Here is a 57,671-nt window from a genome sequence, read left to right on the forward strand (position 1 = left end):
TGGCCGCATCCCGCCGTCGCAATTCGCTGCTCACCACCGCGCACAACAGGACAACAACGCAGTAATCTTCAACCCCGGACTTTCACAGTGATCATTGGTACGGCTGGTGGGGGCAGGTCACTGGATCGCGCCAAGACGATATGCTCCATCGATTTCGCGCGCGATCAGCGGATACGTTTTCGGGTCGTTCACCCACTAGTCGAGGCCAGGGCAAAAAAACCGGAAGTGCCGCCGGCCCGGAGCCGTGAGTGGCTACTAACAGTCCACAGGCAAGCGAAGAAATCAGAACGTGCGGCCGCCCCGCGCGATTGGAAGTCCTCGGCCTAGCTGCCCTAGCCTAGCCGGTGCCCGTCGCCTTTTGCAGTGCCCGCTAGACCACCGGCCACTGGATGCGTTCTTGTTCCAGCCGAGCCGGCGACCCTGCGCTAGGAGCGCGCCTTGGTAGTCATCTCGCTCTTCGGGTGTAAGCGTAGTACTTCCCGGGTGACCGGGATCATTGGCACATGCTTGTCCCGTATTGTTCGACTCCTGCGCTCGCGGTGCCCCCGATAACTTGCCCTAATCGACTCGATTTCTCCGGATGCGGAGGGCGCGTCAGCCTGGTTGCACAAAAAACTCCGTTGCTGCGCTCTGTGGTTCCCCTTTATCGATGTAGACGATCTGATAAGCACCGGGAAAATCCAACGCCGGTAGAATCAGCGCGAGGTGATCGACTGCGGGGCCAGCGTACTGAATGGATATGGCTCGAACCAAATCGAAAGTGTCCTTAGCGTGGCGCATCACGCGCAGTTCACCGTCGATCTCCGTCGTACCATTCGGCAGTTCAAGCGTGAGCTCGACATCGCGACCAAGATCGAACACTTGATGCCGAACCCAAAGCTCGGGCTTTTGCCCCCTTGCCGCCAACAAAGCAGGCCCCCCAAGCAGTGTTCCAAGTACGTCGATCAAGGTCTGATTCTTGTAAATCCCGGCGTGTTCGCCACCGACCTGCTCCGTTTGTATCCCCGTCAGCATTGCGCTCCAGATGGGGACGGTACCGTCACCTGCATTCTCACGATCGACTTTGGCAATGCGGTGTCCAATATCCGTGGCGTCTAGCCTTGCCATGACGGAACTCGTTGTCGTTTCATGGCTACCCACGAAAAAGAAATACCGGACATGGGAAGGCCGCCTGTCCAGATCGAGCGTCTCTTGGAAACTGCATGCCGAAGCAAGATTCTCCGGCACCAGGTCAAGGCTACGCGCAACATCGATGTCATAAATGTCCAGCGGGGCGTACCGACTTCCCGAGGAGCGATCCCAAACACAGGGTTCCCCTTTAGGCGGTAGCAGTTGATACAGAGACGGAAAATTCGGATCACTCGCCAATGACTTGACTTGCTGGGCGTTCAGAAACACTCTGCGCTCGTTGCCTATTGCAGCCGATAGGGCCATGGGTGCGCCTCGGTGCGGTGTTGCCAAGGTAATCAGCCTCTTCACCGACGCCAGACCAGGGCGGGCTTTGTAATCTCCCGACTCCAAGTAGCAGCGACTGATCAATCCGCCCATGCTGTGTGCGACGATACTGATATCGGTGTCGGCGCCGAGTTTCGCCGCCAGGGCATCAATTTCATCGGCCAGCTTGCGAGCTGCGAGCTTGTTATCCTTACGCCAATCGTAGGGAACCACGACTAACGTGGGCGTAATGCCCTTCTCGACATATCCCCACGACTCAAGGGAACGCACCAACGCGCCGTATTGTTCGGAGATCGAAACATTGCGAATGATGTCTCCCACTTCGGTGGCAGGATCAAGCAGTTCCGCCATGTGGGCATAGGGAAGCCACAGTTCCAATGGGCTTCCGGGCCAGATCACTTCGTCACCCCTCTTTAGCTCCGACCCCATGATCCCGGGAACAAAAACGACAGCTTGGGTCACGACCTTTTCCTTTTCATCTTGCGCAGGACCTTCAACATCGACTCGGCAGCGGACTGCTGCTTCTCTGTGAGCACCTCCGAGCATTCCGGGCAGATCCTTGCCATCTTGATCGCAGCCACAATGCCTGAGCGATCCTCGTTGTAATCGAACAGGCAACCCAGCGTTTGGTCGTGATAGCCCAGCTGATCGTTGAGGCCGACAAGAACGGCACCAATGAGCATGCCTCCGACCGCGGCCTCGAAAGGCCGATTGGCATTCTGCGCGAATTCGCGCACATCCATGGTCGAAATCAGAATAACCCCGTCTTGAACGTTGCTGAAGTGATTCCAGTAAAGCGAGCCGTCGCTCTCCCCGGCTACCATCACTGGAGTCAGTCCGACGACCATGTCCAGTCCCATGTAAGCACGGATATCTGATGCGGCATGGAAAAATTCTTCGAAGACGATGTGCGGCTCCAGGTCACTAACCTGTTTTCGACTCTGTTTGACTTGGTGGCGCGCGAACCATTCAACCATACCTTTGGCGGTCTTTCTTAACCCAGCTGGCACCGGTGCGTTGATCTCGAACAGTGTCACGATGCTTTGCGCCCCGTTGAGCCGAACAAGTAAGTCTGGCAGCCCTGCGATCCAAGCACCTAGGTCAAGAATTCCCACGCGAAGCGGGTTGTCGGCCCTCGAAAGATCGTGGGTTATCTGCTCGACGTATCCAGCACTTGCGACGTTTTTTCGACTGCCTGTCGCTGCGCCCTTTTTGCGTATTGCAGCCGTGACCCATTGCTCGCTCGTACTCGATCCCGCGGAGACCTTTTTTTTTGAAGCTCCCTCGGCTTTTCGCGCAGCTTTTTTGGTGGCTGTCTTCTTGGTGTCCGCCTTGGATACGCCGACCCCTCGGTAGGGGCTGGCCAAGGTTTGCGTCAAGGCTGGGTTTAAGGATTCAAACGTTTTGGACAAAAGCGGAGACGACGAAAGGATCGTACTGACGGTGCTTTGAGCTTGGGCTTCGGACGAAAGGGGGGGCTTGCTCTTGGCCGGCTTACGCCTATCCGTACCAACGATGCTCTTGATCGGCGCCGAATCGCTGTCGAGCAGACTGACATGGCGGACCAGCATGAACGGAGAGATCTTCTTCATGCCTCGCTCCCGAAAATCCGTTGCACATCAGCTAAGCGGTACAGGGCCGGAATGCCCCATTCGACGACTGCACCATCTCCGGTTGCTGTCCTGAGCCCTATTTTCAGAGCCACACGACCTTCTGCGACGGCTTGATCGATACCGTTTCCTCTTGCCAAAGAGCCGTATATGGCGCCGACGAATGGCGCAATAGACTTGATTGGGATGTTGTACTGGTTAGCTACCACGGCAGGAATCCCAGCCTTGATCAGAGCGGTAGCGACCGTTCCGAAGTCGTCGTCGTACTTGCCCGCCCCGCTCTGACAAGCGCTCAGCATGGCTAGCCGCACACCCTTCCCCGCGAGCGCTACCGCCAATTCCTCGGCCGACAGAAAGTCGCTCCTGCCAGACACGCGGTCCCGGAGAACCAAGTGCCCTATATCGTTTCGAAGGACGCCATGCCCAAAAAAATGGAAGACATTGAATGTCTTGCTGTTGATCGCGTGGAGCAAGTCAGCTCGAGTAGCTCCTTCGATCACCTCAATCGTTGCATCGTTGGGCATCTGAGCAACAAGCTCACGATCGAGAACGGCCTTGACTTCCCGCCAGCCGACACCCGCTTGATCAATCGGTTCGGCCGAAACGAACAACACGCGAATTTTTTCGCCCACCTTGTTCGAAGGCATACCATAGACACCACACGTGGGGTGAATCCGAATTACAGATCGGTCACGATGGGGAACTGGCATCCTGTCGGGTGTGCTGAGGTATTCCCAGGGTACTTCACGCAATTCTGGCTGGTCGCTGAGGATCTGAATGCTTACTGGGCCGACCGGCAGCCGATCGTAAAGGTCGCGTAGTTCTCCGCGGAACAGGAAATTGAACAGGTCTGTTCCAAACGTCGCTAAGTCAGGATCGCTCGGTCGCTGCCCGTTTCCACTAACCGCCCTGCCAATCAATTGACCGAACTCGATGAGACTGGTCAACGCCGCGTCGACAGGAATCAGCTCAATCGCGGTGTCAGCGCCACGCCTCGCAAGCGCGACGACGGCACGGCTGTTGCGAACGTCCAGCAGAAATAGATCGAAGGGGGTCACGCGAAATCCTTTTGAGGAGCACCCACTGCGGCGTCGCTGCACCGAGCAATCGGGCGACGCGGTGTGAGCTGACTTCCCACGAAATTGGCCATTATCTGCTTCTAGTGTAGATCACTAGGCGGGACACAGTGGCCCATCCAATACATAGGCCTTGGGCGCGCCTTAGCGAGCGCGCACGGAGTTTCGCCTGCCGGTGACTTGTCGACGCCAGGTTTGCGAAACCGTACGTGTCCAGTGCGATCTAATTTTGCCGCTCACGTACCCCCGATAACACGAGCTAATCGCCCTCCTCTGCCTCAGCTTCGGGTGAGAATATGGCTCCACCCAGCTCCGCGTTACACTAATTGCTTATAGATTCATCCACTTACCGTGCCACCAAGCCCAGCCAGTCGAATTGGCAACGTGTGGCACGCTCGTTGGCATTCTGTACTCAGATCACACAAAGCGGATAGGTCACTTTAGGGGCATTGCCCGTCGTCGGGCAGCCGGATCTGCAAATACGCGATATCGAGATGAAAGTCTCCACGTAGGCGTTCGAGAAAGCAGCGGGTAACCTCGTCTAGATCAGGTTCACCCACAGCGAATAGCTTTACTGACTCAAGTCCGCCGGTCCGGTAGCTGTATTCCAATAACTGTCCCATGGCTTGCCGGACAACTTGGGCGGCTGTGTCGGCGATCTTGATTTCGTAGAGATAGCAGCGAGTATCGGGTAGTCGGACGTAGGCATCGGCAAAACCTCCGGTGCCGCTAGGATATTCAGTCCAGACGCTGCCGGGACCGAATTCATTTTCCAAGTGAGTAAACAGGGCGCCCTGCACCTGATTGTGCCGCAGTTCTATGATGCGCCGGGAGGCCGGAAGGTCGGCAAAGGCTGTAGACGGCCGTGGTGAGTGACCAGGCTTCAGATCGGGGGCTGCGCTTCGTGCTCGCAGTTGCTCCAAGACGAACCAAGGGAAGATGTTTCGGGCCAGCTGATCCCCGCCGAATACTTCGGCACCGTCCAAGTGATTCACAAGCGCTTCGGCGCAGTGGGCCCAGCCGGTCATGCGGGGCATGACGAACCCAGTGTGCTCGACGAACCACTCCAAGACCTGATTCTGGCTTTTCGCATCGACGGTGGTGTGGTAACGGTGCGGGTGCACTCCCGCGAAGGCCCGTGCGATTAGTAAGCGGGGTACTTTGTCGATGCGTCCCTCGCTCTTCCAGCCCTCGAAGCGCTCCACAATCTGCTCGTAGTTTTCTGGGCTTCCGTCTGCGTAGATCTCGCGGAGAACCTGGATGAAATCATCATGCATAGCAGCGACGGTGTCGTACTTGACCACGCCTTGCCCAGCGTTGCTGATGTCGTTGCGAACCCTCTTCCAAAGAATGTCGAACGCCTCGCCTAAGCGGTTATCGGCGAGGTCCTGTGCGATCGTTTGAGTCTGCGTTCGGTAACGCGGGAGCCAGTTAGTGCGAAACCATAGCAAAGGGTCGCTGAAGCCGTCCAGAAAGCCGCGAGCCTCGGCGTCGAAAAGCACTCGCGAAGTGCGTGGCTTTTCAGCGACATCATTGTCCGATGAAGACCAAGTCGGGGGCGGCCGACCATCCAGCCGGGCTTGGGCGGCTTGAATAGCGCGCTCTGAAAACTCATGAGGAAAGCGGACGATAATGGCCTCGAAGCTCAGCTCTTGGAGGCCGGCATCTTCGAGCACTTCGTACCCTTTGGAGGGCTTCCGATTGACTACCATGCGTTCGGCGGCATGCAGTGCACCATGGTCGGTGATCATCTTGCGCGTGCGGTTCGCGCGGAATGTGCGCCCCTTGAGTTGGCTCTGCGCCTCTTCATATGCATAGAGGGCTGTGGCGATCGCCTGCTGTGCCGGAGAGGTGTGGCCGTCCTGGATCGCTTGCAGCGCGCGGGCATGGGCTAACGCTTCCGTTTCCAGGTCTGGGCGTCCTCGCTTCAGAGCATTTTTCGCAAACGTACGGGCATCCGTCGGTGTTCTTAGTCGGGCGATTCGTTCGTCCATGAAGCTCCTCCAGTCGTAACAAACGTTGGGTATACCGAATTGGGTGCGCCGCCGCGCGGAGCTCGACGTGTCGTTGCCCCCTTGTACCTCTTTTTGGTCGACCGATCCACTGCGGCGGTACCCTCGATAACCAGCCCTAATACCCCTCCCCTGACGGCGCCTTTTTATATCGGTCAGCCCAGTATTTTGAGCTGTTCAAACGAGTGAATCTGCTCGAAAGGTGAAGGCCCGAACAATCTCCTGCGCGATGCTCTCAACGTCCGCTGGAACCCGAGTATCTACGGTGATTACGGGGCCCAGCCCCACCGGCTGGCCGTACTCCCCGAGCATCTCCGGCGGCATTTCTTTCAATGGGTGAGCGGCATGATGGCCGCTGGCAGCGGCGCGATCACGGAAGCGACGTGCAGTTTCAATCTCGCCGCAGTCGCAATGCACCTCAACAATAGCGGCGTCCAAGCCCACGAGCTTAGCTCGTTCGTACTCGCTATGTGGCCGAAAGTTAGCTTCTAGCACGGCCTGTGGCGCATACCGTGCCAGAGCCCATATCAGTTCCATTGACGCACCGCCGATCTTCCGTGATGCCGCTAAGTCGCCTCCTGCGTCGCCAAACACGTCTGTCAAAGTCTCTTTGATGAAGTCCTTGGAGAAAAGCGGAAAGCCGAGCCGTAGCGCAAGCGGCACCGCTAGGGTCGTCTTCCCAGCGCCGGGCGCGCCGGAAACCATAACGATCTTTCTTTCAAGAGCCGCCACGACACACACCGTTTAGAGATTCTCGCCTCACATCGTAATCGAGCGTCGATCATGCGGCCGACACCTAACTTGCTATCGGCACCTGATTTATATCGGTCGTCCACGATGGCGACTTCTGACGGTACCTCATGGTCGTAAGGTTCAGCCCGAGTCGCCGCTGAACAAAGGGCCCGGCCGTGACGCACCCAGCTTTAATATACAGCTATACTGTATATATCGACATTTACGGTAGAGGCTGGATAGCTATGCACGATGCCAAATGGGTGGTTCGCCGTTTCAATGAAGAGGTCATCGCTGGCGGCGACCGAGCGTCCTTCGAGGCGCTGATGGCGCCGGACTTCATAAATCGATCTGCGCCGCCCGGCGCTCCGAACGACGGCGAGAGCATGTGGAACACCTTCGATACCGTTCTGCGTCCGGCGCTCGAAGGCCTGACGGTGTCGATCCACGACCAGATTGCCGAGGGTGACAAGGTGACCACGCGCAAGACCATATCGGGCCGGCACACCGGCGCGTTGTTCGGCGTGGAGCCGACCGGAAAGCTGGTGGCAATTGAAGTGATCGACATCGTGAGGGTGCGGGACGGGCGCTACGTAGAGCATTGGGGGATCAACAACCTATCCAGCGTGTTGGCCCAGCTGCGGCAGGGATGAAGGTCCTTATGAGCAAGATGGAAGATCAGGAAGCCATAGCCGAGTTGGCCCATGACCTGCGCCGAAGCGTCAGCACTTTCGTCCGTGCCGTCCGGCACAACACCGGGACGCAACGTTCGGCGCAATCGGAAACCCTGGATCTGTTGCAACGCGCCGGGCCAATGAGCGTCGCTTCCCTGGCAAGCCGCCGCGGCGTTACGCATCAGACGATGCGGCTCGTTGTCGCTCAGCTCGAAGCGAATGGTCTGGTCCGGCAGGAGACAAACCCCATGGATCGCCGCAGCCGCATTGCCACACTCACCCCGGCTGGAAACGATGCGCTCGAACGAGAGCGAGAGGCGCGGACGGCTAGTATCAAGGAAGCAATCCGCCGCCTGCTATCTCCGCAGGAACAAGGCACACTTCGGGCTGCGCTTCCGCTGCTCGATCGCCTATCGCAACTACCCGATTAGCAGGCAAAACGCGAGATATGGGTCAGGGGACTCAAGCGCCCCCTACTCTGCCGCGGCGTCATCACGGGTGTCGATCACGTGATCGGGGCCTTCGCCCTCCTTCTGCCTGAGCCGCTCACTCCACGACGGAGCGCCACCAAGCCGACCCGGATTGCGGCGATTCCAAGTGCACCCGCTCGCCCATTTCCGGCGTGATCAGCGACACACCACGGGCCGCCGCCAGTGCCGCGATTCGCTCGAACGGTTCGTGCCATTCGTGCATGGCCAGGTCGAACGTGCCGTTATGGATCGGCAACAACCAGCGGCCGCGCAGGTCGACGTGGGCCTGCAAGGTCTCTTCCGGATGCATGTGCACGAAGGCCCAGCGCCGGTCGTAGGCACCGGTTTCCATGAGCGTGATATCGAATGGGCCGAACGCGTCTCCGATCGCCTTGAAGCCGTCGAAGTATCCCGAGTCGCCGCTGAAGAACAGGCGGAGGTCCCGGTCCTGGATGACCCATGAGGCCCAAAGGCTGCTGTCGCCATCGCCCAGTCCGCGGCCCGAGAAATGCTGAGCCGGCGTGGCGGTGCATTGAAGCCCGCCGAGATCGGCCGACTGCCACCAGTCGCGTTGTTCCACCTTGTCAGGATCGATACCCCACCCCACGAGCTGGTCACCGACGCCCAGCGGGGTAAGGAAGCATTCCGTCTTCGCAGCCAGGCGGGTGACGGCAGCGCGGTCGAGGTGGTCGTAATGGTTGTGCGACAGAATGACGCCAGCCAGTGGCGGCAATTCGTCGATGTCGATCGGCGGAGCATGGAATCGTGCCGGGCCAGCCCATTGCACCGGCGACGCCCGCTCCGAGAACACCGGATCGGTGAGCCAGTACCGTCCGCGCAATTTCAGAAGCACGGTGGAATGCCCGAGCCGGTAGAGGCTTCGATCGGGTGCCGCATCCAGTTGCGCGCGCGTCAGGGAACGCACGGGTATGGGACGGTCGGGAACGGTTCCCTTGGGCTTGGCGAAGAAGAAGGACAGCGTCAGCTTCAAGCCGGCCCACCAGCCCATGGAAGGACGTGGAATGGGGTTATGGAAGCGGCCGTCGCGGTATTGCGGTGAGCCGGCGTAGCTCGGCACCTGCGTGGTAAGGGTGGTCACGCTTGAAATTCCTGGCGATAGCGACAACGTCGTTTCGAGTCTAGGGCGATGCGATGATAAAGTAAACCATTCGGTACAGTAATTATTGAACTCCCGTCGCGTTCTACATCGGATGTCCGGCTGCCATTACCGCCTCGGCCGTGAAGAATGCGACCCTCGACGCCATCGAGGAACGAGGAACCCTAGAATGAAAGCCATCGATTTCACCACCTTCGGCGACCCTGACGTACTGAAACTCGTGGACGTCGAGCCGCCGGAGGTACGTCAGAACGACCTTCTCGTTCGCGTGCATGCAGCCGGCGTCAATCGCGCCGACCTGCTCCTGCGTACCGGGCACTACGGGCGGCCGGATTTCGGCGACTCGCGCCTCATCGGTCTGGAGGTCGCCGGAGAGGTCGTCTCCGTCGGCGATGGCGTGAAGGGTTTCGCGATCGGCGATCGCATCATGGGCATCACTGGCGGCGGTGCATACGCCGAGCTCGCGCGCCTCGACTATCGCATGGCCATGCCCATCCCTCACGGCCTGGATTACACCCAGGCGGCCGCCATACCTGAAGTGTTCGTCACGGCCCACGAAGCGCTGGTCAACCTGGGGCGCCTCACGCCGCACGAAAGTGTGCTGATCCATGCAGCCGCCAGCGGTGTCGGCTCCGCCGCCGTGCAACTCGCCCATGCCCTAGGCGCCCGGGTCTTCGCCACCGCCGCCGGCGGCAAACTGGAGCGTGTCCGTGCGCTGGGTGCCGATATACCCATCGATTACAAGCACAGGGATTTTGTCGAAGTGATACATGGCGAGACGAACGGCACCGGCGTCGACGTCATCGTCGACTTCATCGGGGCACCCTACTTCGCTCGCAACATCGAGTCTCTGAACTACGGCGGCCGGCTGGTCCAGGTGGGCCTGCTTGGCGGTGGAGAAGGCGCCACGGTAGATCTTGAGCGCGTGATCTATCGTCACCTGCAAATACTCGGAACGGTGATGAAATCCCGGACCCAGGAAGCGAAACAGGCGATGGTGAAGCGCTTCCGGGACCAATGGCTCGAGCGCTTCGCCGACGGCACGCTCGTGCCGGTCATCGACAGCGTCTATCCGCTGGCGGACGCGGCAGAGGCCCATCGGCGCATGGAAACCAATCAGTCCATCGGGAAGATCGTCCTCACGAACGGCTGAGGCAGACAGTCGCCCTATTCCACCGTCGCGTGCGACGGCGGTGTTTTTCCACGCAGCCCGGCGGCGATATCCTCCGCCTCGCGCATCACCCTGAGCATATTGCGGCCGGCGAGCTTGGCGAGATCCTCGTCGGACCAGCCTCGCCGGGCGAGTTCGCGGAACAGTGCCGGATAGGCGTCCACGCCTTCGAGACCCACCGGCGTGTCCGGAATCCCGTCGAAGTCGGAGCCGATGCCGACGCAGTCGATGCCGGCGACGCGGCGGATGTGTTCGATGTGATCGGCCACCATGGCCAGCGTTACCACCGGCTTCGGATGCTTCTTGTCCCATGCCGCCATCGCCGCCGCGGCACGCTCCGGCTGGCCGATGTAGAGCCCGGCGTACGGCGGCGCGTTGTAGCGTGTCTGCTCCGCGGCACGGTCGGCAGACCAGCGGTTGTAAGCCTCGGAGACATACGGCGTGGCGAAGGTCGCCATGACGATGCCGCGATGCTTTGCGACCAGCGCGAGCACCTCGTCCGAGACGTCGCGCGGGTGATCGTCGAGGGCACGGGCACCGGAGTGCGAGAAGATCACCGGCGCGGCGGAGACGGCCAGGGCGTCGCGCATGGTCGCTTCCGAGACGTGGCTCAAGTCGACCAGCATGCCCAGGCGGTTCATCTCGCGCACAACGTCCTTGCCGAACGGAGTGAGCCCGTGGTGACGCGGAGTGTCGGTGGCCGAATCGGCCCAGTCGTTGTCCAGGGTGTGGGTGAGTGTCATGTAGCGTACGCCCAAGGCGTAGAACTGACGTAGCGCTGCCATCGAGTTGTCGATCGAGTGACCGCCCTCGATGCCGATCAGCGAAGCGATACGCCCGTCGGCATGAGCTTTCTCGATGTCCTCGGCTGTGGTCGCCATGCGGAAATCCTCCGGATAGCGCTCGACCATGCGATGCACGAGGTCGATCTGCTCCATCGTCATCTTAAACGCGGTCGTTCCCGCCACCGTCGGTGGCACCCAGACGGACCAGAACTGCGCTCCCACCCTGCCCTTGCGCAGGCGCGGAATATCGGTCATCAGCGGCGGCGCGGAGGGCTCGGCCTTGCCAGCGGGAAGCCGGGAGGTATCCGCGCGGAGGTCGATGGCGTCGGCATCGCCGACACGCTGGCGGATTTCCCAGGGCAAGTCGTTGTGGCCGTCTATCAACGGCGTGGCAGCAAGCACGCGCTCGACTCGCGCCGCCCGCTCCGACGCGGTGTCTGTCGCCAGGCAGGGCGCGACCGTGGTCGCCGCTGCAGCACAGACGAGAAACCGCCAGGCGGATGTCGTGGACATGACGGGCTTCTCCTCAATAGAGCACGGACACGCGCAGCAGCGAGAACGTCCAGGCGAACCAGAGCACGATGCTGGCCGAGAGCACGAGGACAACGGTCCACACGCGGGCAGGCCAGCGTGAGGGCCCCCGCCACGTCGCGACCAGATGCGGAAACATGGCGAGCCAGCCGCCGACGAAGGCGACGATGCCGAACACCTGCACGACACGCAGCACGCCATTGGAGGCATCGCTCATGTAGGTGAGGTGCGAGAACAGCGTCAGCACGAGGCTAGCCCAGGCCACGAGCGCGACAACGACGGCCAGCGCGGCGATGCGGCTGAGTCGGTACGCCCGTCGGGCCCTGCCCTCACGTGCAGCCGGCACGCGATAGTGCCGGCGGACCAGCGCCGTGATCGGCCAGGTCAGCACGGTCAGCAGCAGCGCGACCGCGGCCACGATCAGCGCGGGAACGAGCCACGCACCGTTCTGACCCGGGCTGGGGCGCTCGAAGACCATGAAGGGCGAGACCAGGTCGATGCTGAAGCGCACGGCCTTGCCGTCGACCACCTTCGCCGCGAGCCGCTCGTGCCCGCCGACGGCGCGCCAGACGAAAGGCTCGGTCTCCACCCATTTCAGCGGTGTTCCGTCCACGCCCTTGAACGGCGTGACCAGATGATGCTCCGCATCGAGCGAGATCTTCGGTTGCACGAACACGTTGAGGGCTGCGAGGAACGTGCTCTTGGAGACACGCGAATTGTCCCAATGGCCGGCGAGCATGGCCGCGTGTTTCGCCGCCGTCTCCGGGTCCACGCGGGCCGGATCTTCCGGCGCGGGGAAGTAGCGGTCCGCGAAGCGCTGCAGGATCGCCGTGCGCAGGCTCCCCGCCGCGCCTTCGCGGCCGCCGCTGTTGAACGAGACGTAGAGGCCGACGTTTTCGCGCAGGAACAGGTGCAACGCGGTGTGGAACAGCACCGTATCGCCGAGGTGGCCGATGACCTCGCGATGATTGATGTTGGTTTCGAAGAAGCCCAGCTCCATGCGGTTCAGCGGCGGCAGCAGGGTGAGCGGGCTGTCGTGCATCTGCCGCGTCGCCGCCTCGCCGAGCAGTCTCGCACCCTGATACGTGCCGCCCTGCAGGTGCGCGATCATGAAACGCGCCATGTCCTCCCCGCTCGCCGACATCGAACCCGCCGGCGCGGGGCCGACGATCTCGAACGGTCGGGGCGCGTCCTCGCCGAAGACGTAACCCTTCGCCATGAACGGAGCCAGCGCCGGCGGCAGCGGCTGCCTCGCGGTCGTGTGCATCATGCCGAGCGGCTTGAGGATGTGCTCGTCCAGGTAGTCGTCATAGGGCTGCCCGGAGACACGCTGAATGATGTAACCGGCCAGCGTCGCGCCGTAGTTGGAATACGCCGGCGTCGTACCGGCGTCGAAGATGCGCTGCGGCACCCAGCGCTTGAGCAGCACCTCGAAACCGGGCCCCTTGGGATCCTCCGTCATGATGTTCTTGCTCTGTTCCTCGAAGCCGGCCACGTGCTGCATCAGCTGCCGCATGGTCACTGGCTTGCCCCCACGCGGCGGGATGGTGAAGTCCAGATAACGGTTGACGTCGGCGTCGAGGTCGATCTTCCCCGCCTCCACCAGCTGCATCACGGCGGTCCAGGTGAATAGCTTCGACACCGAGCCGATTCGGAACAACGTGGTTGCGGGATCGACCGGCGTGCGATGCCCGCGATCCGCATAGCCGAAACCGCGGCTGGTGAGCACCTGACCGTCCTTGACCACCACGACAACCGCGCCGGGGATTCCCGACGCCTCCAGCGCGTACGGCAGGAAGCCGTCGAGCCAGGTGTTCGTATCGCGGGCGTCGAGCGGATGCGCCGTGCCGTCCGCGTCGGCTGTCGCCGCCGGCGGCACCGGCGCCGGTCCGGGCTGCGTCGTTGGCGGCGTGGGCACCTGTGCCATGGCGGCGGACAGGGCCGTGGCCAACGCCATCGCGACGATCGTCTTGAACAGGGACACGGCAGTTCTCCGAAGACGGAAATGAGGAAGGAACATCACGGCGACACCGCGCGCACGGCATCGACCAGGGCAGTGAAGGCATCGCCGCCGCGCACCGGATCGGCAACCGGCAAGCCGAGGCGAGCGCCTTCGGCGTGCATGCGCGCGGTGGCATCGTCGGCATCGAGCCGCGAGGTATCGAAAGCGACGCCGACGCAGCGGATGCGCGGATTCGTGCGCTGGCCCAGTCGCATCGTCAGCTCGATCACCTCGACGACGTCCGGCAGCGCGAAGTCCGGATAACCGAGCACGTGCGGGCGATCCGGCTGATGGCAGACGACGAAAGCGTCGGGTTGGGTGCCGTGCAGCAGCGCGAGCGACACGCCGGCATACGCGGGATGAAAGAGCGACCCCTGCCCTTCGACGATGTCCCAGTGCGAGGGCTCGGCTGCGGGGCTGAGGCGCTCCGCCGCCCCCGCGGCGAAATCCGCGACCACCGCGTCCATGGGCACGCCGCGACCGGCGATGAGGATGCCGGTCTGGCCGCTCGCGCGGAAATCGACCGCATCGCCACGCTCTGCCAGTGCCTTGGCCAAGGCGAGCGCCGTGTACTTCTTCCCCACCGCGCAATCGGTGCCGACCGTCAACAGGCGCCTGCCGGTTCGTCGGCGCCCCGTACCGACGGGCAGTCCATCCGGCGGAACACGCACGTCGATCAACCGGCGACCGAGCCGTCGTGCGGCATCCGCCAACGGCGCGATGCTGGACAGGCGCGTATGCATGCCACTGACGACATCCAGGCCGGCCTCGAGCGCTTCGATCAGCGCCTCGACCCAGCGCGGGGGAATGGCGCCGCCCGGTGTGGCGACACCGATGACGATCCCGCGCGCGCCCCTGACCCACGCCTCGAGCGGCGTCAGTGTGGGCAGGCCGGTATCGATCGTGCTGCCGCAGCCCCATTGCCCGATACAACGATCGGATGCCCAGTCGCGCAGACCGAAGGCGGTCTTGGCATAGCCCGCCTCGGTGACGTCGCCGAGGAACAGCAGGTAGGGCTGCGGCAGGTCGTCGAGTTCCACGGCGGCGGCAGGGTGTGCGGAAGACATGGGAAGCGGGTTCCTCGATGGATTCAACGGGTTTTCGCCGCCGGGGTGAACAAGAGGTCGCGATAGTCCCAGCTGAAATCGGCGGTCGGCGAGACGGGAGCCATCGTCATCCGCTCGATCCCGCCTTCCGGTGTCAGCGCGAAGGTGACGTATGCGTTCTCCACGTCCGGCATGTCCCAGACGGTGCGGAAGGTGTCGTACTGCACGTGCACCAGCCGCCCTTCGAGCCCTGGCGTGCGGTCGAACCGGATGCGCAATTCGCCGGGCTTCTTCGGGTCGCGAGAAAGCGTGGCGGTGCCGTACCACGGATCGCGATAGACGCCGAGGTAGCGATCGACTGCCAGGGAGGGGCCGCGCTCCGGATGCGTTTCGGCCTCGCGCTTCTTCAACGCCGCCGCGGCTTCGGCATGGCTGTCGTCGAGGAACTGCTTGTACGCACCGATCCAGTCCGGCGAATCCAGGCCCAGGTACGTGTCGAGCAGGTGCTCGCGCAGGGAGAACAAGGTGCCTGCGTCTTCGGCATTCACCATCACGGCGAAGGCGACCTTTTTCTCCGGAATGAGCATGGTCACCGAATACGCACCGAGCACGCCGCCGAGGTGGGTGATCACCTTGTGTCCGCGGTACTCGCTCACTTCCAGCCCGAGCGCATAGGCGTTGAATTGCGGATGGGCGAGCGCGAGCGGGCCGGTCGGGGCCGGCTCGTCGATCACAGTGTGCGGCGTCATCAGCGCCTTCGCCGCGTCAGCGCTGAACACGCGCCGCCGATCGTCGACGACGCCATCGCGCAACAGCGCCCTGAGCCACAGGCCCATGTCAGCCGCGCTGCTGCGCAGTCCGCCCGCGGGCGAGAACGTGGTGCCCGAGAGCACCGTTTTCAGCACCGCGGTCGGGCCGACGCCGCGGATCGGCGTGCTGTTCTTGCCGTGCAGGCCCACCTGGTCGGTGACCGGCGAATCCACGTCGGTCTGCGTGTCGCGCATGCCGAGCGGTTCGAGAATGCGCCGGCGCAGCATCGCTTCCCAGGTCTGCCCGGTCACGTCCTGGACCAGTTGCCCGGCGACGACGTACAACACGTTGTCGTAGTCGTAGCTGGCCCGGAAGGCATGCTCCGGCTTGAGGAAGCGCATCGAGCGGGTCAGTTCCGCCCGCGTGCGATCCGTGCTGGGAAACAGCATGAGGTCGCCCTGCCCTTTGCCCAGCCCACTGTTGTGTACGAGCAGGTCGGTAATCGTCATCTGCGAGGCGAAGCCGTCGTACATGCGGAAGCCGGCGACGTGATCGGCGACGCGATCGTCCCAGGCCAGCTTGCCGTCGTCGACGAGGATCGCCAGTGCCGCGGCCGTGAACGCCTTGGTGTTCGAGCCGATCGGGAACAGGGTGTGCGGGCCGACCTTGCCGGCGGCACCGAGGGTGCGCACGCCGTAGGTATGCGTGGCGATGCGGTCGCCCTCGACCACGACGATGGCCACGCCGGGCGTGTCGAAGGTGCGCATGGCACGGGCCGCGTAGTCGTCCAGCGGCGTGGCGTTCCGTTGCAGCACCGTCGCGGCCGGCGCCTTTTCGTGGGCGAGCGCGGGCGCCATCGCGAAGGCGGCGCACAAGGCACCCCCAAGGGCCAGGGCGTGGAGCGGCCGGATCGCGCCGGATACGGGCTGTCGGAACATCAGTCTCCCCTTCTCGTCTTGCGATGGACCGCGCGCCGCACGGTCAGGATCGTTTGGATCGACGCTTGCTCGCCGCGTTCTTGTTTCCGCCCGCGGATTTGGCGGGCGGCGGGTCGTCGAGCGGCGGCGCCTCCAGGTACCCGGCGAAGCTCTGGCGCAGGCGCGTGATCCGGTCGATGCGCTCGAACATGCCGGACTGTTCCTGCCGTCGCGCGATCGCCCCGATGAGCAGGCTCAGCAGGCTCATCGCCGGGCCGAAGTTGTGCCATGCGCGGGACTCGTCGATGGGGATCATCAGCACGTGGTCGGTCAGCTTGCGGGCCCAGTAACACTGCGTGTCGGTAATGATCACCAGCGGAATGCCGCGTGCCGCCGCTTCCTCGGCGAGGAGGCGGAAATGCCGGTAGTAGCGACGGAAGTCGATGAGCACAAGGCAATCGCCCGGCTTCGCGTCGAGCAGCATGTCGATGTAGGCGCCATCGGAGCCCTCGACGAAGCGCGTGCGCGGCCTGACGTGTTGCAACAAGTTGGCGAAGCCGAGGCCAAGGAAGCGACCATGGTGGAAGCTGGCCACCGAGACCCGCTCAGCCTTCACCAGCAGATCGACGATGGCCGCCCATTCCGGCGTGTGCGCGAGCGCGTGAGCATTGGTCAGGTCGCGGATCTCGGCCTGAAGGCCTTCCGACAGCGACGCGTCCGCGAGGTGGTCCGGTGTCTTGTAGAGCGGTAGCCAGGGTGCCTCGCCACGCAGGTCGTCCTTCAGCTCGCTCAAGCCCTCGTAGCCTAGGTTGCGCAGGAAGCGGCCGACCGTCATCGGACTGACCCCGATATGGCGGGCCAGCGAGGCGGCTGTTTCAAAGGCGATGCCGCCGATGTTCTGCAGCAGGTACGTGGCTATCTTCTGCTCGGAGGGAGTGAACGTCTCCCAGCGGCTTTTCAGTGTCTTCTGCAGTTCTTCGATCATAGGGGCTCTCTCAACGTGCGCCGACCACTTTATAGGCGGGATCGCGATGGCGATCGAGGTCGCCCACCCTGGTTCCGAGAGCGCGGAGCAGCAAGGCCGACGCCCCGGCGAAGCAGCCCATCAGGACGAAGAAGCCGCCGTGCCCCATCCGGCTCCATAGCGTGCCCAGGCCACCCGCCAGGAGGTTGCCGAAGAAGCCGGCGAAAAACCACGTGGCGATGCTGGTGGCGCGGAAACCCTCCGGCGCCAGACGGCCGAATAGCGCCAGACCCACCGGCAGGATGTGCAGTTCGCCGATGGTGAAGACGACGAACCAGGCGAACACCCACACCCAGCTCACACGCAACCCGTGGCTGTCATGCCATGCCGCCAGCACGCCGAGGACGATGAAGGACGCCGCGACGATGGCCGCGCCGAACGCCATCCGCCGCAACAGCGGTGTTTCCGTGCCGCGTTTCGCCTTGCGCACCCAGTACGCCACCAGGAGCGGCGTGAAGGCGAACACCGCCAGGGAGTTGATCGACTGGAACCAGGTCATCGGGATGGTCCAGGCATCGCCGAGCTGACGGTCGACCCCGGTGTCGATCCACAGCGGCAAGGTGTTGCCGTTCTGCTCGTACGCACCACGGAAGACCACGACGATGGCCGCGATGGTGATGAGGAGCGCGAAGCGCTCGCGCACCGCGCGATCCACCGGACGACGCGCGGACGCGGGAAGCACGCCGCGGCGCGGTTCCGCCGGTAGATAGCGCGCGCCGCCCAGGTAGATGACCAGCGACACCAGCATGCCCACGCCTGCCGCGGCGAAGCCGTAGTGCCAGCCGTACACCTCGCCGAGCGTGCCGCAGACCAGCGGCGCCATGAAGCCGCCGAGATTGATGCCCACGTAATAGATGTTGTACGCGGTCTTGCTGCGCTCGTCGCCGTCGCGATACAGGCCTTCGATCTGGCTGGCCAGGCTGGGAAGGAACAAGCCATTGCCCAGGGCGATCAGGACGAGCGCGGCGAAGAACGCCGGTTCGAAGGTCATCAGGAAATGACCCAGCGCCATCGTCGAGCCGCCGATGATCACAGCATTGCGCTTGCCCAGCCAGCGGTCCGCCACCCAGCCGCCCGCCACCGGCGTGAAATAGGCGAATGCGGCATACGTGCCGTACACCAGCGATGCATAGCCTTGATCCATGACCAGGTGCTTGGTCATGTAATAGACCAGGATCGCCCGCATGCCGTAGAAGGAGAACATCTCCCACATCTCGGTCAGGAAGAGCACGGTCAGGCCACGCGGGTGGCCGAACCAGTTCTTCCCGGCGGGGATCGCGATGTTCATCAAATCGTCTCCCGTCCGTTGCCCCACACCTCGTCGGCACAATCGATCATACCGTCGGCGTAGCGCACGGCGGGATCGCGGTCTTCGCTCAGATAGAGGGGGCCATCGAGGTCGACCACACGGCAATGCTGGCCGACGATGAAGGCCGGCGCCATCGACCACGACGAGCCGGACATGTTGCCCACCATCAGGTCGAAGCCCAGCGCACGACCCCTCTCGACGATCGCCATCGCTTCGGTGAGGCCGCCGCACTTGTCCAGCTTGATGTTGACCACCTGCACCAGGCCGACCATCTTCTCCAGGTCGTGGCGATCCTGCACGCTTTCGTCCGCGGCCAGCGGAATGGGACTGTCCAGGCCGACGAGCCACTCGTCGCGATCCATGGGAAACGGCTGTTCCACGAGTTCGACGCCCGCCTCCTGCAGCGTGGGCAGCAGCGCGAGGAACGAGTCGACGGTGAAGCCCTGGTTGGCATCGACGATGATGCGCACCTCGGGTGCCGCCGCACGCACCGCGCGCACCCGCTCCGCATTGCGCGCATCGTCGGTGAGCTTGAGCTTGAGGGCACGCGCGCCATAAATGAGATCGGCGTTGCTCTTCGCCGCGGCTCGCGCGGCCGCCGACGGCGGTTCCGCCGAGACGAAGCGCCGGGCCACTTCGGCCATGGTTGCCGGCTCGCCGGCTCCGAGGGTAAACGTGGTGGTGAGCGCATGCGGCTTCGCCTGGCCTTCGATCAGCGCCCACACCGGCTTCCCTTCGCGCTTGGCCTCGAGGTCCCATAGCGCGCAATCCACCGCGTTTCGGGCGCCGCCGCGCGGCAGCACATCGAGCAGTTCCTCACGGGAGATGCCCGCTTCGATGCGCTCGCGAGCGCCCTCGATCTGCTCGATCATCGTTCGCGGTACGTCGCCCAGGTAATAAACCCCGAGGCCTTCGCCGATGCCGCGGTGGCCGTGCTCGTCGGTCAGGGTCACGATCACGGCGTCGAACGAGTGGAAGGTGTACCCGGTAATCGCGAAGGGAACCTCCAGCGGCCAGCTCTTGGTCTGGATGGAGAGCGACAGACGCGACGACGCGCTTTCTTTCATGGGGAATTCCGTGGTGGCGTGGGCGGCCATGCTCAGTAGGCCGTGCTGAAGCTGACCAGCCCGAAGGCGACGATGAACCAGCCGAGGTAGAGCGCGGCGAGCGCAAGCAACGTCTCGCCCAGGCGCACCCAGCGACCGCGCCGAGGCGCGCGCCATGTGCCGACTGCGTGCGCGACAACCACCGCCACCGCGAGCAGCGCAAGCACGCCCCACACGTAGAGGACATAGAGCGCCGGCGTGATGCCACCTTGCAGCAGCGGAATGGCGTCGTTCGCGAGCACGTAGGTCAGCAGCGCTGTCCAGCCGAGAATGGTCAGCGCGAGCACCGTGACGGCCAGGCGGGAGAGCCGGCGGAACCGCATGGCAGCTGGCGTGAGCAACAGGGACCGGCGGTAGTGCCGGCGTGTCCAAGCGCCGATCGGCCAGGCCAGCCAGGCGGCGAAAATCATCAGGCTGGACAGTGACAGCCACAGCAGCACCGAGCCGAGCGCTCCCGCGCCACCGATGCGCTGGAAGACCGCGACGGGCACTTCCTCATCGGTGGCGAAGTAACGGATGCTCCCGTCCGTATCGGCGACGAAACGGAGCAAGGTGGTATCGCTCGCGTCGCGATAGAGCAGCGGCGCCACTTCGTGCCAGCGCAGCGGAGCGCCGGCCGCATCGGTGAAGGCACTGACGATGATCGTGTGATCGGGCTGCGGCGACACCGAGGTCTGTCCCAGCAGGTAGAAGAGGCGCAGCGCGCTGTCGTTGCGACGCGTCGACCAGTACCAGCCGGCCACCTTAGCCGCATCGTCGGCCGCGCTCGGCAGCGCGGCCGTGTGTTTGGCCGGCTGCGGATAATAGCGATCCAGGAAACGACGCAGGATCTCCTTGCGCACCACGTGCGCTCCCGCCTCGTTACCGAGGCTGTTGAACGACACGAAGATGCCCACGTGCGCGTCGAGCAGCAGATGCAGGTCGGAGTGGAAGTAGTCGAGGTCGCCCGCGTGACCGACGATGCGCTGGCCATTTCGGTCCTCGTCGTAGAAGCCGAGGTCCATGCCGTTGAGGCCGGGCGCATTGCTGTGCTGCCGCGTCAGCATCTGGCGCACCGTTTCCGGGCGCAGGATCGCCGCGCCGCCGCGACCGCCGCCGTCGAGGTAGGCGAGCATGAAGCGCGCCATGTCCATCGCCGTGCTGCTCAGCCCTCCGGCGGGCGCCGGATTGATCATCTCGAAGGCCTTCGGCACACCATCCGAGGCCGTCTTGTAGCCGATCGCCAGCAACGGCTCGAGTTCGGCCGACACCGGTTGCATGAAGGTGGAGTGGCGCATCCCCAGGGGCTGGAAGATGTGCCGGTCGACGTAGCTTTCGAAGCGTTCGCCGGACACGCGCTGCACGATGTACGCCGCAAGCCCGCAGCCGTAGTTCGAATACGCGGTATACATGCCGGCGTCGTAGATGCGTCGCGGCATGTGCGACTTCAGATAGGCCTCGAGATCGATCCCCGCCGCGGACGCCGGGAACATGCCGCTCGCCGTATCCTCGAACCCGCCGGTGTGGGTCATCAGCTGGCGCAGCGTCACGGGCTTGCCGTCCCGCGGCGGAATGGCGAAGTCGAGGTAGCGATTGATGTCGGCGTCGAGGTCGAGCTTGCCCTGCTCCACCTGCTGCATGACGGCGGTCCAGGTGAACAGCTTGGAGATCGAGCCCGGACGGTAGATCGACATTTCCGGCGAGGGCACCTGGCCGGTGGCGAGGTCGGCGTGGCCGTAGCCGCGTGCCAACAGCACGTCGCCGTCCTTCACCACGCTCACCACGGCGCCGGCGATGTCACCGCGTTCGAGCGCGAACGGGATGAGGCCGTCGAAGAACCGCGACAGGTCGTCGGCATTCAGCTCGGGCGTCGCCGAGGGCGTCGCTGCAGCTACGGCCACCGGTGCGGGGGCCGCGGAACTGGCGGATGCGGGCAGCGACGGGACCTGCGCGTGCGTAACGACGGCGGCGCACGCGAGAGCCAACGCCGTCAGGCGTCTAGCGAAGCGGGACATGGCAACTCCAGGAAGGACGGTGGCCGGGCGAAGGATCAGAAGTCGACGCTCGCGGAGACGCCCACCGTGCGCGGCACGATGTAGCGCGCACTGAACGGCGAAGCTCGGGGATCGAGCGTCTCGGGACCGATCGACGATACGCCGCGCTTGTCGAACACGTTCTTCACGTAAGCCTTGAAGGTGAAGTCGCCGACGTAGACTCCCGCGCGCAGGTCCAGCGTGCTGTAACTGGGGATGGCGAAACGCGGTCCGTCCACCGTCGAGAAATCGGAAACGCGATCGCCAACGTAGCGGTAGCTGCCGCCGACGAAGGCGGACCAGTTCTCGCCGACCGTGAAGTCGTAGTCGATACCGAGGTTCGCGTTCAACTTCGGCACGTACGGCAGCCGGTCGCCCTTGCGGCCGAAGAGTCCGGGCGGCGTATCGGAGGTCAGTTCGGCATGCGTCCACGTGGCATTGGTGGAGAGCACCAGGCCGTTCGCCGCCACATAGTTCCAGCTCGCCTCCAGGCCGTGGCTGCGCGCCTTGCCGCCGTTGCTGAGGAACGACACGCCACCCTCCTGCGCGGCGAGCTGGATATCCTTCCAGTCGATCAGGAAAGCGGCCAGCTCGACGGTGGAGCGCTTGTCCTCCGAACTGCTCTTGAGGCCGAGTTCGTAGTTGACCAGACGATCCTGGTCGAAGGTCTTCGGCGCATCCGTGCCGGGCAGCACCGAGGTGTTCGCGCCGCCGGGACGGAAGCTCGAGGCGATGCGGCCATAGACCATCAGGTTGTCGTTGAACTTGAACGTGGGGTTGACCAGATACGTGGCAGGCTTGTCCGTGCTTTTCAGCGTGAAATCGGCCGTGGGCGCGAGCAGGCCGTAGCTGGTTTCGTGGAACTCGGTGCTGTCGTGGCTGTAGCGTCCGCCCACCGTCACCGCGAAGCGCGATGTGGCATGCCAGGTGATGTCCGCATAACCGGCCCACTCCTTGAAGTTCGCCGGACCGACGGCAACGTGACCGGCGGGCGCCGGCAGCGCGATCGGGGCGCCGGTGGTGGCGTCGAAGACGTTGACGTCCTGCTCGTTGGTGGTGTGCTCACGGGTGAAGAACACACCCGCGCGCCATTCCACCGTCTGATCGGCGGCCGACTGCAGGCGCAGTTCCTGCGTCACCTTGTTCAGGTCCAACGGATTGCTGATTGAATAGGCGCCGTTGTCCAGGCCGAGCAACGGATTGACCAGCGGCCCGTAGGCGAAGGTGGCGTCCGTGTTCGAGCGCTTGTCGAGCTTGCCGTAACTTGTCGACGAAACCAGCGTGGCCCAGCCGAAATCGGCGCTGACGTCGGCGCTGTACAGCCGGTAGCGTACGCCGAACTTGCCGGTGCCTATGGCCTGCGACTGGCGCAGGTCGCCGTAGATCGGCCGTAGCGAGACCGGGTCGATCTGCACGCCGGCGTTGGCCAGTGCGTCGCCGTCGAGGTTCTGCGCCAGGGCGGCGAGCCTTACCGAGACGTTGCTCGATGGGGTCCACAGCAACTGCGCGCGGCCGCCGCGAATCTTGGCATCGTTGGTGTGCTTCTTGCCGTCCGCCACGTTGTCGATGTAACCGGGATCGCGTCGCGCGTACGCGTTCACGCGCAGCGCAAGTTCGTCCTTGACCAGCGGCAGATTGACCATCGCGTGCGTGTCGAAGCCGTCGCCCCCGTGCGATACGCTGCTGCCGCCCACCTGCACGCGACCGGCGAAACGGGTGCTGTCGGGCGGCGTGGTGACAAACTTCACCAGTCCACCGAGCGTGTTCGAACCGTAGAGCGTGCCCTGCGGCCCGCGCAGCACCTCGATGCGGTCCACGTCGTCGGGATCGATGTCGGGTGTCAGTATGGACCCGGCGGCGTACACGGTGCTCGAGCCGAACGGTGTGTCGTCGATATAGGTACCGACGGTGGCATTGGGCGTGTTCGAGCCGGACGTGATACCACGCAGCGTCAGTTGTGTCTGACCGGGGCCCTGGCTGACCGTGTTGAGACCGGGCACCCGGGTCGCGTAATCGGCAAAGCTCTGCGCACTCTCGCGTTCGAGTTGGCCGCCGTTCAACGCGGAGACGGCCATCGGCACGTCCATCACGCGCTCGCTGCGCTTGTTGGCGGTCACGGTAACTGCCGTGAGTTCGGTCGGCTCGTGCGATTTGGCCTGCGGATGAGCCGCAGCCTGCGCTGCATCGCTGCCCTGTGCGGACACCGGAGCATCCTGTGCCGCGGCCAGCACGGGCACGCTCAAGGCCAATGCGATCGCTGCACAGATGGACTTCTGACCGTGGAACGGTTGACGACGGAACATGAATTTCCTCCCCCGAGGCGACGACACCATGAGGTCGCGGTGTCAGTGTTATCACCGTATCATGAATGTGTCAAATGATATCTCGATAACATGCACATGTGCGTAGAGCCCGGGCTGGGGATCATGGAGGCGACGGGAGATCGGGACGGCTCGATCCGGAATTACAGGTGCTCTCTTGAACTCAATCCGTCCAATCAGAACGCCGTGTCCCACCTTTCAGCCCTTCGGAAGAGCTGATGGTTCCAAGCGCGTGTACCTTTCCCGATGCATCGCACACGCGCATTGCACAGGCCTTCGGGTTGGTCGCCGCGGCCTTGTCGTAGTCGCGTAAGCCCGCCTCGCGGATCTCGTGAGGGGTGGGGTTTTGCCGATCCGTGGAAGGGGCGTCGGTTGTGGGCGGGGCCACACAGTACACACACAGCACCTGGTGAACGGCACTGTCGTCGGTCATCTGCACGCTATTGCCTTCGACCGCTTCGCCATCGAGCGTCAACGAGACGGCTTCGTCGGGATGAGCGCGTCGTAACTCGATGTCGTACGTCGAGGACCCGTGTCGATAGGTGACCGAATAGCCGTCCCATGCCGCCGGCACACATGGAACGATGGACAGCCGGCCGTCGACGAGAGAAATACCGAACAGCGATTCGATCAACAGACGATACATCCAGCCCGCCGATCCCGTGTACCACGTCCACCCTCCGCGCCCGACATGCGGCTCGACCGCATAGACGTCTGCCGCAAGCACGTAGGGTTCGACCTTATACGTGGCCATCGAAGCCGCATCTGCCGTATGACTTGACGGGAGGATCATCCGTGCCAGGTCCCACGCGTGCTCGGTTTGGCCCAAGCGAGCGAATGCCATCGCTACCCATACTGCCGCGTGGGTGTACTGGCCGCCGTTCTCGCGCACGCCGGGCAGGTAGCCCTTGATGTAGCCCGGGTCCATTGCCGTCTTGTCGAAGGGCGGGTCGAGGAGCTGGATCAGGCCTGCGTCCGGACGGACGAGGTGCGCGTCGACCGAACGCATGGCTTCGCGCGCACGGCCGTCCGGCGCACCGCCGGAAAGTACCGACCAGCTCTGCGCTACCGCGTCGATGCGGCATTCGTCGTTGGCGGCGGAACCGAGCGGTGTGCCGTCGTCGAACCATGCGCGGAGGTACCACTCGCCGTCCCACGCGTGAGCTTCGACGTTCGCAGCGAGCCGGTTCGCCTCCTCGTCGCAGTGCGCGGCGAACACCGCGTCGCCGCGTCCCGCTGCCAGCGGTGCGAACTCGCGAAGGACGTGCATCAGGAAGAATGCCAGCCACACGCTTTCCCCCTTCCCGCCCTCGCCTATCCGGTTCATCCCATCATTCCAGTCGCCGCCGCCTATCAGCGGCAGCCCGTGCGTTCCGCGCGACATGGCGTGCTCGAGTGCGCGAACGCAGTGTTCGTAAAGCGTTTCTCGCGTGCCCGATACGCGCGGAAGGTCGTAAACGGATTCTTCGCCGGGCCTCAGCGCACGCATCTCGATGTATTCGATCGCTTCATCGAGCACCATGGTGTCGGCGGTCGCGCGTGCATAACGGCTCGCAGCGAGCGGAAGCCAGAGGAAGTCGTCCGAACACGTGGTGCGTACGCCTCTGCCGGAGGGAGGATGCCACCAGTGCTGGACGTCCCCTTCGATGAACTGTCGCCCCGCGCAGGTCAGAAGCTGGGCCCTCGCCACGGTGGGATCCGCGTGCAGCATAGCCATCGAGTCTTGCAGCTGGTCACGGAAACCGATCGCACCGCCGGATTGGTAGTAGCCGCTACGAGCCCAGATCCTGCTCGCGATGGTCTGGTACAGAAGCCAGCCGTTCGCGAAGACGTCGACGGCCGGCTCAGGGCTCCGTACCTGCACCGCACCGAGCAGTTCGCTCCAACGCGCGCGTACCTCGGCCAACTCGCGTGCGGCGGCGCCATCCTGGCGATAGCGTTGCACGAGCTCGCGTGCCTCGGCTTCGCTGTCACCCATGCCAAGCCGGAAGACGAGGTCACGCGATTCGCCAGGTGCAAGGCGGACGCTGACACGCAGCGCGCCACAAGGATCGAGCCCTGCGCCGACCCTGTTGCTCCATCCCTGGCGCCGCAGGGCAAGAGGCGAGGACGCGCGACCGTTCCGGCCGAGGAAGTCGCCGCGGTCACCCCCGATCTCGCGATCGTTGTCGCCGACATCGAAGAATGCGACCCGGCCAGGGAAATCGCCGTTGTATGCGTTTCGCGCGAACAGCGCGCCCGTCGTTGGATCGACGTCGGTCACGATGTGCATGGCATTCTTCTCGCGAATATCGCCGAGCACCCATTCCACGTATCCAGTCGCAGTGAGCAGCAGCTCCTCCGACCCCTTGTTGGTGATGCTGAGCACCTGGAACTTGAGCGGAGCGTCCCGTGCGACGAAGACTTCCAGCCGCGTCGCCACGTCGCGTTCGGCATGCTCGAACACCGAGTATCCGAACCCGTGGCGCGTGGTATAGGCGCCCTCCCCTCGCATGGGCAGGGGCGACGGCGACCACGCATGACCCGTCGCTTCGTCGCGCAGGTACAGGGCCTCGCCACAGGCGTCTTCCACCGGATCGTTCTGCCATGGCGTCAGGCGGCAACCATGGGCGTTGCCCGACCACGTATACGCGCTACCGCTTTCCGAGACGACACTGCCGAAACCGGGGTTCGCCAGCACGTTGCACCACGGGGCCGGCGTGGTGGCGCCCTGCCCCGACGTGATCACGTACTCCGTTCCGTCGGCGGAGAACTCGCCTGTGGCCTGCGTCGCGGCGATCTTCGCCTCGGCGATGCGTGGCAGCCAGCCCGCCGGCTCGGCGATCGCCGGCGCCGGTACCATGCGGTGACGCTCCATCTGCTCCTGCAGGGAGCCAAGCGTGTCCACGACCACGATGCGTGCACTGGCTTCCATGACGAGCCGGTCCTCGTACGACAGAGGCTGCGCTGCCCGGATGTACACACCGCCCGGACGGTCCAGAAGGCTCGCTTCGGCACCCGATGCAAGCAGTCCGATCAGCGCCTCGTGGAGGGCCTGCCGATAGCCGGTGCTGTCTTCGTTCCAGATCACCAGGTCCACGGCCAGTCCGCGCAGTCGCCAGTAGGCGGCGGCGCGGATGAGGTCGCGTGCGATGTCGAGGCGCGCGATGTCGCCAATGCGCAGCAGCACGATGGGCAGGTCGCCCGAGACGGCCTGCCCCCACAGTCCCGACTGGCCGCGCGTATTCGCGGCGATCATCGACGGCGCTGCGCGCATTGCCCGGTTCGCATAGATGATCGAAGTGGCCATATGCTCGAACAGCTGCGCATCCGCGAGCGTCGCATTCGCCTGGCGCAGCGTCACCTGGCTATGCGTCCACGCGAGGTCGAATACGCGATCGGATAGATGGCGATCACGGTATTTTTCGATCAGGCGCATGCATTGGCCACGGTCGTCGCCGACACCCGTGACGAAATCGAGCGTCGCGGTTTGTTCGGGTTCGAGGGTGATGCGCACACGGATGGCGGCAATGGGATCCAGGACCGGGCCCGCCGTGCCGCTGAGCGCGCGGCTTCCCGGAGCGAGCGCGAGGGGATCGGCCGCGCTGCGGCCACGACCGATGAAGCGTGCCCGATCGGTTTCGTAAGAGATCTCGTCGATGTCGGCATCGTGCACCGCCGCGAGATGACACGCCCAAGGCGGCTTTTCTGCGGCCGAGCGACCACGACGCGTGCACAGCAGCGCCTGCATCGATGCGACGATCTCGGTGGTGACGAAGAGCTTGCTGAACGCCGGATGCGCCGTGTCGCTGGCGGCATCGGCAAGCACCAGTTCGGCGTAACTGGTGAGTTCGACGGTGCGTCGGGTCTTGTGGCGGTTCGTGATACGCGTACGGCGAAGTTCGATGTCGTCTTCCGGTGAAACCACGATCTCGGTATGCGTTTCGAACGCGCGCTGACGAACACGGAATTCGGCGCGCGACTCGGCGAAGATGGCCTCGAAACTGTCCGTTTCCCGCATCGTCGGCTGATAGGTGGTGCTCCAGACCTCGTCGTTCGATGGGTCGCGCAGGTAACAGAACATGCCGTGGTTGTCCCGCGTGATGTCCTCTCGCCAGCGTGTCACCGCCATGGCGTCGCGGCGGCTGTAACCGCCACCGGCACTGCTTACCATCACGTGGTAGCGGCCGTTGGAAAGCAGCTGCACGGCCGGCCGGGGACGATTCGGATCGGTGAACAGGCGGAGTTGCGACTCGGCTCCCGTCGCCTGTTGCGTACTGTCTCCCATGCCGGTATGCCGGAGGTATTCGCTCGAGGAAAGGGGGAGCCTCTCCTGCAGCAGAAGACTCGTGGCCATTACGTTGGGGTCGGCTTCGAACCGGCGCTGCATCGGCTTGTCGAGCAGCGCGTGCCCTATGGCCAGCAGCGACATCCCCTGATGGTGAGACATGTACGACTGCACGATCGCCGAGTCCTGTCCAGGCCGCAGACGCGACGGCGTGTAGTCGAGCGCTTCATACAGGCCGTAACGGCCCGCCATGCCTGCCTCGCTGAGGCGCCGCAGATTGGCGGTGGCCGCCGCAGGCGACACCATCAGCGCGAGCGCCGTAGCGTACGGTGCGACGACCAGATCGTCGCCCAGACCGCGTTTCAGACCGAGGCCGGGCACACCGAACGCCCGGTACTGGTAAGTCATGCTCGCATCGACGGCGTGGTATCCCGATTCGGAAACGCCCCAGGGCACGCCACGTTGCTTGCCATAGTCGATCTGCCGCGCGACTGCGTTGCGCAGGGTCTCGTCGAGGAGGCTTCCCTCGTAGGTCGGCATCACCAGCATCGGCATCAGGTATTCGAACATCGAGCCCGTCCACGACAGCAGCACCGGCAGGCCGTGCGCTCTCGTCAGAAGACGACCGAGCGAAAACCAGCTTTCCTGCAAGACCTGTCCCTGCGCGATCGCAACGAACGTCGTCAGGCGCGCCTCCGACGCAAGCAGGTCGTAGAAGGACACGTCGAGCACATGCCGTTCGAGGTCATAGCCGATCGAGAACAGCCGCCGATGCTCGTCGTACATGAAAGCCTGGTCCATCACCGAGAGGTGCCCCACGATCGCCGCGGCGTCCTTCAGTACGGCGATCCGCGAACGGGCACACTCACCGCGCGCCGTGCCGGTCTCCGCGGCGAGTTCGGCCAATGAAGGGAGCGATGGCGTACCCGTTACATTCCCGCTCCAGCATGTCGCCTCGGCCATCAGGTCGTCGCACTGCGCCACGAGCCGTCCCAGCCAGAAGGCCGCATCATCGGACGGCTCATGCGTCAGCCCGGCGCGCAGCGCTTCCGCACGAACGCGCTGCTCCTCCGCGAATGCCAGCACTTCGCCCAAGGACGCGGGTGGCGCATCCGCCGCGCTGGTGAGTACCTGGGCCCAGACACGCCATTCGGGGGGTGGCGCGGTCGTCAGCGAATCAGCCAGGACGTCCAGCGTGTCGCGCAGGCCGGCGATCGATTCGCGCCGGAATACGGGATCGTCCACCAATCCGAGCAGCCCTTGCCTCAACGTCATGAGGTGGCCGGCCAGATTGCCGCTATCGACACTGGACACGTAGCGCGGATGCAGGGGCTGCAGCGTTTCAGTGTCGTACCAGTTCAGAAAGTGGCCGCGGTACCGTTCCAGCCGGCCAAGCGTGGCAAGCGTCGCCGCCGTGCGCTCGAGGAGGCGGCCGGTACCGAGATAACCGAAGTCGTAGGCGGCGAAACCGGCCAACAGCCCCAGGCCGATATTGGTGGGGGATGTCCGTCTCGCCAAGCGGGGCTGCGGCACCATCTGCAGGTTGTCGGGCGGTAGTCCGTGATCGTCGGGGCCGCCGTGCACTTCGAAGAACCCCCATGTGCGCCGCGCAAGCTTCCGCAGGAAGGCTAGATCGCCCTCGTTGGGGACGAAACGGCGGCTCGTCGGAGCGCGGCTGACCCACCACGCGATCACCGGCGAGGTCGCCCAGAGCACCAGCCAGGGTGATGCCACGACGATGGCGAGCGGGCGCGCGAAAGCGAGGAGCGCGAACACCGCGAGAGCCGACGCCGGACCGGGCCACATGGCAGCCCACGGCACTCGATGTCGATGGCGTCCCTGCTTCGACACGAGGCCCGACGAGCGCCATTCGAGAAGGTGTCGGCGGCTGACGGCGATACGCCAGACGGAACGGACCATCGCATCCAGCCCCGAGTACGCATCGTGGGGCAGTGACGCGATCGCGATCGCGAGCCGCGCCGCATGCGCGCCCGACGCGGCCAGCGCGACGTGACCCTGCTGGCGCCAGTCGATGTCGCGAGGTTTGCGAACGGCCTCCATGAACGCCTGCAGGAGAATGGGGAGCAGCGCCATGGATAGGACGGCCAGCGTCCAGGTCACGAGCGGCGTCATCGCGAGCCAGCCGACGACCAGCAGAAGCCACGTGGCAGCGGGCACGAGACTGCGGCGCAGGTTGTCGAAAATCTTCCATCGGGACAGGCTGCTGAGATCGTTGCGCCGCCACTTCCCGGCAGCCGGCACCATCGGGAGCAACCACGGCAGGAGTTGCCAGTCACCTCGCATCCAGCGATGACGGCGCTGGCTCTCGTCGAGGTAGCGGTCCGGCGTGCCTTCGAAGACGAGCACGTCGGTGAGCAACGCGGAACGGGCCACGCACCCCTCGATCAGGTCGTGGCTGAGCACGCGCTCCGGGCGGAATCGGTCGGCCATCGCATGCTCGAAGGCATCGATGTCGTAGATACCCTTTCCGATGAAGGAGCCTTCGTGGAAGAGGTCTTGATACACGTCCGACGTGGCTCGCGTATACGGATCGACACCCGCATCCGCGCCATAGAGGCGCGCGTGCAGCGACCGTGCCTGCGCCGGCAGCGCGATGCCGATGCGCGGCTGCATGATGCCGTAGCCCGAGGTGACCAGGGTATGCGCGGCATCGAAGACGGGCCGGTTCAGCGGATGGTCCATGGCGCCGACCAGCAGATGCGCCGCATCGCGCGGGAGATGCGTGTCGGTGTCCAGCGTGATCACGTAACGGATGTGCGGAAGGTGCTCGAGACGTCCCACCACGAGCTGGAAACGGCTCCGCCCCTGGCCTCGCAACAACGCGTTCAGCGCCGCGAGCTTGCCCCGCTTGCGATCCGCGCCGATCCAGCACTGCTCGGTGTCGCTCCATTCCCTCGGCCTGTGAAACAGGAAAAACAGGTCCGGGCCACCGGAAGCGTATCGCGCGTTGAGCGCGTCCACGCGATCGTGTGCGCGCTGGAGAATCGCCGGATCGCCGGGCAATGACGGGGTCACGGCGTCGGTGAAGTCGGTAAGGAGCGCGAATCGCAGGCAGGCATCGCGATTTGCGAGAAACCTGATCTCGAGCGCATCCACCAGCTCGTCGACATCGCCCGGATTGCCAAGCAACGTCGGTACAACCACCATGGTGCTCGCCTCGATCGGGATGCCTTTGCTGTAGTCCATGCGTGGGAGCCGATCGGGACGCGTCAGCACCGTAGCCGCGAGGTTCAGCAGCCCGAGTGCGAATTGGCTTGCGAGTATCGCGGCGGCGAGAACCAGGATGACGATCAGCACCGGATTGAAATGCTCGAGCGAACCGCTGCCCAACAGGACTGTCGTCAGGGCGAGCGTCAGGCCGACGAAGAGCGCCATGGACAAGCCAAAGGTCGACCTCGACACCGCAGTGCCGTCGCGGTCCGTACGCGAGCTGCGGATTCCAAGCCTTCGCCGCAATGCTGGCAGGCCATTGCCGTGGAGGTGGTAGCCGACATGCGAGGACAGTCCCTGCCCGGCCAGGCTCGCGTCGAGCACGGCACGCGCCACGTGCACCTCGTCGAGCCCATTCTTTCGGGCGAGGCGCTCGATCCGATGGCGATAGTCGTCACGGCTGGCGAAATCCATGCGTCCATAGACGCCAGCCGGATCTTCCCGCAAGGCAGCGTCGACGAGGCTCGTCCGTTCGACGAGCGCCTGCCAGTCGATCATCGCGAGGGCGCGCAGGCTGCCGATGCTATTGCTCATCGACACCTGCTGCGCGGCCTGCTGCTGTGACTCCATCTGAACCAGGTAATCGATGCTTTGCCCCGATTCCGCGAGGCGTTGCTCGACCCAGCTCAACGGCATCGCGAGCGCCGGTCCCTGCCCCTGCAGCCGCCGCACAAGCTCGGCCACGAACGGCGCGGTCATCACCGGAGCCGACCGGGCCATGTCGGCCACGACGAGCACCACGTTTTTCGCGTCTTCCGCCGCCATCCGTGTCATCGCGTTCGCCCATCGCGCGGCGCGCCTGCGACCTGCGCGATCATGGGTCAGGCGAACGGCGATGCGGCGCAGGTTTTCGATCAGGGCCATGCGCAACATGATCGGCACGGCCCAGAGCTCGCCGAGGCTCAGCGGCGTTACGGACTGGTAGCTCGTGAGGAATCGAGCAAGCCCGCTTTCGTCGACGCGGCCGTCGCCGTGGGCGATGACCTCCAGAGCGGCATCATAGACGCGAGGCAGGCCTTTGGACGGTCCGTCGTCGAGCTGAACGAGCTCGCGGCTGTAGCCGTCCGGAAAATCCCGTTTCGCGGTGTCGATCTGCTCCTCGACGAGGTAAAGATTGTCCAGGAGCCAGACACCTGCGGGTGTGGTCGCCTCACCCTGCCTGCTCGCCGACATCAAGCCGCGACAGGCTTCCAATATGATCCGTTCATTGTCGGCAAGCCTGGGCACCAGCCATTCGGGCGTCCTTTTCGACGCGACGTGGTGACGATGTGCAAGAAAAGGGCCGTGCGCTTCCAGTTGATCCGCGTTGAACAGTTCCGCTCTGATCAGGGGCTCGCGCTCGACGTCTGCCGATAGGCCTTGGCCACGTCTGCCGAGTCCGATCAACTTCTTGCCAGTAGGGCGGCTGACGGGCTCATCGATGCATCCTGTTGTGGGTGTAACAGCGCCCGGAAGCAGAATCGTGTCACAGGGGGCGTTATGCAGATGCGAGACGTCGTGCACACGTCCATCACGGGAGTGCAACGGAGAACCACGACGTTCTTACGCCCCAACTTCCCCCGGCCGCCGCAAGGCCGAGCGGGTACCATCGCAAGCCACCCTTTCTAAATTTAGAAACCTGTTTCCATTATGTGTCTGTTCTAATTCATTTTTGGAAACCACAGACTGATCTCCACAGGGCATTCCCCAGTAACGGAGGTCACGATGAAGTACAAGACACTCGGCAACACCGGTCTTCTCGTCTCGCAGCTCTGCCTCGGGACGATGACGTTCAGCGACGGCACCGGTGTTTACAAGCACATCGGTAATGTCGGCCAGGACGATGCGGACCGGCTCGTAAAGGCCAGCTTCGACGCCGGCATCAACTTCTTCGACACCGCCGACGTCTACTCGGCCGGCGCCAGCGAGCGCACGCTCGGGCAGTCGTTCCGCAACCTCGGCATCGCACGATCGGACGTGGTGCTGGCCACGAAGGTCTACAGCCGCATGGGCCAGGGCCGTAACGACGTCGGCGCGTCGCGCGGTCACATCATGGATGCGGTGGAGGCAAGCCTGAAGCGCTTGCAGACCGATCACATCGACCTGTACCAGATCCACGCCACCGACGTCCTTACGCCCATGGAGGAAACCTTGCGTGCGCTGGACGATCTGGTGCGCCAAGGCAAGGTCCGCTACGTCGGCGTGTCCAACTGGCAGGCATGGCGTATCGCTACCGCGCTCGGCCTCTCGGCGCGGCTGAATATCTCGCGCTTCCAGACCGTGCAGGCTTATTACTCGATCGCAGGTCGCGACGTGGAGCGCGAGATCGCCCCGCTGCTGCAGTCGGAGAAGATGGGCCTGCTGGTGTGGAGCCCGCTGGCTGGCGGTCTGCTGTCGGGCAAGTTCAGCCGTGAGAATCAGTCGCCTGAAGGCTCGCGCCGCTCCGGTTTCGACTTCCCCATCGTGGACAAGGAGCGCGCCTGGGACGTGATCGACGTGCTGCGCCCCATTGCCGAAGCGCACGGCTGTACACCCGCCCGCGTAGCCCTCGCCTGGCTGCTCTCGAAGCCTGTCGTCACTTCCGTGCTTGTGGGTGCCAAACGACTCGACCAGCTGGAAGACAACCTCGCCGCCATCGACCTGACGCTGAGCGAGGACGAGATCCGCCAGCTCGACGCCGTCAGCGAGCTTCCAGCCGAGTATCCGGGCTGGATGCTGGAAACCCAGGGCGCCGACCGTCTGGGCCCGGTGGATCTCTGGCAGAGCCGGACCACGTCCTGATTCGAGATCGAGGATCAAGCACATGACACATCGTCTGCAAAACAAAGTGGCCGTCGTCACGGGCGCCTCGAAGGGCCTGGGTGCCGCCATCGCACAGCAGTTCGCGGCCGAAGGCGCCTCCGTGGTCGTCAACTACGCCAGCAGCAAGACAGCCGCGGATGCCTTGGTCGCGAACATCGTGAGCGCTGGCGGAAAGGCCGTCGCCGTCAAGGCCGACATGAGCAAGCCGAGCGAGGTCGAGGCGTTGTTCACCGAAGCGGCCCGTGTTTACGGCCGTGTCGACATCCTGGTCAACAACGCCGGCGTTTACGACTTCCAGCCCGTCGGCAACACCACGCTGGAGCTCTTCCGCCGGCACATGGAACTGAACGTGTTCGGCTACCTGCTGGCGGTGAGGGAAGCCCTGAAGGTGATGCCGGATGGCGGCAGCATCGTGAACATGAGTTCCACGGTGACGCTGTTCGGGCCGGACAACGCGTCGATCTACACTGCTACCAAGGGCGCCATCGACGGACTGACGCGCGCCCTCGCCACCGAGCTTGCGCCGCGCCGGATACGCGTCAACGCGATAAAGCCCGGCGTGGTCGAGACCGAAGGTGTGGAAGCAGGCGGCTTTGGCGAGGGATCGGATTTCGCCGCCATGATCACCGCCAGGACCCCGCTCGGACGCCTGGGCAAGCCCTCCGATATCGCGCCTGCCGCGGTCTACCTCGCATCCGACGAATCGAGCTGGACGACCGGAGAGTTCCTGGTGCTTGCCGGCGGTCACCGCTGATCTGCAGAGGGAGAGCAACATGACGACGACTAACGAACGGACCGCCGGACAGGTAGTCCAGTCCTACCTCGATACGTTCTTCAGCAAGGATCTCGAAAAGACGCTCGCCTGCCTCACCGACGACGTGGTGTGGAAGGTCCAGGGTGCGCCGGATGTGCCCACGATCGGCGTACGCAAGGGCAAGGATGCCGTTCGCGAATGGATGGCGCTGTTCCCGCCGAACTTCGTGCCGCTCGATTTCCAGGTGGAACGCATCTACGAAAGCGGCGACCAGGCGGTGCTGACAGGTCATTTCACGCACCGGATCGTGAGCACGGGAAAAAACTTCAGCAGCGACTTCGCGGTGATCTGCACCGTGCGCGACGGCAAGATCGCTGCGTACAACTTCATCGAGGACTCTTACGGACTCTGGCGCGCATTCCAGCCTGGCTGAAGCCAGGCTCAGCCGGCCAGATCGCGGTTCGTTTTTACCACGTGGTCCGCAAGGAACTCGCTTACCGCACGGACGCGGGCGGACGCGACCAGGTCGGCGTGGGTCACCAGCCACACCTCGTTGCTGAAGAGTTCTTCCGGCGGCACCACACGCACGAAATCGTCGCCCGTCGCCAGGAAGTCCGGAATCACGGCCAATCCCAGGCCGGCTCGCACGGCCGCGATCTGTGTCGGGAGGCTCGTCGTCACCAATGCCACCTTGCAACCGGGGTGGGTCTGCGCAAGCCAGTTCGCGGCCGGCAAGTGGGCGTGACTCTCGTCCCAGGTGATGATGTGACGCCCTTCGAGCGGTTCTCCGGGAATGGCCGGATGGGCGTCGAGGTAGTCGCGGCTGCCATAGACCGAGTAGGTCATGTGCCCTACCCGCCTTACCTTCAGATTGCCGCGCTCCGGCCGCACGACACGGAGCGCGATGTCCGCCTCGCGCCGGCTGAGGTTCGCGGTGGTGTTGCTGGTGATGAGCTCGAGGCAGATGCCCGGGAACCGCTCGCGGAACACCGGCAGCGCCGGAATGATGAGATCGGTGGCCAGATTTTCCGAAGTGGCCACACGGACGGTGCCGGTCGGCGTCTTGTCGAGGCCGGCGGCACCGCGTTCCAGCGCGAGGATGCCGTCCTCCACCACCTCCGCGTGCCTGAGCACTTCGCGCCCTTCATCGGTGAGGAAATACCCGGTCGCATGCCGGGCGAACAGCGTCATGCCGACGCTGGCTTCCAGCTCACCGATGCGTCGGCTGACCGTGGACTGGCTGACACCCATCGCGGCGGCCGTCTGCGTGAGGCTGCCGGATCGGGCCACGGAGAGGAAGAAGCGGAGGTCGTTCCAGTCCATCGCGATCAATTGCCACCTAGTTGTATCTTCCCCTGGCATCCAGGGGAATGATCATGAAAAAGGGATTGGCGGCGATCATAGCAATGGCATGGATTGCCGTCGTATCCGCATCCGGCGTGACTGATTGGACATCGAAGGCCGATGCCATCGTCGACTCGATACCGGCGGATGGTCCGGGCGCCTGCGTGGCCGTGATGAAGGGTGGCAGGCTCATCTACTCCGCCTCGCGCGGCCTGTCGAGCGTCGAGCTCAACGTGGCGCTCGCCCCTGCCAGTCGATTTCGTATCGGCTCACTGACGAAGACCGTGACGGCAGCGGCCATCCTGAAGCTCCAGGCCGATGGCCGCCTGGCACTCGATGATTCCATTGCCAAGTGGCTTCCAGGCTTTCCAGGTTCCGCTGGCATCACGGTCCACGAGCTTCTGAACCATACGTCCGGCGTCAGTGACGCGTGGGATGCCCCACTTGCCGAGCCGCTCGATACGGCCCATCGGCTGGCACTGATCGGAAAGGCAGGAACCGATTTTCCCCCTGGCACGGACTGGCGCTACAGCAATTCGGGTTACATGGTGCTTGGCGCCATCCTTGAAAAGATTACCGGCCTCAGCTGGTCGAATGCGGAGCGAAAACTCGTGCTCGAACCGCTCGGTATCGATGCGATCGGATTTCACGACGATGCGACCGTCGTGCCCGGCATGGCATCCGGGTATTCGACGACCGCCGCCGATGTTGTGGCCAAGCCGCCGTTGTACAGCATCACCGGCCCTGGGGCCGCCGGCGCGTTGGATAGCGATGCGGGAAGTGTCGCCATGCTCCTCCATCGGTTGGCAACCGGCCCCGCACCGTGGCCGGCCATCTTCCGATCGATGGCGACCGGGGCTCGTCTGGGCCCGCATGAACTCCCTTATGGCCTGGGAACCATCCCGGGCGATCTCCACGGCGTCGCCATCGTGGAGCACTCCGGGGGCATCGAAGGCTACTCGGCTTACTATGTCTACGCGCCAGGCCAGGATGTCGCCGTCGCGGTGCTCGAGAATTCGGATGCACCCAAGGTCGCCGCCAGATCGCTTGCCCGGCGTATTGCTGCGCTGGCACTCGGCGTCCCCTACCGGACGTTCGAACCGGCTGCCTGGAAACCGGAGGCTATCAACGCGCTTGCCGGTGCCTACGTCATAGACGGTGATAGCCGCCACGTGATCGCCGTCCGCAACGGTGTCCCGTGGATACGTCGCGATACTGGCCCGGAAAAACGGCTAGTCCCGTCTGCGGGCAACGTGCTGATCTACGCGAACGACGGAACGGATTTCATCGAGCCTGTTTTGAATGAACGGGGCGCGGTCATCGCGTTGAAGTTCCATGCCGACGGTCAACCGTCGGCGCGGGTCGAAAAGAGGGTGCCATAATTTCTCAACGCGATACGAGAGTGTCATCCGGACCCTCCTTTCCATCGCGGGGCCCCGATTTGGATGATGACCACGCAATTCTGCACGGATTGAGTGCACTTATGTGGATCTTCAAACGAATTTGATGGCCCTGGCTTGGCCCCACATCGCAACCACTCCGGAGTTCGCCCTGGCCACCTCCCCCCATCCAAAGGTCGAACCCCAAAAGCGCAGAAACGTCATCGACGGGCCCGGAAAGTCGTGCTAGCGTTCCTGCGAACACTCCGTGAAGGCGGGGTATTCAGGGAGCAACGTCAAGCCAACTGCCGTCAGTTCCACCCGACGGTTCGTCCAGCCAAGATTCCCGGGAGCTCGTGCGATGACCATGACCCGCCGAGAGTTCATCAAGTTCACAGGCTTAGGCCTCGCCGCATCCAGCCTCGGCATGCTCGGCTTCGGCGCGGCCGGTGTGGCCCAGGCGGCAGCGGTCAGGCCGTTCAAGCTCACCCACGCCACCGAGACGCGCAACACCTGCACGTACTGCTCGGTGGCATGCGGCATCCTCATCTACAGCATGGGCGACCGTGCGAAGAATGCGCTGTCGAACATCATCCACATCGAGGGCGACCCTGACCATCCGGTCAATCGCGGCACCCTCTGCCCGAAGGGCTCGGCGCTGCTCGATATCGTGCACGCCCCGACCCGCCTGAAGGCGCCACGCTACCGCGAGCCCGGCTCGGCCGAGTTCAAGGAAGTGTCGTGGGATTTCGCGCTCGACCGCATCGCACGCCTGATGAAGGACGACCGCGACAAGCACTTCCAGGCGACGAATGCCGCAGGCACCACGGTGAACCGCTGGACCAGCATCGGCATGCTGGCCGCCTCGGCGTCCTCCAGCGAAACGTCCTTCCTCACCTGGAAGGTCACCCGCTCCCTCGGCATGGTGGTGTTCGACAACCAGGCGCGCGTCTGACACGGACCGACGGTGGCCAGTTTGGCCCCATCATTCGGTCGCGGTGCAATGACCAACACCTGGCAGGACATCCGTAACGCCAATCTGGTGATCGTCATGGGCGGCAATGCCGCCGAGGCACACCCGTGCGGTTTCAAATGGGTCATCGAAGCCAAGATCGAGAACGGCGCGAAGCTCGTCGTGGTCGACCCGCGCTTCACGCGCACGGCCTCCGTCGCCGACTACTACGCCCCCATCCGGCCGGGCACCGACATCGCGTTCCTCAGCGGCGTGATGCGTTACCTGCTGGAGAAGGACGCCATCCAGCACGAGTACGTCCGTTCGTACACGAACGCCGGTCTCATCGTGCGCGAGGGGTACGCCTTCCAGGACGGCCTGTTCAGCGGCTACGAGGAAGCGCGCCACGGCTACGACCGCTCGACCTGGGATTATGAGCTCGATGAAAAGGGCTTCGCGAAGTCCGACGACACCTGGCAGGACCCGCGCTGCGTCATCAACCTGCTGAAGCAGCATGTCGCCCGCTACACGCCGGAGATGGTCTCGCGCATCTGTGGCACGCCACAGGACAAGTTCCTGCACATCTGCGAACTTATCGCTGCCACGGCGGCACCGGAAAAGGCGATGACCAGCCTGTTCGCCCTGGGCTGGACGCAGCACACCGTCGGTTCGCAGAACATCCGCGCCATGGCGATGGTGCAGCTGCTGCTTGGCAATATCGGCGTGGCGGGTGGCGGCATGAACGCGTTGCGCGGCCATTCGAACATCCAGGGCCTCACCGACGTGGGCCTGCTGTCGAACCTGATGCCGGGCTACCTCACGCTGCCGAACGATCGCGAGACGACGTTCGACGACTATATGAAGACCCGCCTCTTCAAGCCGTTGCGCGACGGACAGACCAGCTACTGGCAGAACTACCGCAAGTTCGTGGTCAGCCTGCAGAAGGCGCTCTACGGAGACGCGGCGACTGCCGAGAACAACTGGGCTTACGACTGGCTCCCGAAGCTCGACATCCCGTTGTACGACGTCATCAAGGCGTTCGAGATGATGAACAACGGCGAGCTGACCGGATACATCTGCCAGGGCTTCAACCCCCTGCAGGCGTTCCCGGATCGCGGCAAGATCCGCCGTGGCCTGAGCAAGCTGAAGTTCCTGGTCACGATGGATCCGCTGGACACCGAGACCTCGCGTTTCTGGCAGGACTTCGGCCCGCAGAACCCGGCGAAGCCGTCCGAGATCCAGACCGAGGTCTTCCAGCTGCCCACCACCTGCTTCGCCGAGGAGAGCGGCTCGCTCGTCAACTCCGCGCGCTGGCTGCAGTGGCACTGGAAAGCGGCCGAGGCCCCGGGCATCGCGAAGTCCGACATCTGGATCATGACCGGCATCTTCCAGCGGCTGCGCGAGCTGTACCGCAAGGAGGGCGGCGCGTTCCCGGACCCGGTCCTCAACCTCACCTGGAAGTACACCGACCCGCGGGCGCCCGATCCGGAAGAGCTCGCCAAGGAGATGAACGGCCGCGCGCTCACCGACCTGACCGACGCCACCACGGGTGCGGTTACGAAGGGCGGCACGCTGCTGGATTCGTTCGCGCAGCTTCGCGACGACGGCAGCACCTCCGCGGGCTGCTGGATCTTCACCGGATCGTTCACCGAGAAGGGCAACATGATGGCCCGCCGCGATGCCACCGACCCACGTGAGCAGGGCATCGCGCCGAACTGGGCATGGGCGTGGCCGGCGAACCGACGCATCCTCTACAACCGCGCCAGCGCCGATGTCAACGGCAAGGCATGGAACCCGAAGAAGCCGATCATCGAGTGGAACGGCACGCGCTGGGTCGGCCTCGACGTGCCCGACTACGGCCCCACCGTGAAGCCCACTGACGGCGTAGGCCCCTTCATCATGAACGCGGAAGGCATGGGACGCCTGTTCGCCCGCGACCTCATGGCCGATGGCCCGTTCCCCGAGCATTACGAGCCCATGGAATCGCCGGTCGACAACGTGCTGCACCCGAAGGTCGCGCATAACCCGGTGGCGCGCGTCTTCGCCGACGATCGGGCCAACTTCGGCAAGCGCGAAGATTTCCCGTACGTGGCCACCACGTACCGCCTGACCGAGCACTTCCATTTCTGGACCAAGCACGCGCTGATCAACGCGATCCTCCAGCCGGAGGAATTCGTCGAGATCGGCGAGGCGCTCGCGAAGGAAAAGGGCATCGAGCAAGGCGGCTGGGTCAAGGTGTCGTCGAAGCGAGGCGAGGTGGTGTGCAAGGCCTATGTGACCAAGCGCATCAAGCCGCTCACCGTCGACGGCAAGCCCACCCACGTCATCGGCGTGCCGCTGCACTGGGGCTTCACCGGCCAGGCGCGCAAGGGTTACGGCGCCAACACACTCACGCCGTCGGTCGGCGACGCCAACACACAGACGCCCGAGTTCAAGGCGTTCCTCGTCAACGTCGAAAAGACCACCGCACCGGTCGCTGCCTGAGGTCCACGCCATGTCAGACCTGCAATCGCAAGATTATGTCCGGCGCTCGGCGACGACCATCACGCCTCCCGCGGCCCGCAGCCATGAAGACCAGGTTGCCAAACTCATCGACGTCAGCCGCTGCATCGGCTGCAAGGCATGCCAGTCCGCGTGCATGGAGTGGAACGACCTGCGCCCGGAAATCGGCCATTTCGAAGGCTCGTACGAGAACCCGGCCGACCTCGGGCCCAGCGTCTGGACCCTGATGAAGTTCGCGGAGTACGAGAACGAACAGGGCAACCTGGAGTGGCTGATACGCAAGGACGGCTGCATGCACTGCGAAGACCCGGGCTGCCTGAAGGCCTGCCCGGCGCCCGGTGCCATCGTCCAGTACGCCAACGGCATCGTCGACTTCATCAGCGACAAGTGCATCGGTTGCGGCTACTGCGTGAAGGGTTGCCCGTTCGACGTCCCGCGCATCAGCAAGGTGGATCACAAGGCGTACAAGTGCACGCTGTGCTCCGATCGCGTGTCGGTCGGCCTCGAGCCGGCCTGCGTGAAGGCGTGCCCCACCGGCGCGATCATGTTCGGTTCAAAGACCGACATGACGGACTGGGCCGGCGAGCGCATCGAGGATCTCAAGTCCCGCGGCTTCGAGAAGGCCGGCCTGTACGACCCGCCGGAAGTCGGCGGCACGCACGTCATGTACGTGCTGCACCACGCCGACAAGCCGTCGCTCTACTCCGGCCTGCCCGACAAGCCGCGCATCAGCCCACTGGTGCAGGCGTGGAAAGGCGCCATCAAGCCGCTTGCGGTCTTCGGCATCGCCGCGGCCGCCATCTTCGGCTTCTTCCACTGGGTTACCGTCGGCCCGAACGAAGTGCAGGAAGAAGATGAACTCGAGGCCGATCGCCTCCTGCGCGAGATGAAGGAAGAAGAGGAGAAGCCGTCATGACCCGTCCGGAACGTGCCTTCACCCGCTACACCACCGCCAACCGCGTCAACCACTGGATCAACGCGGGGCTGTTCCTGCTGCTGGTGCTGTCGGGCCTGTCCTTCTTCCACCCATACTTCTTCTTCCTGTCGAACCTGTTCGGCAGCGGCCAGTGGGCGCGCGCCGCCCACCCGTGGTTCGGCGTGGGGCTGCTGGTGAGCTGGGTCGGCATGTTCGTGCAGTTCTGGCGAAACAACTTCTTCAACCGCGACGACGCCGCCTGGTCGAAGGCCATCGTCAGCGTGGTGAAGAACGACGACGAGCACGTGCCGCCGGTCGGCCGCAACAATAGCGGCCAGAAGGCGGTGTTCTGGGCGATGACGCTTCTCATCCCTACCCTGTTCGTCTCGGGCCTGCTGATCTGGCAGGTGTACTTCGGCGAAGCGACGTCGATCCCCATGCAGCGCGTGGCGGTGCTGGTGCACAGCCTTGCCGCGATCGCCGCGATCCTCGTCTGGATCGTGCACGTCTATGCGGCCATCTGGATCCGCGGGTCGGTGCGCAGCATGACGCAGGGTTACGTCACGCCCGGCTGGGCGTGGCACCATCATCGCAAGTGGTTCTACCAGCTGGCGTCGGGCCAGCGGGTGAAGACCGAACCCAGGAAGAATCCGTGAAGCAAGCCGAAGCCCCGCCCAACGCGACATGGTCAGGCCCCTCGCACGCCGGCGTGAAGGCGCCGGACCCGATCGTCCTGCCGGATCCGCTCGCGCGGTTCGCGTCCAGCGGGGACCGCCTGCAGACACTGGCTGATGGCCATCCGATGGAGGCGTGGCTGCGTTTCATGGCCGCGCTTTCGCACGCACAGCACGCGGTCGCGGCCATGCAGGAGCCCCACGCGTCAGTGGCACCGGCGGCGCTCGCCCAGGCCGTCGAGGCCCGCCTGCCGCCGCTCGCCGCCGACGGCCATCGGCGCGACCAGGCCTGGCGCGAGGGTCTGGCCGCCCTGCTCGACCATGTGGACGCACCGGGCCTTCCAGATCCGGCGCGTGACGCCATCGCAGCTCTGCGCGCGGACCACGCCGACGCTCTCGAAAAGCGTGCCGACCGCTTCCTGCGCGGCCGCGTGCCGGCGGACGAAGCCGCGGCGGCCGTCTTCGTCGCCGCGGCGCTGCAGGTGTACTTCACGGGTTCGGCCGCGCGGCTTCCCGTGGACGAACTGCGGCTGCTGGAGGAACGCGCGCTGTGCCCGTGTTGCGGCTCGCCGTCGGTCGCGGGGCTGATCACCGCCAGCGGCACGACGCCCGGCACCCGCTACCTGTACTGCTCGCTCTGCTCCACCGCGTGGAACCACGTGCGCGCCGTGTGCCTCCACTGCGGTGGCACCCGCAAGCTGTCCGTGCAGGGCATCGAAGGCGCTCCGGAGACCGTGAAGGTGGAAACCTGCGGCGACTGCCATACGTACAGCAAGCTGCTTTATCAGTTGCGCGACATGAAGGTCGACCCGTACGCGGACGACCTGGCCTCGCTCGGACTCGACCTGCTGGTCGCCGAAGCGGGATACTCGAGGCACGCACCGAATCCGCTGCTGCTCTCGCCAACCTGAGCCCATGGCCGAACCCGACATCGCCCTGCTCCGCCAGATCCCCGCCGTCGCCACCGTGCTCGCCACGCCCGAGGCGGCTGAACTCGTGGAAGCGCACGGCCGCCCGGTCGTCACGGATGCTATCCGCGATGTGCTCGCCGGCGTCCGGATCGCCATGGCGCGCGAGGCCCGGCCGGTGCCGACGGCCGCCGGCATAGCGCGCGAAGCTGGCGAAAAACTGGCCGCGCGCCGTGCCTCCTTACGCATCGTGTTCAATCTGACCGGCATCGTGCTGCACACCAACCTCGGGCGGGCGCAGCTCGCCGACGCGGCGGTCGACGCTGCCGTGCAGGCCATGCGCCACCCGGTGTCGCTCGAGTACTCCCTCGATACCGGCTCGCGCGGCGAGCGCGACGACCACGTGCGCGACCTGTTGCGCGAGCTGACGGGGGCGGAAGACGCCACGGTCGTCAACAACAATGCCGCGGCCGTGCTGCTCTGCCTCAACACCTTTGCACTGCGTCGCGAGGCGGTGGTGTCACGGGGCGAGCTCATCGAGATCGGCGGCGCGTTCCGCATGCCCGACATCATGGCGCGCGCCGGCACGGACATGGTGGAAGTCGGCACGACGAACCGCACGCACGCGGCCGACTACCGAAACGCGCTGAACGAGCGCACGGGCCTTGTGCTGAAGGTGCACACGTCGAACTACCGGATCCAGGGCTTCACCGCCGGGGTCGACGCCCGCGAACTCGCCGCCATCGCCGACGAAGCCGGCGTGCCGCTGCTAAACGACCTGGGCTCGGGCAGCCTGGTCGACCTGTCGCGCCACGGCCTCGCGAAGGAGCCCACGGTGCGCGAGGCGGTCGCGGAGGGCGCGCGCCTGGTCACGTTCTCCGGCGACAAGCTGCTTGGCGGCCCGCAGGCCGGGTTCATCGTCGGCGACGCGGCACTGATCGCGCAGATCAACCGCAACCCGCTCAAGCGTGCGCTGCGCGTCGACAAGATGCGGCTGGCCGCCATCGAGGCGACGCTGCGGCTGTATCGCGACCCCGACCGCCTGGGCGATCGCCTGCCGACCCTGCGCTACCTCGTCCGCGAGGCCGCCGCCATCCACGCCCAGGCCGAGCGCCTGCTGCCCGATGTGGCGGCGCGGCTCGGTGCCTCGTTCGACGTCGACGTCGTCACGTGCCTCAGCCAGATCGGCTCGGGCGCACTGCCGCTCGACACCCTGCAGAGCGCGGCCCTCCGCATCCGCGCGCGGGGCAGCCAGACGGCGCTGGAGCAATTCGCGGCGCGCCTCCGCGCCGTGCCTCGACCCGTGATCGGTCGCATCGCCGACGGTGCCCTGCACCTCGACCTGCGCTGCCTCGACGCCGGCCATGAAGCGGCCTTCCTCGACGCTCTCGCCGCCGGGAGCGCGGGGCACCCGTGATCGTCGGTACCGCGGGGCACATCGACCACGGCAAGACGTCGCTGGTCCGCGCACTCACCGGTGTCGACACCGACCGCCTGAAAGAGGAAAAGGCGCGTGGCATCACCATCGACCTCGGCTTTGCATACCTGCCGGTCGACGGCGGGCCGGCGCTCGGCTTCGTCGATGTCCCCGGGCACGAACGCTTCGTGCACACCATGGTCGCCGGTGCCAGCGGCATCGACTTCGCGCTGCTGGTCGTCGCCGCCGACGACGGCGTGATGCCGCAGACACTGGAACACCTGGCGATCGTCGACCTGTTCGGCACGCAACGCGGTCTCGTCGCGCTGACGAAGGCCGACCTGGTGCCGCCCGAGCGCCTCGCCGCCGTCGCGAACGATATTCGCGAAGCGTGTCGCGGCACGGTGCTCGCCGGTGCCGACATCGTCCCGGTGTCGTCGGCCACCGGCGCAGGCATCGATGCGCTGCGCGCTCGACTGATCGCCGAGGCCGGAGTTCTCGGCGAGCGCCGGGAGGACGGGCGCTTCCGCATGGCGGCGGACCGCGTCTTCACCCTTCCCGGCATCGGCGTCGTCGTCACGGGCACGGTGCTCTCGGGCAGCGTGCGTCTCAAGGATCCGGTGACGATCAGCCCCTCCGGCATCGCGGCACGGGTGCGCTCCATCCACGCCCAGAACCGGCAGGTCGACATCGGACGCGCGGGCGACCGCTGCGCGCTCAACCTGACGGGCGAGGGGGTGACGAAGGACGCGATTCAGCGCGGCGACATGATCGTGGACCCGGCGCTGCACGCACCGGCCGATCGCATCGACGCGCGCATGACGCTGCTGCCGTCCGAATCGAAGGCCATCGCCGCCTGGTTCCCCGCGCGACTGCACCATGGCGCGACAGAGGTGGGCGTGCGCGTCGTCCCGCTCGAAGGCGAGCAGTTGCGCCCAGGTCAGGCGGCAGACGTGCAACTGGTGCTCGACCGCCCTATTGCCGCGGCGGCCTTCGACCGTTTCGTGCTGCGCGACGTGTCCGCCCGGCGCACGATCGGCGGAGGCCATTTCATCGACCTGCGCGCGCCGGAGCGGCAACGCCGCAAACCCGAGCGTGTCGCAGAGCGCGCGGCCCTGTCGCACCACGACCCACGGGCCGCCTTCGCGGCGCTGCTGGACACGCCGCCTTACGCCCGTGACATCGATGCGTTCGCGCGCGATCGCGCACTGTCGGCGGAAGCACGCGATGCCCTGCTACCGCCGATGGCGCACATGTTCGTCACGGGCGATGAGCGCATCGTGCTCGGCGATGACGCGTGGCGCCACTTCGTGACGGCCGTCGTGGAGCGTCTCGTCGCCTTCCATGCCGCGCACCCCGACCTGCCCGGCCTGGCCCGCGAGAAGTTGCGCGTCTCCGTCGTGCCCCGTCTTCCGGCAGCCACCTTGGCCATGGCGCTGCAGCATAAAGACCTCGTTGGTGCCGTCGTCCGCGACGGCGCGTTCGTGCGCCTGGCCAGCCACAGCGTTCAGATGGGGGCGGCGCGCGAATCGCTCTGGGCCGCCATCGAACCCCTGCTCGGCGGCCCCGCACGCTTCCGCCCGCCGCGCGTGCGCGACATCGCCGGCGAGTTGCGGCGGCCCGAGGACGAGGTGCGACAGTTGTTGCGCTTCGTCGGCCGCCTCGGCTCCGTTGTCGAGGTTGCGCACGATCACTACTTCCTGCGCGCAACGATGCACGAGATGGTCGGCATCGCACTCGACGTATCCGCGGAGACCCAGGACGGATTTTTCGGGGCCCCCGCGTTCCGCGATCGTCTCGACTGCGGACGCAAGGTAGCCATCCAGATCCTGGAGTTCTTCGAACGCCAGGGTGTTATGCTCAAACGCGACACGTTGCGACGTGTGCAGCCGCGCTATGACGACCTCTACGCACCGGCTCCGCCGTAGCCGGCATCTCTGGAAGAGAATCGTCCCCGGTGGGGCGTCCGGACTTCAAATCCGGGTGAGGCAGCCAGTCTGCCTCGGGTGGGTTCGACTCCCATTCTCTTCCGCCATCGATCGCGACATTCGGACCTTGTCAGGCCACCGTGACGCCGGCGTCGCCTTCCACTACCGCGCCGACGATGGAAGCGCGCGGGTAGCCGGCCGCCTCGATGGCATCGCGCAGGGCGTCGGCGCGATCGGCGCGGCAGGCCACCAGCAGGCCGCCGGAGGTCTGCGGATCGGTGAGTAACTGGCGACGCCAGTCGGGAAGCGCGCGGTCCAGAGTGACGCCGTCGCGGTAGCTGTTCCAGTTGCGCGTCGAGGCACCGGTAATGAAGCCGGCCTGCGCCAGTGCTTCGGCCCGGGCCAGCCACGGCACGCTGTCGGCGTCGATGCGGATGCGTACGCCGCTGCCACGCGCCATTTCGAGCGCGTGGCCCAGGAGGCCGAAGCCTGTGACATCGGTGATCGCATGCACGTCGTCGTCCTTCGCCAGCTCGTGCCCGATGCGATTGAGGAGCGTCGTCGAGGCGATCATCTCGGCGTATGCATCCTCGGGCAGTTGCTGTTTCTTGAACGCTGCCGAGTACACGCCGACGCCGATGCCCTTAGTGAGGATCAGCGCGTCGCCGGCGCGTGCGCCGGTGTTGCGCCGAACCTCGGAAGGCACGCACAGGCCGATCGCGGCCAGCCCGTAGATCGGCTCCACCGAATCGATGGAGTGGCCTCCCGCCACGGGGATGCCGGCCTCCCCGCAGACCGCCTCACCGCCTTCGAGGATGCGGCGGACGGTGCCGGTGTCCAGCTTGTCGAGTGGCATGCCGAGGATCGCGAGAGCCATGATCGGCTTGCCGCCCATGGCGTACACGTCGGACAGGGCGTTCGTGGCCGCGATGCGCCCGAAGTCGTAAGGGTCGTCGACCACCGGCATGAAGAAGTCGGTGGTGGCGATGACGCAGGTGCGCTCATCGACCTGCCAGACCGCCGCGTCGTCGCTCGATTCGGTGCCCACCAAGAGCTGCGAGAAGGGCATGGCCCTGGCGCGATCGGCGAGCAATTCGCGCAGCACCGACGGTGCGAGCTTGCAGCCACAGCCGCCGCCATGGGCAAGTTCGGTCAAACGGACACAAGTCATGGCAGGTTCCACCAAAGGCGAGGTAGCGCGGTCGTCATCCTATGCGGCAGCATAACGCACGCATGTTTCCCGAGGGGACGGTCATGAGTGTGGCATTTCGCAGCTCCCGCACGATGCGCTGGTCGGTCTTCGCTCTGCTCGTGGTGGCGGGGCTGTTCTACGTGAAGTGGTACCCCTACTACGGCCGTGCCTTCGACGCGGCGGCCCATCATTCCATCGGTTCGTCGATCCTCATGGGTACGGCGGACGCGGCCCCCACGCCCTCGTGGGACGCGGCCCTCGGTTATGCGCTGGCCTACGGAAAGGCCATCTGGAAGGCCATGATCCTCGGCCTGCTGATCGGCTCGGCCGTGCAGGCGCTCATCCCCGCAAGCGCGGTGCACCGCGCACTCGCGGGCAGCGGCTTCCGCAGCACGCTGGCCGGCGGGTTGCTCGGGATACCCGGCATGATGTGCACCTGCTGCGCGGCGCCGGTCGTCGTGGGCCTGCGCCGGCAGAATGCGGCGCCGGGCGCGGCGGTGGCCTTCTGGTTGTCGAACACCATGCTCAACCCCGCCACCCTCGTCTTCACCGGCTTCGTGCTCGGGTGGCAATGGACCGCGTTGCGTCTCGCCCTGAGCGTGCCGATGGTGTTCGGCCTCGGCTGGTTGGCGAATCGTGTCGCCGCGCCCGCCGACCACGTCGCCGTGCAGGTGCCGCGGGAGGAAGACGAGCCCCGCACGCTGGGCCAGACCGCGGTCCGCTGGATGCGGATCTTCGGCGGCATGACGCTGCGGCTCATTCCCGAATATCTGGTGATCGTGCTCCTGCTGGGCGCGGCGCGTGCGTGGATGTTCCCGCATATCGGTCCGGACATCGGCAACGAATGGTTCTGGGTGCTCGCCCTGGCACTGGCTGGCATGCTGTTCGTGATTCCGACGGCAGGCGAAGTGCCGATCGTCCAGGCGATGCTCACGCTCGGCATGGGCGTGGCTCCGGCTGCCGCCCTGATGATGACCCTGCCTCCGGTCAGCCTGCCGTCGCTGGCGATGTTGGGACGCTCCCTGCCCTTGCGCCTGCTGCTGTCGCTGGCGGCCGCAGTGGTGTCGTTCGGGGTATTCGCCGCGGCAATCGCCGCGGCGTTGTGGGCTTAGGGCCTAGCCGGCACCGACTGCGCCCGCGATTCGCGTACTACCAGGATGGTCTTCCCCTGCCTGGCCCGGTTCTCTGCTTCCACGAACGCCCTGTGAGCATCACTCAACGGGTAACACCGGTCGATCTGAACGGCGATCCGGCCTTCCTCTACTTTTTTGACGATCTGATCCAGCTGCTTCGGGTTCGGCTCGACGATGAACCAGTACGCCTCGATGCCCAGCGCCGCTGCGCGCTCGGGCGAAGGCGCATCTTCTGCCTCGCCGGAGATGGTCACCAATCGGCCGCCCCGTCGCAAAAACGACCAACTACGTTCGAGCAATTCGTGGCCCACCGTATCGAAGACGACATCCACCGGACCGGCGACGTCTTCAAAACGCTCCACCGATGTATCTATCGCATGGTCGGCACCCAGTGCCCGGCAGAGCGCCATCGCGGCCTGACCGCGTGCGGTAGCGATCACGCGGGCACCGGCGTCCTTCGCAAGCTGGATCGCGAAGGTTCCCACGGCACCGGCACCGCCATGGATGAGCACCGTCTCACCTTTCTTCAACTGGGCGAAGTCAAAGAGCGCCTGCCACGCGGTAAGTGCCCCGATGGGAAGGGTACAGGCGTCGATGCTACTTACAGCTGCGGGTACGTGCGCAATTTCGCCAGGCAACACGCTCGCCTGGTCTGCTGCGGCACCATTGCGCCAGAAGTCGATGAGTCCAAAGACCCGATCCCCGACGGCGAAACCCGATGTCGCCGAGCCCACCCTCGCAACACGTCCTGCGAATTCGTGCCCGATGATGACGGGCAACGGCCGCATGGAGCCGTCGGGTAACGGTAGACTGCCATTCGTGCCCCACTTGGGCTCGTCAAACGTGAGTCCGACCGTCTCTACATCGACCAGAATCCGGTCGTCGGCCAGCACAGGTGCGTCGGCGTCACCGACGGTGATGGAAAAGTCCCCGGCGCTGGGCGCCATAATCCAAGCAGCTTTCATGGCTTAGCTCCGACTGATGTGTCCCAATGTCGACCTGGGCCCATCAAAATGCCAACTTACCGATCGAGGCGCCGCCGTCCACAAAAAGCGTCTGCCCCGTAATAAAGCTAGCCTCCTCCGACAGGAAAAACGCGATCGCCGCCGCCAGTTCCTCCGGCTTGCCGAACCGGTTCATGGGAACGGAAGCGAGATAACGCTTCTCCCCCTCGCTCCCCGGCGGATTGTTCTCGCGGAACAGCACGGTTTCGGTCGGGCCCGGCGCAACCGCGTTGACCGTGATGCCGGTACGCGCCAGTTCCAGTCCCCATGAGCGGGTGAAGCTGACCATGGCGCTCTTGGCGGCCGCGTAAGCGGTGCGTTCGATCATTCCGAGGATGGTGAGGCTGGATATGTTGACGATGCGGCCCCAGCCGCGTTCGCGCATGCCCGGCAGAAGCGCTTGCACGGCCTGCACTGCCGGGTGGAGGTTGAGTGCGAGGGTGGCGTCGAGATCGTTCAGGTCGATGTCGCCGATGCGCTGCGGACGCACCGTGGCAACGTTGTTGACCACGCCATCGAAGGCATGGCGCGAAACCAGGTCGCGCACGGTCCGCTCGGTGGCTTGGCGGTCGGCCAGATCGAGCGCGACGAGCTCACCCGGAAAATCCTGATCGCCGGCCTGTCGCGCGATGCCGACAACGCGGTGGCCATCCTGGGCCAGCCGCTCGGACAAGGCACGGCCGATGCCCTTGCTTGCGCCGGTAACGAGGAATGTACGGGAAGACATGCTTTGCTCCTGTTGGTGTTGCCCTACCCCACCCAGGGCGAATGCAGCATGATGCTGCACATATCGCCACGGCGGAACGTAGGGTCCTTGAAGGCGAGGAAGTCGTCGTTGAATGTACCGAACGTGCTGTCCGGGCGATGCTTCAGACCTTCGTAGAAGGTATCGATCATGGCGTGCTCGAAGCCCCTCTCGCGTGGCCATGCGGCCGTGACGGCCTCGCGTTCTGCGTCGGTGAACTGATCATAGGAACGGCCGGCCACGTCCATGCCTGCGGCGAGGTGCAGCAGCGCCGCCTCCGGGTGCATGAACTGCGGGATGCCGGGTGTGGTGTGGAACGCGATCGCGCTCCACACCTTGTCGATGCTCTGCTCCGGAATGCCTTGGCTGCGAAGGAATTCGCGCGCCGCGTTCGCGCCATCCACTTCGAAACGCAATGCGCTGCCATGGAAGCGCTCTGTCAGGCCGAGGTCGTGAAACATGGCGCCCACGTAGAGCAGCTCCGGATCGAATGTCAGGTGGTTGCGTTCGCCCGCCAACGCGCCCCAGGCGTAGACTCGCATGGAGTGCACGAACAGCATGTCGCTTCCCATATCGCGAAGGAGCTCCGTCGCTTCGCGAGCGATCCGGCTGTCGGGGATGATGAGACCAGAGACCTTTGGGGTGGACATGTGCATTGTTCCCATGCTCAGCCTTCCGCGCGAAGCGCTGCCTCTGGCGGATTGCGGAAGCTGATGGCGAGCCGGTTGTAGGTGTTCATCAGACCGATGGCAAAGGTCAGGTCCACGAGCTCTTTTTCGCTGAAGACGGTCGAAGCGGCCTGGAAGGCACTATCGGGCACGCTGGTTTCCGCAACGCGCGTCACCGTTTCGGCCCAGGCGAGTGCCGCCTTTTCGCGCTCGCTGAACACCTTACCGGCCTCGTGCCATGCCTGCAGCAGCGCGAGCTTTTCAATACCGACGCCTTTTTTCACCAGGTCGCGGGTGTGCATGTCCAGGCAGTAGGCACAGCCGTTGATCTGGCTGACGCGCAGATAGACCAGATCCACCAGGATGGGATCGAGGCCAGACTGCATGATGTAACCGTAAACCGTGCCGAGCGCCTTCGCACCTGCCGGCGCGACGTGAACGTAATCGATGCGGGGAGACATGGTGATACCTATTTATCCGGGGTGGTGAGGGGTTTCTCGCCGGTGTCGACGACGAACACGGCCAGCAGCTTGGCGGGCTGGGTCTTGCTCACGTTGCGGCTGATGCCGTGATGCGCACCCGGCGCTTCATAGAACGATTCGCCGGTGTGATAGATCCGCGCGGGGCCATCGTCGACCTGGCTTTCTATTTCGCCGGAAAGCACATAGGCGTAGATGAAGGCGGAACCCGCGTGGCGGTGCGGCGAGGAAGCTCCGCCCGGGGGATAGTTCACTTCCACCGCCACGAGCGACTTGCCCGGCAGGTTGGGGATGACGTGCGAGAAGTTGGGCTGCACCGTTTCTTTCGGAGCCTGCGCATAGGCAGCCCCGGCAAGTGCGGCGGTGGCCAGCAGCGCGGCAATCAGGCGTTTCGTCGGCATGGTTCGCTCCTGTTCGGAATGACGACGATCTTGCGCCCGGCACGGTGCACTGCAAAGAACCAAAAACCTCTATTTTGGCTGTACCATGCGGCATGCCTCACGCGCTCGACATCCGTATCGACCGGTCCGCCGCATCCACGCTGACCGAGCAGATTCGTTTGGGCGTGCTTGCCGCCATCCGCAGTGGCGCTCTGGCGCCGGGCGCCCGATTGCCGTCCTGGCAGGCCCTGGCGGCACAGCTGGGCGTGGCCCGTGGCACGGTCAAATCGGCCTATGAGCGACTGGCTGACGAACAAGTCATCGTCTCGTCGCAGCCCGGCGGAACGCGTGTGGCCGACCACCCCACAGCCACCCGATCGGCACCGGCCAACGACGCCGAAGTGCCGGAGCTCTATCAGCATCTGTTCGCCGGTCCGGCGATGTTCCAGATGGGTGTGCCGGCCTCGGACAGCTTCCCGGTCAGCCTCTTCGCCCGCCTACGCGCCCATGCGGCCCGGCAGGAGGTCATGTCGCCGGCGGTCTACCCCGATCCGCGCGGCGAACTGGCCTTTCGCCGCGAGATCGCCGCGCATTTGGCGCTCGCGCGGGGTGTCGAATGTCGCCCTTCGCAGATCTTCGTGACGGCGGGTTTCGCCGGGGCACTGGAGATAACGCTACGGGTCCTCGGTTTGGCAGGCGGCGCGGCCTGGATGGAAAACCCGGGTTTCTTCCACAGCCGCCGTGCATTGAAACTCGCTCAGCTCGATCCCGTGCCAATACCGGTGGACGACGATGGCATGGACGTCGACTACGGTATTGAGAGGTTTCCGCATGCCGCGCTTGCCCTGGTCACACCGGGCCAGCAGGCGCCACTTGGCGGGACGCTGTCGCTTGGGCGGCGGGTGGCACTGATTGCGTGGGCCGCGCAAAACGGTGCATGGATCATCGAGGACGATTACCTCGGCGAATTGCAGCTTCGGCGTCGCGCTGCGCCCGCGCTTGCTTCGCTGGACCAAAGCGGCCGCGTCATCCACATCGGATCGTTCAGCAAGACCATCAGCCCTGCCCTGCGGCTGGGATTCATCGTCGCGCCACCGGATCTGGTGGACAAGTTCACCGAGGCGGTGTTGTGTCTCGGGTCGGCGCCCGGCCCCGCCGTGCAGCACGCCACCGCTCGTTTCATGAGCGAAGGGCACTACATGCGGCACCTGCGCCGGATGAAGCGCATCTATTCCGCAAGGGGCGATGCGCTGCAGAAGGCACTCGAGCGCAAGGGCTACGACGTGCGGATCGGCGGCCTCGCCGCGCTCTTGCGCCTGCCCGACGGTGTGCCCGACGCCGCCGTGGCGAAAGAAGCCCGCTCGCTGGGCCTGGCGCCCGAGCCGCTGTCGGGCTGGTTCGCGCCTGGCAGCGTGCCGACATCCGGTCTGCTGTTGGGGATCGCCACCGCGGACGAGGCCAGACTATCGGTTGCGTGCGAGCGGCTGCACGATCTGATCAGCAAACGCCGCCAAGAATGATGAGCCCGAATGGGCGATCGCCGCGGAGGGATGCACGCTCAGCCGTCTGTCGGTTGCTTGAAGACTTCCCCGCGCGCCGGGCGCTGCTCGAAGAGCATGATGCCCAAGGCGATAAGCCCTATCAGGACGAGCGAGGCCGTGTAGCGGCTTAGAGCGAGTCCACCATGATCGGTCGGCTTATCCAACAGGTCGCCGACCACGGCGCCGAGCGGACGGGTCAGGACGAAGGCAGTCCAGAACAACAGCGTGCGCGACACGCGGGTCATGTAATAAGCAAGCGCCACGACGAGCAGCAGGCCGCCGAAGATGGCCATGCCGCCCAGGTAACCCAAGCCCATGCTGTCGGCCGTCCAGTCGCCCAGGGCGGTGCCGAGCGTCTGCGAGAACATGATGGTGATCCAGTAGAACACTTCGCTGCGCGTGGAGACCACGGTCTGCACGCTGACCGAACCGACGACCCGGTACCATGTGATCAGCGAGGCCAGCAACAGGGCCAGCAAGATTCCCGCGCCCCCTGCGTAACCGATGCCCAGCGAGCGGTCGGCGAAATCCGCAAGCGTCGTGCCGACGATCGTGGTCGCGATAATCGTCACCCAATACAGTGCCGGATGGAATGAGGTGGCGCGTATCTGTGCGGCCACCGCTATGGCGAAAACCACGGCGAAGATCCCTGTGCTGAGCAAGTAGCCCAGGCCAAGCGACATCGACACCGCGTCACCGGCGGTCTCACCCAAGGTGGTGGCCAGGATCTTGATGACCCAGAAGCTGAGTACGACCTCAGGGACCTTGCTGTAGACGGATTCTCGCTGCATCGGGGGCACCGGTGAGACTAGCTGTCGGTTTACCCTAGGCGCGGACACTTAGATCGCCCTTAGTCGCCGGCATGGAGAATGTTCGCCATCGCGAACGAGAGGGCACTCTCGCCCGCGTGCGAGCGGGCCTGCAGAATCTCAGGTCCGTGCTGATGACCATCAAACGCGGCCGCGTCTATCCGCGGACCGCGTTCGTACCCTTGGTCAAGGATGACATTACCGACCGGTAACTTGGCCGCTCATCATCGCTACCACGGTTCGGTCCCATCCTTACTCGTGAACGTGCCGGTCTCGCCGCCTTCGGCTTGGGCGAGCCGCACGATCTCCTGCGCACCTTCGGCAAGCGTCTGGTGGCCGCTGTTCCCGTTGAGGTCGGTGGCGGTGTAGCCCGGGTTCACGGCGTGCACCCGGATGCCGGCGTCTTTCAGTTCCGCGGCCAGGATGACGGTGAAGAGGTTCAGGGCGGCTTTCGAGCCGTTGTATCCCAAGTACTTGACGGCGGCGTATTCCCAGTCGGGGTCCGCGTTCAGCGCGATGGATCCAAGGCTGCTGGACACATTGATGATGCGGGCGGCGTCGGACTTGCGAAGCAGCGGAATCAGCGCCTGCGTGGCTTCCACGGTGCCGAAGAAGTTCGTGTCGAAGATGCGGCGCACGGCGGCGAGATCGGCTGCCCCGGCCGGGCCATCCGCGGGATCGACGATGGCGGCGTTATTGACGAGGACGTCGAGGCGGCCCTCCCGGCGTTCGATGTCCGCCGCAGCGGCCTTGATGGATTCGGACGAACCCAGGTCGATGGATACCAGCCGGGCCTCGATGTCCTCGGAGCGCAGGCGGTCCACGGCGGCCTGGCCACGGCCGGCATCGCGCGCGCCGAGCAGGATGGTGTGGCCCGCATGGCCGAGCTGACGAGCCACTTCCAGACCGATGCCCTTGTTGGCGCCGGTGATGAGGGTAATGCGGTGTTGCTGTGTCATGAAGGGTTCCTGTTGAACAAGCGGACGACCCGCCCCAGCTAAGTTGGGAACCTCCGCCGGGCTTTTACATTCGCATATGCCAGTCGCCCCAAACGATGCCTTGAAGCCGCGAAAAACACCCCGTCAGGCCCGTTCGGCGGCCACCGTCGCGGCCATTTTCGAGGCCACGATTCAGGTTTTGCTGACCGACGGCTACCACGGCCTCACCACGACCCGGGTGGCCACTCGGGCAGGCGTCTCCGTCGGCACCATGTACCAGTACTTTCCGCACCGGCAGGCCCTGCTTTACGCGGTGCTCGAGGATTACCTCGAGGAGGTCATCAAGGCGCTTCAGAACGCATCGGATGCGTTCTCCGGCAAACCCGTGGCGCAGATGGCGGAAGGCCTCAGCCGTGCCTACCTCGACGCGAAGCTGCGGGGCATGCCGGGTACGCGGGCGCTCTACGTTGTGGCCGCCGAGCTGGAGACGGCGCCCCTGGTCGACGACATCGTCGAGCGTGCCGAGCACATCATCTTCCGCGCCTTGGCGACGGTCAGCGACGCGACGTTCGACGACCTCCACAAGGTGACCTACGCGTTGCGTGTCCTGATGGTCGGCACGGTACGCGCGGTACTCGAGGGCGACGCCTCGCCGGCATCCGTCGCCACGCTGCGCAGCGAACTGCCGCTGATGTGCAAGGCGTACCTTGTCGGCGCGTCGAGGCCGCGATCCTAACGTGCCGGTGGCACAGGCGTACCCTGCCCTGCTGCCCGCGGCGTCATGCCCTTGAACAGCTGCAGGGCCTGACGGATGGCGGCATCGTGGGCCGCGGCCTGGTGCTTCGCCTGCGCGCACTGCGGCACCACCTGTCGCGCGGCGGGCTGGCACGTGGCCAGGAAGTCGTAATGCGTCACGAGGGGTAACACGTCTTCACGGGCGCCAGGAATCGCTTGGGCCGCGACGCTCGCATTGGTCGCGGCAGGGGCGACCGTATCCGCGTCACCCACCACGATAGACACGGGTACCGTCATACGTGGCAGCGACGCGGGATCCAGCGCCTGGACCAGCGCCGGCGCCATGGCAAAGGCGGCGCGCACGCCCGGTATGGAATGATCCGCGGGTGCGTCGGCGAGGCGGGCCCGAATCTTCGGATCGGCGAGGGCCGCGTCGGCATCGCGGGCCGCGAGTGAGGGCGCTTCGAGCTGTGGCGCGCACACCCCATCGTCGGGATGCGCCTTGCAGAACGCCACGAAATGATCGACATCGACGCGCGCGCCGGCCGCGACCAGTGCAGCGAAACCTCCCGCGGAGAAGCCGGCAACGCCCAGTCGTGACGCATCCAGGTGCGGTCCGATAACGTCGTCCCGACGCATCGCGTTCCAGGCGGCCTTCAGGTCTTCCGCCCGCTCCCACCACAACGCGGCGCCGGCACCGGTGATGGGGCCCCGAGCGTTGCTGCCGGGGTGATCGACCGCGATGACGACGAAACCGGCGTCGGCCAATGTCGTGCCGAACCAGCCCATGATCCTGGCCGTGCCACCGAAGCCGTGCGAGAGCAGCACCACCGGGTGGCGGCCGTTCGCCACGGGTGCGTCCGGCGCGGCCCTG

General features: G+C 64.9%; 43 protein-coding genes and 1 tRNA gene (1 of these 44 running past the window's edge). 18 read left to right on the forward strand and 26 right to left on the reverse strand.

Annotated features, from left to right (window positions below):
- Positions 1-594 precede the first annotated feature (594 nt).
- The 5 genes from HBF26_RS12085 to HBF26_RS12105 all read right to left on the reverse strand — a co-directional run bounded on the left by HBF26_RS12085 (position 595) and on the right by HBF26_RS12105 (position 6,885).
- Positions 595-1,917: a lipase/acyltransferase domain-containing protein gene (locus HBF26_RS12085; protein ID WP_167126598.1), complete on the reverse strand. Its 1,323-nt coding sequence runs from the start codon at positions 1,915-1,917 to the stop codon at positions 595-597.
- Positions 1,914-3,047: a hypothetical protein gene (locus tag HBF26_RS12090; protein ID WP_167126601.1), complete on the reverse strand. Its 1,134-nt coding sequence runs from the start codon at positions 3,045-3,047 to the stop codon at positions 1,914-1,916. Before HBF26_RS12090 ends, HBF26_RS12085 begins: the two co-directional genes overlap by 4 nt.
- Complete coding sequence (locus tag HBF26_RS12095) at positions 3,044-4,123, reverse strand: CHAT domain-containing protein (RefSeq protein WP_167126604.1); 1,080 nt, start codon at positions 4,121-4,123, stop codon at positions 3,044-3,046. The genes HBF26_RS12090 and HBF26_RS12095 overlap by 4 nt, the downstream gene beginning before the upstream one ends.
- Before the next feature lie 458 nt (positions 4,124-4,581).
- The gene (locus HBF26_RS12100; RefSeq protein ID WP_167126607.1) at positions 4,582-6,135 is read right to left on the reverse strand and encodes a hypothetical protein; all 1,554 of its coding nucleotides are present in this window, start codon (positions 6,133-6,135) and stop codon (positions 4,582-4,584) included.
- Positions 6,136-6,330: 195 nt separating this feature from the next.
- Complete coding sequence (locus HBF26_RS12105; protein WP_338039671.1) at positions 6,331-6,885, reverse strand: P-loop nucleotide/nucleoside kinase family protein; 555 nt, start codon at positions 6,883-6,885, stop codon at positions 6,331-6,333.
- A gap of 245 nt (positions 6,886-7,130) precedes the next feature.
- On the opposite strand from HBF26_RS12105, the gene HBF26_RS12110 reads away from it, so the two are divergent.
- Entirely contained in the window at positions 7,131-7,538 is a 408-nt protein-coding gene (locus tag HBF26_RS12110) for an ester cyclase (RefSeq protein ID WP_167126609.1), read from the forward strand.
- Positions 7,539-7,546: 8 nt separating this feature from the next.
- The gene (locus tag HBF26_RS12115; RefSeq protein ID WP_240151326.1) at positions 7,547-7,990 is read left to right on the forward strand and encodes a MarR family winged helix-turn-helix transcriptional regulator; all 444 of its coding nucleotides are present in this window, start codon (positions 7,547-7,549) and stop codon (positions 7,988-7,990) included.
- 115 nt (positions 7,991-8,105) lie between these two features.
- Here the strand turns inward: HBF26_RS12115 and HBF26_RS12120 are convergent, their stop codons facing one another.
- Positions 8,106-9,128, reverse strand: coding sequence for an MBL fold metallo-hydrolase (locus tag HBF26_RS12120; protein WP_338039672.1), 1,023 nt, complete (start codon positions 9,126-9,128; stop codon positions 8,106-8,108).
- A 187-nt stretch (positions 9,129-9,315) separates the two neighbouring features.
- Between HBF26_RS12120 and HBF26_RS12125 the strand changes: the two genes are divergently transcribed.
- Positions 9,316-10,299: an NAD(P)H-quinone oxidoreductase gene (locus HBF26_RS12125; protein WP_167126617.1), complete on the forward strand. Its 984-nt coding sequence runs from the start codon at positions 9,316-9,318 to the stop codon at positions 10,297-10,299.
- A gap of 14 nt (positions 10,300-10,313) precedes the next feature.
- Here HBF26_RS12125 and HBF26_RS12130 read toward each other — a convergent pair whose 3' ends face one another.
- The 10 genes from HBF26_RS12130 to HBF26_RS12175 form a co-directional block, all read right to left on the reverse strand.
- Positions 10,314-11,615, reverse strand: a complete 1,302-nt coding sequence (locus HBF26_RS12130) for a dipeptidase (RefSeq protein ID WP_167126620.1) — start codon at positions 11,613-11,615, stop codon at positions 10,314-10,316.
- Positions 11,616-11,628: 13 nt separating this feature from the next.
- The gene (locus tag HBF26_RS12135; RefSeq protein WP_338039673.1) at positions 11,629-13,617 is read right to left on the reverse strand and encodes a serine hydrolase domain-containing protein; all 1,989 of its coding nucleotides are present in this window, start codon (positions 13,615-13,617) and stop codon (positions 11,629-11,631) included.
- Positions 13,618-13,652: 35 nt separating this feature from the next.
- Positions 13,653-14,702, reverse strand: a complete 1,050-nt coding sequence (locus tag HBF26_RS12140; protein ID WP_167126626.1) for an N-acetyltransferase DgcN family protein — start codon at positions 14,700-14,702, stop codon at positions 13,653-13,655.
- A gap of 23 nt (positions 14,703-14,725) precedes the next feature.
- Positions 14,726-16,369 carry a serine hydrolase gene (locus tag HBF26_RS12145; protein WP_167126629.1) on the reverse strand — a complete coding sequence of 548 codons (1,644 nt, stop codon included), beginning with the start codon at positions 16,367-16,369 and terminating at the stop codon, positions 14,726-14,728.
- 43 nt (positions 16,370-16,412) lie between these two features.
- Entirely contained in the window at positions 16,413-17,333 is a 921-nt protein-coding gene (locus tag HBF26_RS12150) for a MurR/RpiR family transcriptional regulator (RefSeq protein WP_167126632.1), read from the reverse strand.
- A gap of 10 nt (positions 17,334-17,343) precedes the next feature.
- Entirely contained in the window at positions 17,344-18,660 is a 1,317-nt protein-coding gene (locus tag HBF26_RS12155; protein WP_167126635.1) for a peptide MFS transporter, read from the reverse strand.
- A complete protein-coding gene (locus HBF26_RS12160; protein WP_167126638.1) occupies positions 18,660-19,748 on the reverse strand; it encodes a dipeptide epimerase in 1,089 nt (362 codons plus the stop codon). Before HBF26_RS12160 ends, HBF26_RS12155 begins: the two co-directional genes overlap by 1 nt.
- A 32-nt stretch (positions 19,749-19,780) precedes the next feature.
- Positions 19,781-21,781 (reverse strand): serine hydrolase domain-containing protein, encoded by a 2,001-nt coding sequence (locus HBF26_RS12165; RefSeq protein WP_167126641.1) that lies wholly within the window; start codon positions 21,779-21,781, stop codon positions 19,781-19,783.
- A gap of 35 nt (positions 21,782-21,816) precedes the next feature.
- Positions 21,817-24,102, reverse strand: a complete 2,286-nt coding sequence (locus HBF26_RS12170) for a TonB-dependent receptor (RefSeq protein ID WP_167126644.1) — start codon at positions 24,100-24,102, stop codon at positions 21,817-21,819.
- A 181-nt stretch (positions 24,103-24,283) separates the two neighbouring features.
- Positions 24,284-32,791 (reverse strand): GH36-type glycosyl hydrolase domain-containing protein, encoded by an 8,508-nt coding sequence (locus HBF26_RS12175; protein ID WP_240151327.1) that lies wholly within the window; start codon positions 32,789-32,791, stop codon positions 24,284-24,286.
- A gap of 531 nt (positions 32,792-33,322) precedes the next feature.
- Here HBF26_RS12175 and HBF26_RS12180 point away from each other — a divergent pair.
- From HBF26_RS12180 to HBF26_RS12190, 3 genes are read left to right on the forward strand one after another with little or no spacing between them, the layout of a single operon-like run.
- On the forward strand, positions 33,323-34,378 hold the full coding sequence (locus tag HBF26_RS12180) for an aldo/keto reductase (protein ID WP_167126647.1): 1,056 nt from the start codon (positions 33,323-33,325) through the stop codon (positions 34,376-34,378).
- Positions 34,379-34,400: 22 nt separating this feature from the next.
- Positions 34,401-35,153 (forward strand): SDR family NAD(P)-dependent oxidoreductase, encoded by a 753-nt coding sequence (locus HBF26_RS12185; protein ID WP_167126650.1) that lies wholly within the window; start codon positions 34,401-34,403, stop codon positions 35,151-35,153.
- A 19-nt stretch (positions 35,154-35,172) separates the two neighbouring features.
- Complete coding sequence (locus HBF26_RS12190; protein WP_167126654.1) at positions 35,173-35,586, forward strand: nuclear transport factor 2 family protein; 414 nt, start codon at positions 35,173-35,175, stop codon at positions 35,584-35,586.
- 8 nt (positions 35,587-35,594) lie between these two features.
- On the opposite strand, the gene HBF26_RS12195 is transcribed toward HBF26_RS12190, so the two are convergent.
- Complete coding sequence (locus HBF26_RS12195; RefSeq protein WP_167126656.1) at positions 35,595-36,476, reverse strand: LysR family transcriptional regulator; 882 nt, start codon at positions 36,474-36,476, stop codon at positions 35,595-35,597.
- 53 nt (positions 36,477-36,529) lie between these two features.
- On the opposite strand from HBF26_RS12195, the gene HBF26_RS12200 reads away from it, so the two are divergent.
- The 9 genes from HBF26_RS12200 (at position 36,530) to HBF26_RS12235 (ending at position 47,280) form a co-directional block, all read left to right on the forward strand.
- Entirely contained in the window at positions 36,530-37,879 is a 1,350-nt protein-coding gene (locus tag HBF26_RS12200) for a serine hydrolase domain-containing protein (protein WP_167126659.1), read from the forward strand.
- A gap of 358 nt (positions 37,880-38,237) precedes the next feature.
- On the forward strand, positions 38,238-38,831 hold the full coding sequence (locus HBF26_RS20010) for a hypothetical protein (protein ID WP_484496945.1): 594 nt from the start codon (positions 38,238-38,240) through the stop codon (positions 38,829-38,831).
- A 12-nt stretch (positions 38,832-38,843) separates the two neighbouring features.
- Positions 38,844-41,312 carry a formate dehydrogenase-N subunit alpha gene (gene fdnG / locus HBF26_RS12205; protein ID WP_484496946.1) on the forward strand — a complete coding sequence of 823 codons (2,469 nt, stop codon included), beginning with the start codon at positions 38,844-38,846 and terminating at the stop codon, positions 41,310-41,312.
- A gap of 10 nt (positions 41,313-41,322) precedes the next feature.
- Positions 41,323-42,246, forward strand: a complete 924-nt coding sequence (fdxH, locus tag HBF26_RS12210; RefSeq protein ID WP_167126665.1) for a formate dehydrogenase subunit beta — start codon at positions 41,323-41,325, stop codon at positions 42,244-42,246.
- Positions 42,243-42,902 carry a formate dehydrogenase subunit gamma gene (locus tag HBF26_RS12215; protein ID WP_167126668.1) on the forward strand — a complete coding sequence of 220 codons (660 nt, stop codon included), beginning with the start codon at positions 42,243-42,245 and terminating at the stop codon, positions 42,900-42,902. The genes fdxH and HBF26_RS12215 overlap by 4 nt, the downstream gene beginning before the upstream one ends.
- Positions 42,899-43,831, forward strand: a complete 933-nt coding sequence (gene fdhE, locus HBF26_RS12220) for a formate dehydrogenase accessory protein FdhE (protein WP_167126671.1) — start codon at positions 42,899-42,901, stop codon at positions 43,829-43,831. The genes HBF26_RS12215 and fdhE overlap by 4 nt, the downstream gene beginning before the upstream one ends.
- A gap of 4 nt (positions 43,832-43,835) precedes the next feature.
- Positions 43,836-45,245, forward strand: a complete 1,410-nt coding sequence (selA, locus tag HBF26_RS12225) for an L-seryl-tRNA(Sec) selenium transferase (RefSeq protein ID WP_167126675.1) — start codon at positions 43,836-43,838, stop codon at positions 45,243-45,245.
- Complete coding sequence (selB, locus tag HBF26_RS12230; protein ID WP_167126678.1) at positions 45,242-47,173, forward strand: selenocysteine-specific translation elongation factor; 1,932 nt, start codon at positions 45,242-45,244, stop codon at positions 47,171-47,173. Before selA ends, selB begins: the two co-directional genes overlap by 4 nt.
- Before the next feature lie 11 nt (positions 47,174-47,184).
- Positions 47,185-47,280: transfer RNA gene (locus tag HBF26_RS12235), tRNA-Sec, on the forward strand.
- Between the two features lie 23 nt (positions 47,281-47,303).
- Here HBF26_RS12235 and selD read toward each other — a convergent pair.
- On the reverse strand, positions 47,304-48,344 hold the full coding sequence (gene selD / locus HBF26_RS12240; protein ID WP_167126681.1) for a selenide, water dikinase SelD: 1,041 nt from the start codon (positions 48,342-48,344) through the stop codon (positions 47,304-47,306).
- Positions 48,345-48,427: 83 nt separating this feature from the next.
- On the opposite strand from selD, the gene HBF26_RS12245 reads away from it, so the two are divergent.
- Positions 48,428-49,477: a permease gene (locus HBF26_RS12245; protein WP_167126684.1), complete on the forward strand. Its 1,050-nt coding sequence runs from the start codon at positions 48,428-48,430 to the stop codon at positions 49,475-49,477.
- Here HBF26_RS12245 and HBF26_RS12250 read toward each other — a convergent pair.
- The 5 genes from HBF26_RS12250 to HBF26_RS12270 are packed head-to-tail and all read right to left on the reverse strand — an operon-like array spanning position 49,474 to position 52,795.
- Positions 49,474-50,463 carry an NADP-dependent oxidoreductase gene (locus HBF26_RS12250; RefSeq protein WP_167126687.1) on the reverse strand — a complete coding sequence of 330 codons (990 nt, stop codon included), beginning with the start codon at positions 50,461-50,463 and terminating at the stop codon, positions 49,474-49,476. The two genes, HBF26_RS12245 and HBF26_RS12250, sit on opposite strands and share 4 nt — an antisense overlap.
- A 43-nt stretch (positions 50,464-50,506) precedes the next feature.
- Positions 50,507-51,229: an SDR family oxidoreductase gene (locus HBF26_RS12255; RefSeq protein WP_167127311.1), complete on the reverse strand. Its 723-nt coding sequence runs from the start codon at positions 51,227-51,229 to the stop codon at positions 50,507-50,509.
- Between the two features lie 23 nt (positions 51,230-51,252).
- Positions 51,253-51,897 carry an HD domain-containing protein gene (locus tag HBF26_RS12260; RefSeq protein WP_167126690.1) on the reverse strand — a complete coding sequence of 215 codons (645 nt, stop codon included), beginning with the start codon at positions 51,895-51,897 and terminating at the stop codon, positions 51,253-51,255.
- A gap of 17 nt (positions 51,898-51,914) precedes the next feature.
- Entirely contained in the window at positions 51,915-52,376 is a 462-nt protein-coding gene (locus HBF26_RS12265) for a carboxymuconolactone decarboxylase family protein (RefSeq protein ID WP_167126692.1), read from the reverse strand.
- A gap of 8 nt (positions 52,377-52,384) precedes the next feature.
- Positions 52,385-52,795: a cupin domain-containing protein gene (locus HBF26_RS12270; RefSeq protein WP_167126695.1), complete on the reverse strand. Its 411-nt coding sequence runs from the start codon at positions 52,793-52,795 to the stop codon at positions 52,385-52,387.
- A gap of 92 nt (positions 52,796-52,887) precedes the next feature.
- On the opposite strand from HBF26_RS12270, the gene pdxR reads away from it, so the two are divergent.
- Positions 52,888-54,294 carry a MocR-like pyridoxine biosynthesis transcription factor PdxR gene (pdxR, locus tag HBF26_RS12275; RefSeq protein WP_167126698.1) on the forward strand — a complete coding sequence of 469 codons (1,407 nt, stop codon included), beginning with the start codon at positions 52,888-52,890 and terminating at the stop codon, positions 54,292-54,294.
- Between the two features lie 38 nt (positions 54,295-54,332).
- Here pdxR and HBF26_RS12280 read toward each other — a convergent pair whose 3' ends face one another.
- On the reverse strand, positions 54,333-55,106 hold the full coding sequence (locus HBF26_RS12280) for a COG4705 family protein (RefSeq protein WP_167126701.1): 774 nt from the start codon (positions 55,104-55,106) through the stop codon (positions 54,333-54,335).
- Positions 55,107-55,354: 248 nt separating this feature from the next.
- A complete protein-coding gene (locus HBF26_RS12285) occupies positions 55,355-56,083 on the reverse strand; it encodes an SDR family oxidoreductase (RefSeq protein ID WP_167126704.1) in 729 nt (242 codons plus the stop codon).
- 100 nt (positions 56,084-56,183) lie between these two features.
- Between HBF26_RS12285 and HBF26_RS12290 the strand changes: the two genes are divergently transcribed.
- A complete protein-coding gene (locus HBF26_RS12290) occupies positions 56,184-56,798 on the forward strand; it encodes a TetR/AcrR family transcriptional regulator (RefSeq protein WP_167126706.1) in 615 nt (204 codons plus the stop codon).
- Here the strand turns inward: HBF26_RS12290 and HBF26_RS12295 are convergent.
- Positions 56,795-57,671 carry the 3' portion of an alpha/beta hydrolase family protein gene (locus HBF26_RS12295; RefSeq protein WP_240151329.1) on the reverse strand. 230 nt of this gene lie beyond the right edge of the window, so only the last 877 of its 1,107 coding nucleotides appear in the window; its start codon lies off the right edge, out of view; it ends in the stop codon at positions 56,795-56,797. The genes HBF26_RS12290 and HBF26_RS12295 overlap by 4 nt on opposite strands.

Origin of the sequence: Luteibacter jiangsuensis, from assembly GCF_011742555.1 — a bacterium.
GTDB classification, from domain to species: Bacteria; Pseudomonadota; Gammaproteobacteria; order Xanthomonadales; family Rhodanobacteraceae; genus Luteibacter; species Luteibacter jiangsuensis.

Coding starts and splice junctions, on each gene's coding strand:
- HBF26_RS12280 (WP_167126701.1), bottom strand. CDS start 55,106: ATGCAGCGAGAATCCGTCTACAGCAAGGTCCCTGAGGTCGTACTCAGC.
- HBF26_RS12115 (WP_240151326.1), top strand. CDS start 7,547: ATGAGCAAGATGGAAGATCAGGAAGCCATAGCCGAGTTGGCCCATGAC.
- HBF26_RS12140 (WP_167126626.1), bottom strand. CDS start 14,702: ATGTCTTCCGCACACCCTGCCGCCGCCGTGGAACTCGACGACCTGCCG.
- HBF26_RS12215 (WP_167126668.1), top strand. CDS start 42,243: ATGACCCGTCCGGAACGTGCCTTCACCCGCTACACCACCGCCAACCGC.
- HBF26_RS12285 (WP_167126704.1), bottom strand. CDS start 56,083: ATGACACAGCAACACCGCATTACCCTCATCACCGGCGCCAACAAGGGC.
- HBF26_RS12160 (WP_167126638.1), bottom strand. CDS start 19,748: ATGAAAGAAAGCGCGTCGTCGCGTCTGTCGCTCTCCATCCAGACCAAG.
- HBF26_RS12265 (WP_167126692.1), bottom strand. CDS start 52,376: ATGTCTCCCCGCATCGATTACGTTCACGTCGCGCCGGCAGGTGCGAAG.
- HBF26_RS20010 (WP_484496945.1), top strand. CDS start 38,238: ATGACCATGACCCGCCGAGAGTTCATCAAGTTCACAGGCTTAGGCCTC.
- HBF26_RS12130 (WP_167126620.1), bottom strand. CDS start 11,615: ATGTCCACGACATCCGCCTGGCGGTTTCTCGTCTGTGCTGCAGCGGCG.
- HBF26_RS12165 (WP_167126641.1), bottom strand. CDS start 21,781: ATGTCCCGCTTCGCTAGACGCCTGACGGCGTTGGCTCTCGCGTGCGCC.
- HBF26_RS12175 (WP_240151327.1), bottom strand. CDS start 32,791: ATGTCGGCGAGCAGGCAGGGTGAGGCGACCACACCCGCAGGTGTCTGG.
- HBF26_RS12170 (WP_167126644.1), bottom strand. CDS start 24,102: ATGTTCCGTCGTCAACCGTTCCACGGTCAGAAGTCCATCTGTGCAGCG.
- HBF26_RS12125 (WP_167126617.1), top strand. CDS start 9,316: ATGAAAGCCATCGATTTCACCACCTTCGGCGACCCTGACGTACTGAAA.
- HBF26_RS12270 (WP_167126695.1), bottom strand. CDS start 52,795: ATGCCGACGAAACGCCTGATTGCCGCGCTGCTGGCCACCGCCGCACTT.
- HBF26_RS12250 (WP_167126687.1), bottom strand. CDS start 50,463: ATGAAAGCTGCTTGGATTATGGCGCCCAGCGCCGGGGACTTTTCCATC.
- HBF26_RS12245 (WP_167126684.1), top strand. CDS start 48,428: ATGAGTGTGGCATTTCGCAGCTCCCGCACGATGCGCTGGTCGGTCTTC.
- HBF26_RS12195 (WP_167126656.1), bottom strand. CDS start 36,476: ATGGACTGGAACGACCTCCGCTTCTTCCTCTCCGTGGCCCGATCCGGC.
- HBF26_RS12110 (WP_167126609.1), top strand. CDS start 7,131: ATGCACGATGCCAAATGGGTGGTTCGCCGTTTCAATGAAGAGGTCATC.
- HBF26_RS12180 (WP_167126647.1), top strand. CDS start 33,323: ATGAAGTACAAGACACTCGGCAACACCGGTCTTCTCGTCTCGCAGCTC.
- HBF26_RS12260 (WP_167126690.1), bottom strand. CDS start 51,897: ATGTCCACCCCAAAGGTCTCTGGTCTCATCATCCCCGACAGCCGGATC.
- HBF26_RS12200 (WP_167126659.1), top strand. CDS start 36,530: ATGAAAAAGGGATTGGCGGCGATCATAGCAATGGCATGGATTGCCGTC.
- pdxR (WP_167126698.1), top strand. CDS start 52,888: ATGCCTCACGCGCTCGACATCCGTATCGACCGGTCCGCCGCATCCACG.
- HBF26_RS12190 (WP_167126654.1), top strand. CDS start 35,173: ATGACGACGACTAACGAACGGACCGCCGGACAGGTAGTCCAGTCCTAC.
- HBF26_RS12145 (WP_167126629.1), bottom strand. CDS start 16,369: ATGTTCCGACAGCCCGTATCCGGCGCGATCCGGCCGCTCCACGCCCTG.
- HBF26_RS12255 (WP_167127311.1), bottom strand. CDS start 51,229: ATGTCTTCCCGTACATTCCTCGTTACCGGCGCAAGCAAGGGCATCGGC.
- HBF26_RS12150 (WP_167126632.1), bottom strand. CDS start 17,333: ATGATCGAAGAACTGCAGAAGACACTGAAAAGCCGCTGGGAGACGTTC.
- fdxH (WP_167126665.1), top strand. CDS start 41,323: ATGTCAGACCTGCAATCGCAAGATTATGTCCGGCGCTCGGCGACGACC.
- HBF26_RS12090 (WP_167126601.1), bottom strand. CDS start 3,047: ATGAAGAAGATCTCTCCGTTCATGCTGGTCCGCCATGTCAGTCTGCTC.
- HBF26_RS12155 (WP_167126635.1), bottom strand. CDS start 18,660: ATGAACATCGCGATCCCCGCCGGGAAGAACTGGTTCGGCCACCCGCGT.
- HBF26_RS12100 (WP_167126607.1), bottom strand. CDS start 6,135: ATGGACGAACGAATCGCCCGACTAAGAACACCGACGGATGCCCGTACG.
- selD (WP_167126681.1), bottom strand. CDS start 48,344: ATGACTTGTGTCCGTTTGACCGAACTTGCCCATGGCGGCGGCTGTGGC.
- HBF26_RS12185 (WP_167126650.1), top strand. CDS start 34,401: ATGACACATCGTCTGCAAAACAAAGTGGCCGTCGTCACGGGCGCCTCG.
- selA (WP_167126675.1), top strand. CDS start 43,836: ATGGCCGAACCCGACATCGCCCTGCTCCGCCAGATCCCCGCCGTCGCC.